This is a genomic window from Novosphingobium sp. BAM6, assembly GCF_057784955.1.
Genome location: NZ_JBYNTR010000001.1, coordinates 900,554 through 958,224 on the forward strand (window position 1 = coordinate 900,554; position 57,671 = coordinate 958,224).

Sequence of the window (57,671 nt, forward strand, 5' to 3'; positions counted from 1 at the left end):
GGGGTGATACTGGCGCAGCAACCGCGTGTAGCGCAGGCGCAGCGTCTTGCGGTCGGCATCCGCCTCCAGACCCAGCGTCTCCATCGCCTGCCATTCGCCGGGCGAGAACCGCGAGGGTCGGGCCTCGGCACGGGCCATCTCTTCCCGACGACGACGGACATGCGCGCGGGCGCGTCCGCTGATCGCTTCGAGAGGATCGGAAAAGTCCGCCCAGCGCGGTACGCCATCCACCCCCGCATCGGCGCGAAAGGCGCGCGAATGCGTGTCCCAGCCATGGATCGGCGACTGCGCGCGCAGGATCTCCTCGGCCGCCATGCCCTCGAAATAGTCGTAGCCCGAGTTGAACTGGCGCACATGCTCCAGACACATCCAGCGATAATCGCCCGGCCCGTCGAAGCCGGGCGCCCGTCCGCCCGGCGCCCGGAACTCCCCCGCCTCCTCGCAGCCCGGCCAGGAACATCCGCGTCCGGCGGTGCGATGGCGCCCATGAAATCTGTCGTGTCTCATCACCGGCTTCAAGATGGAGGCACTTGGCGCTAAATGAAACCCCATGACCGGACCTCTCGCACAGGAAATGCACGCGCGCCTGACCGCCGTGCTCGCCCCGACATCGCTCGTCGTCTCCAACGATTCCGCCCAGCACAGCGGCCATATGGGCGATGACGGCAGCGGCGAATCGCACTTCACCATCGAGATCGAAAGCGCGGCCTTCGCCGGGATTTCGCGCCTCCAGCGCCAGCGCATGGTCAATGCCGCGCTCGGAGACATTCCCGGAAATCGCGTCCACGCCGTCGCCATCAAGGCCCGCGCACCCGGCGAGTAGGCGCGAAGAGCAAGCGGAACGTGCAATATAGAGGCAATCGGGGGCGTTAACCCGGTTGCCCTTTGCCGGGGGCTTGCGTACATGCGCGGGCTATGCCCGAACCGCTGACTTTCGCCGTGCCCAAGGGGCGCATTCTCGACGAGGCGCTGCCGTTGATGGCGCGCGCCGGCGTGGTGCCCGAGGCCGAGTTCCACGACAAGAAGTCCCGCGCGCTTTCTTTCGCGTGCGAGAACAGCGACATGCGCCTGATCCGCGTGCGCGCGTTCGACGTCGCGACGTTCGTGGCGCATGGCGCTGCGCAGGTCGGCATCGTTGGTTCGGACGTGGTGGAAGAGTTCAACTACTCCGACCTTTACGCCCCGGTCGATCTCAACATCGGTCACTGCCGCCTGTCGGTAGCCGAGCCGGTTGGGCAGGAATCTGCCGTGCTGCCCTCGCACCTGCGCATTGCGAGCAAGTATCCCAACCTCACCCGCCGCCACTTCGAGAAGCTGGGCGTGCAGGCCGAGGTGGTGAAGCTGAACGGTGCGATGGAACTGGCGCCCTCGCTCGGCCTGTCGAGCCGGATCGTCGATCTGGTGTCGTCGGGGCGCACGCTCAAGGAAAACGGGCTGGTCGAAACCGCCCATATCCTCGAAATTTCCGCGCGCCTGATCGTCAACCGTGCCGCACTCAAGACCGACGAACGCGTCGCCGCGCTGGTCGATGCGTTCCGCGAACTGGTCGCTGCCGAGCCGGAAGTGGCGCTGTAAATGCTGCGCCTCTCCACCCGCGATCCCAATTTCACTCAGGCGTTCGAGCGTCTGGTCCGCGATCGCCGCGAGAGCGGTGACGATATCGCCCGCGACGTTGCGCTGATCCTCGCCGATGTGCGCAATCGCGGCGACGAGGCGCTGGCGGATTACACCCGCCGCTTCGATGGTCATGATCTCGATCAGACCGGCTGGCGGATCGAGGCTGCCGAGTGCCGCGAGGCCTTCGATGCGCTCCAGCCGGATCTGCGCGCCGCGCTCGAACTCGCCGCCCAGCGCATCCGCGCCTATCACGAGGCGCAGCTGCCGGAAAACCGCGACTATGTCGACGAGACCGGTGTGCGCCTCGGCGCGATCTGGCGGGGCGTGGATGCGGCCGGGCTCTATGTGCCGGGTGGCCGCGCGGCCTATCCTTCCTCGCTGCTGATGAACGCGATTCCGGCCAAGGTCGCAGGCGTCGAACGGCTGGTCGTCGTCACGCCGACCCCCAAGGGCCAGGTCAATCCGCTCGTGCTCGCCGCCGCGCATCTGGCAGGCGTGGACGAGCTGTGGCGCGTGGGCGGTGCCCATGCCGTGGGCGCGCTGGCCTATGGCACCAAGAAGATCGCGCCCGTCGATGTCGTCACCGGCCCCGGCAATGCCTGGGTGGCCGAGGCGAAGCGCCAGCTTTACGGCGTCGTCGGCATCGACATGGTGGCAGGCCCCAGCGAAATTCTCGTCATCGCCGATGGGAAGAACGACCCCGAGTGGACCGCCGTCGATCTGCTCAGCCAGGCCGAGCATGATCCTGCCGCGCAGTCGATCCTCATCACCGACGATGCGCTGTTTGCCGATACCGTGGCCGACCGCGTCGGGGTCGAGATCGCCATGCTGCCGACCGCGCGCACCGCGAAGGCCAGTTGGGACGCGCATGGCGTCATCATCGAGGTGGAAAGCCTCGACGAAGCGCCCGCGCTCGCCAACCGTCTTGCCGCCGAACATGTCGAGATCGCCACCGACGATCCCGAAGCACTGATGCGCGGCATCCGCCATGCAGGCTCGGTGTTCCTCGGCCGCATGACCCCCGAAGCCGTGGGCGATTATGTCGCCGGACCGAACCACGTGCTGCCCACCGGGCGCCGGGCGCGGTTCTCCTCGGGACTTTCGGTGCTCGATTTCATGAAGCGCACCAGCTTCATCCAGCTTGACGAGGCCGCGCTGCAAGCCGTCGGCCCCGCCGCCATTGCCCTTGCCGATGCGGAAGGGCTTCCCGCGCATGCGCGCTCGATCGAATTGAGACTTGGCCTATGACCGCCGCAACTCCCTCCAGCAAGCGCGACCGCGCCGCTGCCCGCCTCGCCGCCGTTCAGGCGCTTTACCAGTTCCAGATGGAAGCGACCCCGCTCGCCATCCTGCTCGACGAGTTCCACCGCCATCGCGGCGGCGCGGTGCTCGCCGAGGACGAGAGCGTCAAGGGCGAGACCGCCTTCTTCGACGACGTGGTGAAGGGCACCATCGCCCGCCGTGACGAGATCGACGAAATCCTGTCGTCCAAGCTCGCCGAGGGCTGGTCGTTGCACCGGCTCGACAAGACCATGCTGCAGATCCTGCGTGCGGGTTCCTACGAGCTGATGGCGCGCGCCGACGTGCCGATGGCCGCAGCGATCAGCGAATATGTCGACGTCGCCCATGCCTTCTTCGACGAGCGCGAGGCGAAGTTCGTCAACGGCGTGCTCGACGCGGTCGGCAAGTCGGTTCGCTGAATTTGCGGATCGCTGCTCGGGAATTGATGCCATGAGCGGCGAGTTCGCCTTTATCGACGCCCTGCGCGCCATCGCCACCGACCCTGCCGCGCGCGGACTGTCGGACGATGCCGCCGTGCTGCCGCTCGGCCATGGCCAGTTGGTGCTGACGATGGACACCATCGTCGAGGGCGTCCACTTCCTGCCCGATGATCCGCCCGAAACGGTGGCGTGGAAGCTGGTGGCGGTGAACGCCTCGGACTTGTCCGCCAAGGGCGCCGGACCGCTCGGCTGCCTGACATCGCACGCGCTGGGTGCGCCCGAATGGGATGCGCGCTTCGTCGAGGGGTTGGGCCTTGCCTGCCGCCATTTCGGCCTGCCGGTTCTGGGCGGCGATACCGTGCGTATGCCGCAGGGCTCGGCGCGAAGCTTCTCGCTGACCGCGCTGGGTCTGGTCGAGGGCGGCGTTCCGGTGCCCTCGCGCTCGGGTGCGCAGGCCGGGGACGGGCTGTGGGTCGCGGGATCGCTGGGTGATGCAGGGCTGTGGCTGGCGCATCGCCTTGGTCTCGATGGTTTCGACGCCGCCGAGACCGCGCATCTGCCCAAAGCTCTGTGCGAGGCCTATCGACGACCGACCCCTGACGGTCGCCTCGGCCCTGCCCTTGCCCCGCATGTCAGCGCAATGATGGACGTGTCCGACGGCCTGCTGGTCGATGCGGCGCGCATGGCCGAGGCCAGTGGCGTAGGTGTGACCGTGGACCTCGCGCGCCTGCCGCTTTCGGTGCCGTTTCGCGCCATAGCCGGAGACAGCCGCGAACGCCGCCTCTTCGCCGCGACGGCGGGTGACGACTATGTACTGCTGTTCACCGCGCCAGCCGCCAATGAACCTGCGCTATTGGCCGAAGCGGACCGCCTCGGCCAGACGCTCGTCCGCATTGGTGAGGTTGTGGAAGGCAGCGGCATAAGCCTGCGCGATGGTGGGGAGGCTGTCCCCCTGCCCGCAAAATTGGGCTATCAGCACTAAGCTATAGCCTCGTCAGCCCGCGCCCAGCTTTCGGGCGATACGCCAGCCCAGTGCCTTGGCGCGGTTGCGCTCGGGCCAGCGGCCGGGCGCGCGGGGGCTGATCCCGCACTTGCGCAGTAATCCGTTGAAAGCGCGGGCATCCGCCTCGGCAAAGCTCCATTCCGAACGCCAGGTGATCGACAGCGACACCGAAGGCGCGGTGCCGTTTCTTACGAAATGCGGGGCCATCACCGGCACGAACACCGCCTCGCCTGCAACAAGCGGGAACTCGCTGCCGCCCTCGTGGAGATCGTCTGACCATTTCAGCTCGCGCCCGCCGCCGGTGTGATAGCCTTCGTGTACGGTATCGGGCGCAAAGCGGGCATTGCCTGCCGGGAACTGCGTCATCGTCTTGGCGCCGCGCACCTGCAGTAGGATGTTGTGTTCCGGGTCGAAGTGATAGGGCGTGACGCCGCCTGCCGAGGTGACGAAGATGAAGCCCTGCGTCTTGAGCATCTTGCCGGTCTTCGCCTCGATCGCAGGGCGGATTTCGGCGAGGAGATCGCCCAGCAGCGCGGCATAGGCCGGGTCCTGCTCGATATTCTTGAGCACCGCCCACGAATTGGTCGTCTCGATCTCGCGGATGGTCTTGCCGATGGGAATCCCGGTCGGCGCGGGCTTGCCGTCGACGCCGAGGGGCTGGTTGCCGAAGTTGTATTCGACGCTGGCGGAGGGCAGACTTTCGGCCAGCGCGGCGAGCGGCTCCAGTTCCAGCAACGGGTGCAGGCCAAGATCGTGGCGCAGGATATGCGGCACTTCGGGGTAGTTCGCCGCGAACAGATCGCGGGTCTCGGTCGGGAACACGCTCATGCAGGGACATCTTCCGAAGGAGGCAGGACAGGCGCCGCGCGGGCCGTCTCAGCACGCAACAGGCGAGTGAAGAGGGCACGGCGCAAGGCCCCGCCGATGGCGATGGAATAGCGCCCGACGATACGCCGCTCACGCCACAGGTGGTCGATCATCGGGTGATCGGCAGAAGCGCAGCTGTCGGTCCAGTCGATACCGGGACGCTCCAGCATCGCAAGGTTCTCGCGCTGGAGCAGCACACCGGGCGAATAGCGCGCGAAGCTTTCGTCGAACGCGGTCTTGTACGAGAAGGCGCCGGGCGACGTCAGGAAGCTGGCGAGCATGGCGATGGGCTTGCCGTCGAGCCGCAGGGTCAGTCGTTCAAGCCGCCCCTGCCCCGCCGCGCCTGCAAGGCTCTCGACGAAAAGCGCCCGCGTACCGGGGGTGGAGGCCAGCGCGGAACCGGCCTCGCCTTTCCAGCCCTTGGCTTCGAGTGCGAGAAATTCCTCGCACCATGCCGCGATGCCCTCACCGTCCTCCTGCCGTTCGACGGCAACGTGGCCCAGTTCCGACAGGCGCGTGCTCTGGCGGCGCAGCTCCTTGCGTTTCTTGCCGGTCAGCGAGGCTTCGAGATAGGCCTCGGGCGAGAGGTTGGAAGCGAGTAGCGCCCGCGCCTCGCGGTGGACCACGGCGCCGGGACGCCTCTGTTCCGCCAGCACTGTTTCCAGCGCCTCGTGAAGCGGGCCACCCAGCGGCAGGCTGCGCAAATGCAGGAACAGCGATGTGCCCGCGCGGCGATCCGCCCAGCGTAGAATCGCGCGCCAGAACGCCGCCTCGCAACCCTGCTCGACCAGCGGCGCGCCGAGGAAGCAGTTGTCGTGAACCCAGCCTGCCAGTTGCGGTAACGGATAGCGGTAATAGCGAGGCGCGCGGATGACCGGCAGTAGTCCGGCCAGACGCCCCTCGACCTCGAAGCGCAGGATCGAGACGCCTTTACTCCCTGCGACATGCCGCAGCGAGGGAAGCAGATACCAGCTCTCGAAGAAGGGGTTGGGCTCCGAGGCGCGGCCGGCGAGCGCATCCCACGATGCGATGTCCGCTTCCATGGACGGCCATGGCACGCACGTCAGCATTCCCTTTGCGGGCGCATCAGAAACAGTCCGGGTTTGCGCTTGAGGCATCGTCGGGAGAGGTACTCGCTTGGGGACTGGCCAGAGAACTGGACAGGCCGGATATAGCACAGTCCGCTCAAGGAAGTCCTAACGTTGCCGCTCGATGTCGAAAGCGAGTGGAAGCACGCGACCCGGCGGGATGGTGCCCGACCACCCTGCGCAGATCGCGTGCTCCCCCCGTTCGGGACGCTCAGGTGCCGCCGGCGAGAGCCGCCAACAGCAGGAGCGCCACGATATTCGTGATCTTGATCATCGGGTTGACGGCAGGCCCGGCGGTGTCCTTGTAGGGATCACCAACGGTATCACCGGTGACGGCGGCCTTGTGGGCTTCGGAACCCTTGCCGCCGTGGTGGCCGTCCTCGATGTATTTCTTGGCATTGTCCCAGGCGCCACCGCCGGACGTCATAGACAAGGCGACGAACAATCCGCTGACGATCACTCCCAGCAGCAGCGCGCCGAGAGCCGCGAAGCCGTTGGCCCGCCCGGCCACTGCTCCGATCGCGAAGAATACGACGATCGGCACCAGCACCGGCAGCAGCGAGGGCGCGATCATCTCGCGGATCGCGGCGCGGGTGACGAGATCGACGGTGCGGGCATAGTCGGGCCGCACCTCACGCGTCATGATACCGGGCGCCTCGCGAAACTGCTCGCGCACGTCCATCACCACTTCACCTGCCGCGCGGCCCACCGCGGTCATGCCGAGCGCGCCGAACAGGTACGGCAGCAATGCTCCCAGCAGCAGGCCGACGATGACATAGGGGTTTTCAAGGCTGAAATCGACCGAGACGCCCGGAAAGAACGCTTTCAGGTCGGTCGTATAGGCGGCGAAGAGGACCAGTGCGGCGAGCCCGGCCGAGCCTATGGCATAGCCCTTGGTCACGGCCTTGGTGGTGTTGCCCACGGCATCGAGCGCGTCGGTCCGGCGGCGCACATCGTCGTCCAGTCCCGCCATCTCGGCGATGCCGCCCGCGTTGTCCGTCACCGGCCCATAGGCGTCGAGCGCGACGACCATGCCCGCCAGCGCCAGCATGGCCGTCGCCGCATAGGCAATGCCGAGCAGCCCGGCGAGCTGGTAGGCGATGACGATGCCCGCCACGATCACCAGCGTGGGCAGTGCGGTCGCCTCCATACTGATCGCAAGGCCTTGAATGACGTTGGTGCCGTGCCCCGTTTCGGAAGCTTTGGCGATCGAGCGGACCGGGCGATAGTTCGTGCCGGTGTAGTATTCGGTGATCCACACGATCAGCCCGGTGATCGCAAGGCCCAGCATCGCGCACCAGAACAGGTTCGAGACAGCCACGCTGTGCCCGCCTGCCAGCAGCACGACATCGAGCCCGCCCAGCGCCATGTGAAACGCCCAGAGGATCGCCGGGATCGACAGGACTGCCGTCAGCAGGAAACCCTTGTACATCGCGCCCATGATGTTGTCGGAACCGCCAAGGCGCACCGCGAACGTGCCGATGATCGAGGTGACGATGCACACGCCGCCGATCAGCAGCGGCAGCGCCATCAGCGAAGCGATCTGCGGGACAGAACCGAGCAGCAGCGCCGTCAGCACCATCGTCGCGCCTACGGTGACGACATAAGTTTCGAACAGATCGGCGGCCATCCCTGCGCAGTCTCCCACGTTATCGCCCACGTTGTCGGCGATGACGGCGGGATTGCGTGGATCGTCCTCGGGGATTCCCGCCTCGACCTTGCCGACGAGATCGGCGCCGACGTCCGCCGCCTTGGTGAAGATACCGCCGCCCAGCCGCGCAAAGATCGAGATCAGCGAAGCGCCGAAGGCCAGTGCGGTGAGGCCCTCGATCACCGTGCGGTCGCTGCCGCCCACCGTATGCCCTCCGGGGCCGATGAGCAGCGCGTAGAATCCGGCGACCGCCAGCAGCGCCAGCCCCGCCACCAGCAGTCCGGTGATCGCGCCGGAGCGGAACGCGAGCGTCAGGCCCTGCTGCAACCCGCTCTGTGCGGCGGCGGCTGTACGCACGTTGGCGCGAACAGAGATCGTCATGCCGATGAATCCCGCCGCGCCCGAAAGCAGCGCGCCCAGGATGAACCCGGCAGCGGACACCGGCCCCAGCGAAGCCGAAAGCACGGCCGCAACGATGATGCCGACGATCGAGATGGTCAGATATTGCCGGCGCAGATAGGCCTGCGCGCCCTCCTGGATAGCCCCGGCGATGGCCTGCATGGCGGCAGAACCCGCTGGCGCAGCAAGCACTTGCCGCGCCGTAACGAGCCCGTAGCCGATGGCCACAAGTCCCAGGACAAGTGCGATCGTGATAAGGTTCACGCCACTCTCCTCTTCCCAAAGATGTTATTTTTATTGTCTTGTGTATCGCCGCCCGGCTTTACCGGTGCGGTACTTCACAGTGCTATAGACAAGCATGAGACTTGGCAATGCGGGGACTGTGCGGAAACGGTGGGCAATCGTCGTGTGTCGCAGTCTGGACGGGCTGCGATACACGACGGCAGTGCAAGTATCTGAAAGATCGGGCAAGGCTCTGCTTTGCCCGACTTATCGGGTCACTCGGCAGGCGTCTCTTCGAGCGTCAGTGCCTGCGCGATCCAGTCGGACACGGCGTGAAGATCGGGCAGTACGGCACAGGCCAGCGCGCGGGTCTCGTCGTTGGCCGGCACCATGTCCGGCACCAGCAATGCCATGGTGCCCGCACCTGCCGCTGCGCGCAGGCCGTTGGGCGAGTCCTCTACAGTCACGCAGTCCGCCGGATCGATGCCGAGCTTCTTCGCCGTCAGCAGATAGGGATCGGGATGCGGCTTGGGGTTGGTAACGTGGGTGATCGTCACGATGTGCTGGAAATAGTCGAACAGCCCGGCGATCTTCAGACGCTCCTCGGCATCGGGACTGGCGGACGAGGTGCACAGGCCCAGCGGCAGGCCAGCCTCGCGCAGGGTATCGAGCAATTCCACCGCACCGGGTCGCAGCGGCACGCCTTCGCGCCATGCAGCCTCGAACAGCACGTCGACCTGCCGATAGAACGTTTCGAGCTGGAAATCCTCACCCCACAGACGGCGCAGGAGCTTCTCGTTTTCCTCACGGTGAATGCCGACCATCTGGTGGATGTGGTCCTGCGTCAGCACCTGTCCAACGGCATTGGCGGCCTGCCCAAGCGCGGTATGGAACATCGCCTCGGTATCGAGCAGGGTGCCATCCATATCGAAGATCACGGCAAGCGGGCGGCGAATTGCAGAGGAAGACAGCGGACAGGCTCCTGTCTGGATAAAGGGGGCGCTCAGAACTGCGTATGGGGCCTCTAACAGAAACCCCGCGCCGGCGCGAGGGCCGGAGCGGGGTCTTGCATGGCTCGAAAACCGGGAAGGTTTACTTCGCGGTCTTCAGCCAGGCGCCGATCTCGACACGCGTGCGCGGCGTGTTCTTCAGGCGTTCCTGCAGGCGCGAGAGAGCCTGATTGATCGGCTTGGCCTGATCGACCGGCAGCGTCCTGGCATAGGCGGCCAGCTTCCCGACCATCGCCGGATCGTCGTTGTTGCGCACCAGATTGGCCTGGAAGCGCGGACGACCGGCGCTGGAGATCAGCTTGTCGGTCTCGGCCTGATGTGCGCGCACGAACTCCCAGGCGAGGTTAGAGTGATCGCCTGCAACCGCGACAATCATCTGTGAGCCGCTGGTGGCGTCGGGCGTGCCGGAAATCGCCAGATCGAGCGTCTTCTGTGCCAGTGCATCGTCATGGGCCGCGCCCATCGCCGCATAGTAGATCTGGCGCTCGACGATCGAACCCGACTTGGCCGCGAGTGCCTTCATCAGTTCCCAGTCCTGCGCCGTGGCGTTTTTGGCCGCGACCGAGATCCACGTCGGCTTGAGCGGGCCGTCCAGCGCATGCGGATCGCTGGCGAGTGCGCTCAGGCGCTTGCGGGCCTCGGCGACTACAGTGGGATCGCCCATCGCCCCCAGGCGCCCGATCAGATCGGCGCGCAGCGAGGTTTCGACCAGCTTCTCGTTCGGCTTGGCATCGAAGCCGAGCGCCTTCAGGCGCGGGCCGAACTTCGCGATGGCGAGCTTGCGGATCTTGGCCTTGTCCGCCGCATTGTCCACGCTCTCGTACAGCCCTGCCCAAAGCGAGACGACATTGCCCGCCATCACCGGGTCCATGGTGGCCGGAACCGCGTTCAGCAGGTCGAGACCGACCGACATGTCCTGATACCCGGCATTGCCGAGCGAGAGGTTGTCGCGGATCAGGCCGTACTGGTCGATCGAGGAGAGCTTGGCGAAGCCCTTGACCAGCCCTGCAATCGCCGCCTTGGGATAGAGCGTGCGGTAGTAGCCAAGCTGGCCCGAGTTCACCACCAGCGGACCGCAGCCGGCAATCGTCACCGTGTCGGTCTTGCCGGTCATCAGGTGCTGGACCGGCTCGCCCTCGCCTGCACTGAGCAGCAGCGGGATCGGCCAGAGGCTGGCCGTCTCGCCCGTGGTGTTGCGGGTCGAGAATTCGCCCTGCTCGAGCTGCAGCGTGGTCTGCCCGCCCTTGCAAGAGACCGAGGTCACGCGCACCAGCGGCACGCCCGGCTGCGTGGTGAAGGCCTGCGCAATGCGGTTCACGTCCTTGCCACCCGCCTGCTCGATAGCCGACCACAGATCGTGGCTCTGCGTGTTCGAGAACGCGTGTGCCTTCATGTAGCGGCGGATGCCGTCGCGCCAGGTATCCTCGCCCACATAGTGTTCGAGCATGGTGATGACGGCCTGCCCCTTCTGGTAGGTGATGCCGTCGAAGGCCTGCTCCATCTCCGAAGTCGTGCGCACATGCTGGACCACCGGGTGCGTGGTGGGCAGCGCGTCCTGCGCCATCGCGCCTTCGCGGCCGTCGATCTGGCCGAGCAGCCAGTTCCAGTCCGGGTTGAAGTGCGCGGTCGCCTTGGCGGCCATCCAGCTGGCGAAGCCCTCGTTCAGCCAGATGTCGTCCCACCAGGCCATCGTCACCAGATCGCCGAACCACTGGTGCGCCATCTCGTGCGCCTGCACCGAATAGATGCCCTGCTTGGCAGCGGGGCTGGTCAGCTTGGGATCGAGCAGCAGCAGGCGCTGGAAGGTCATGATCCCGCCCCAGTTCTCCATCGCGCTGAAGAACTGCGAGGCGCCCGGCGCGGCTACGTTGTCGAGCTTGGGCAGCGGGAAGCGCGCGCCGAAGTACTCGTCGTAGAATGGCAGCACCTGCGCCATCGAATCGCGGGCATAGGCCATCTGCGCCTCGGTGCCCTTCGGCCCGACGATACCGGCCTCAACGCCGTCCGCTGCCTTCATTGCGCTGCGCGAGAACTGGCCGGAGGCGAGGAACAGCAGATAGCTGCTCATCTTCGGCGTGGTCTGGAAGGTCACGCGTTTCAGACCGTTGCCGAGGTCGTCGGTCTTGGCGATGGGCATGTTGCCGATCGTCATCTGGTCGGCGGGAACCACCGCGGAGAGGTCGAAGGTCGCCTTGTAGCTCGGCTCGTCGAAGCTGGGGATCATGCGGCGCGCATCGGGCGCCTCGAACTGGGTGAACAGGCCGCGCACGTCCTTGCCGGTGGCCGGATCGGGATAGTCCAGCACGAACAGACCGGCCGCCTGCGTGCCGATCTTGCCGGTATAGGCGATATCGAGGCGATAGCGGCCCGCAGCGATGACGGCAGGCGCGGTGAAGGTGAGCGTCTGCGCGTCGGCATCGATGGCGACGGTCAGCGCGATGGTCTTGCCCTTCCCGTCGGTCGGCACGAGGCTGGCCTTCGAAACGGTCAGTTCGTTGCCGTTCAGCGTGATGCTGGGGCTGGCCGTGAAGACCTGAAGATCGATCGAGGCGGTGCCGGCAAAGGTCAGCGCCTTGGTGTCGGGCACGATGTCGATCCTGTAGTGGATCGGACGCGCGGTGCGCGGCAGGCTGGTCGGGATCGCATCGGTCAGCGGCACGACCGCCGTTGTGCCGGGCCCCGGCTGCGGCATCGGCACTTCGTCAGCCATGGCACTTTGAGCGAGAACGAAGGCCAGCGTGGCGGCGGCGACGCCTGCCAGACCGCGACGGGCGGACGAACGACGAAGGATTGAACGGCGCATGGATGAGTGCTCCCTGGGACTCTTGGGTTTGTGACCGGTCGGGAGGGGTAGTCCCTCTATCCATTTCGATCCAGCCCGAATATCTTTCGCAGCGTCCCGTGAAATTTCGTTATCACCCAGCACAAGATCGCGCCGAGACCGGGGATAGTGTCACAGTCCCGTCATGCATGCCTGCTTTGGGCAGGAAAGACCTCGTTAATCAACACTCCACACCGGGAGCTTTCGGCATGTTCTGGTTCGTCACGGCGGGATCGACCGCAGCCATCGTGTTGCTGGTGATCTGCCTCCTGCTTGTCCTCGCCTTCGAGTTCTCGAACGGCTTTCACGACACCGCCAATGCCGTCGCCACGGTGATCTACACCAACTCGCTCAAGCCCGTGCCGGCCGTGGTGCTGTCAGGCATGATGAACTTCTTGGGCGTGCTGACCGGCGGTATCGCCGTGGCCTATGCCGTGGTGCATATCCTGCCGCCCGAAGTGCTCAGCCCGCCAGACACGAACCCGGCCATCGGCATGCTCGCGGCGCTGCTGGTCTCGGCTTTCGGCTGGAACATCGCCACCTGGGCGCTGGGCATTCCCAATTCGAGCAGCCATGCCCTGATCGGCTCGCTGATCGGCATCTCGATCGCCTCCTCGCTCCACACCCACGTTCCGCTGAACAACGGCGTGGACTGGAACCAGATCGTCAAGGTGCTGGAAGCGCTGCTGTTCTCGCCGCTGATCGGCTTCGTCTGCGCGCTGATCCTGTTCAATGTGGTCAAACTGCTGTTCAAGGACCGCGCGCTCTACCAGCAACCCGAAGGCGAGACGCCGCCGGTCTGGTGGGTGCGCGCGCTGCTGATCCTGACCTGTACTGGCGTGTCCTATTCGCACGGCAGCAACGACGGGCAGAAGAGCATCGGCCTTATCATGCTGGTGGTGATCGGCCTTGCGCCCTTCTCGTTCGCCATCGATCTCGACCGCAAGCCTGCCGACGTCGCCGCACTGGCCCCTGCCGCACACGAAGCCGCCGCGCTGATCCAGAGCTACGGCGGCTATGACAAGGCGCGCGGCCTGAAGGCGGCCACCGACCTCGAGGCGCGCCTTGCCGGTGTCACCTCGATGCACGACATCGCCCGGCCCGACCGTCCGCATGTGCGCGGTGACGTGACCCGCGTCCAGGCCGCGCTCCAGACCATCACCGAAGATCGCGGCACCACGGCACCCGATGCCGTCAAGAAGCAGGCCAAGGCGCTTGGTGGTACGCTGGGCAAGACCATCGAATATGCCCCGTGGTGGGTGCGCATTCTCTCGGCGCTGTGCCTCGGCATCGGCACGATGGTCGGCTATCGCCGGATCGTCGTGACTCTGGGCGAGAAGCTGGGCAAATCGCACCTCGTTCCCGCACAGGGCGCTTCGGCGGAGCTGGTCTCAGCGGTGGTGATCGGCGTTGCCGGCTTCACCGGAGGCCCGGTCTCGACCACCCACGTCGTGACCTCTGGCATTGCGGGCACGATGGTCGGTTCGGGCGCGGGCCTGCGCTGGACCACGATCCGCAAGATCATGCTGGCGTGGATACTGACGCTGCCCGGCACGATCATCATTGCGGGCGGGCTCTACTACCTGTTCACGCTGTGAAGGTAGGCGCGCTCTCGAACCACGTCATCCCAGCGAAAGCTGGGATCGCTGGCGGGGGAGCGCCTTCACCACAACGATCCCAGCTTTCGCTGGGATGACGGGATAAGGGCGCTGGGATGACGTGATGGGCGCGTGTCTCCCCCGCTCACGCCGCCGCGCGCAGCTTCCCCGCTTCATCCTTCCGCAAGGTCAGCACCTCGACCCCGTCCTTCGTCACCGCGACGGTGTGCTCGAACTGCGCCGAAAGCTTGCCGTCATCGGTGGTGACGGTCCAGCCGTCATCTTCGGTCGAGCAGTGGCGGGTGCCCTGATTGACCATCGGCTCGATGGTGAAGACCATGCCTTCGCGCAGTTTGAGTCCAGATCCGCGCCGCCCGAAGTTGAGCACCTGCGGCTCCTCGTGCATCTCGCGACCGATGCCGTGCCCGCAGTATTCGCGCACGACCGTATAGCCGTTCTTCGCGGCATGACGCTCGATCGCGAAGCCGATGTCGCCCAGATGCGCGCCGGGACGGACCTGCCGGATGCCCTCCCACATCGCCTCCTGCGCCACGCGGACAAGCCGCTGCGCCACTGCCGAAACGGAGCCGACCATATAGGTCTTGCTCGAATCGGCGATGAAGCCGTTCTTCTCCAGCGTGATGTCGAGGTTGATGATGTCGCCCTCGCGGATCACTTCGCGCTCGCTCGGCACGCCGTGGCAGACCACCTGGTTGATCGAGCAGTTGAGCACGTACCTGAAGCCATACTGCCCCTTGCTGGCGGGGCGCGAGGCAAGGTCGTGGGTGATGAACCGCTCGACCATGTCGTTCACCGCCATCGTCGTCATCCCGGCCAGATCCTGCCCGTCGAGCATCTCGAACACCGAGGCGAGCAGCTTGCCGGAAATGCGCATGAGCGCGAGTTCATCAGGCGTCTTCACCATGTCAGGCAGCTTCTCGTTCCGACGGAGAGACACCGGCGACCTGCACTTGCGCCGCCGCCAGTTCCCGGCGGACGATCTCGTTGAACGAGAGCGTGGGATGCGCCTCGGCGAGCATGCCCAGCTTCATCCAGAATTCGGCCTGTGCGTTGATCGAACGGCACATCACCGCGCTGGCGCGGCGGGCCTCTTCATGCATGTCGTCGGCGATTTTCACGATGCCCATGGGCGGAAATGTCCTCGATGAATATATGAACCATATACGTTTCGTATATTCATCGGTCAATCAGCCATTCGGGTGATAGAAATCGTAGATCGTGCGCGCCACTGTCACGCTGACGCCCGGCGCGCGCTGGAGATCTTCCAGGCTCGCCGCGCGCACTTTGCTCGCCGTGCCGAAATGCAGCAGCAGCGCGCGCTTGCGGGCCGGGCCGATACCCGGAATCTCGTCGAGCGGACTGGCGGTGATCGCGCGGCTGCGCTTGGCCCGGTGGGCGCCGATAACGAAGCGATGAACCTCGTCGCGCAAGCGCTGGAGGTGGAACAGCAGCGGCGAATTGACCGGCAGCATCTTCTCGCGCCCGTCGGGGAAGTGGAACACCTCGCGTCCCTCGCGCCCGTGGTGCGGGCCCTTGGCGATGGCGATCAGCGGCACGTCCTCGATCCCGAGTTCCTCCAGCGCATCCCGCACCGTGCTCATCTGGCCCTTGCCGCCGTCGATCAGCACGAGGTCGGGCCACATCCCGCTCTCGCGCTCGGGGTCTTCCTCCTGCACGCGCGAGAAGCGCCGGGTCATGACCTCGCGCATCATCGCATAGTCGTCGTCGGTCTGCGCCTCGCGGATGTTGAACTTGCGGTACTGCCCGGTGAGGAAGCCTTCCGGCCCGGCGACGATCATCGCGCCCAGCGCGTTCGAACCCTGGATATGCGCGTTGTCGTAGACTTCGACGCGCTGCGGCAGGTCCGGCAGTTCGAGGAAATCGGCCATCTCGCGCCAGATCTTGGCCTGCGATCCGCGCTCGGCCATGCGCCGGTCCAGCGCCTCGACGGCATTGCGCACGGCTTGTTCGATCAGCCGCTTGCGATTGCCGCGCTGGGGCACCGAAATCTCGACCTTGCCCCCTGCCCCTTCGCGAAAGGCCTCGGCGAGCAGCTCCGCCTCGGGCAATTCGCGGTCGAGCAGGATCGTGCGTGCCGGAGGGACTTCCTCATAGAATTGCCCGAGGAAGCTCTGGAACACTTCCTCTTCCGAAAGCCCCTCGGTGTGCGTGGGAAAGAAGGCACGGTGCCCCCAGTTCTGGCCGCCGCGAATGAAGAAGGCCTGCACGCCGATCTGGCCGTTCTTGGCGGCCATCGCGAAGATGTCGGCATTGTCCATGCCCTCGGCATTGATCGCCTGGCTGCCCTGGATGAAGGTCGCCGCGCGCAGCCGGTCGCGCAGCATCGCCGCACGCTCGAAATCGAGCGCTTCGGCGGCTTCGGCCATCTGACCCTCGATCTTGCGCTGCACCGCGCTGGACTTGCCGCCGAGGAAGTCCTTCGCCTCCTTCACCAGCTCGGCATAGCCCGCCTCGTCGATGCGCCCCACGCACGGCGCCGAACAGCGCTTGATCTGGTAGAGCAGACAGGGTCGGTCGCGCCGCGCAAAGAAGCTGTCGGTGCAGCTGCGCAACAGGAACAGCTTCTGCAGCGCATTGATCGTGGTGTTCACCGAACCGGCGCTGGCGAAGGGGCCGTAGTAGTTGCCCTTGAAGCGCCGCGCGCCGCGATGCTTCATGATGCGCGGAAAGTCATGCTCGGCGCGCAGCAGGATGAAGGGAAACGACTTGTCGTCGCGCAGCAGCACATTGTAGGCCGGGCGAAAGCGCTTGATCAGCTGCGCTTCGAGCAGCAGCGCCTCGGCTTCCGAATTGGTCGTGACGATGGTCATGCTGCGCGTCTGGCTGACCATGCGTTGCAGGCGCGAGGGCAGACGCTCCCACTGCGTGTAGTTCGCCACGCGATTGCGCAGCACCCGCGCCTTGCCGACATAGAGCACATCGCCGCGCGAATCCTGCATCCGATAGACGCCAGGCTTGGCGGGCAGCGTGCGCACGGTATCGCGGATTACCTCGACCCCGGCCTGAAGATCGGGCTGGTCCGATCCGCGCACCGTATAGGTCGCGCGATCCTCGTTGAATCGCTCGTGCCCTTGCGGAGTGTCCGGAGTGCCGGCGGGTGTCCTTGCCATCCGGTCCAGATAGGGAACATCGCCGGACTTGAGTAGCCCCGGCGATGTTCCATCCGCAGGTTTGATAATCCGGCAAGGCCGGATTTGTGCGGCACCCGCCCTCTCCCCCACTCTGCCATCCGGCAATAGTACCCTATGGGGTGGCAGGGTGGGGGAGAGGGCCGGTGCCGGACCGAAAATGCCTGATCAGGCATTTTCCAAAAGAACGTTCAGAACATCTTTCTGAGGTCGAGCCCGACCACCCGGCCCTGCGGCTCCATATAGGCGCGCTGATAGGCCAGCGGCGTCTCACCGGCCGAGTTCGTGACCTTCTGACGGGAGTCAAACAGGTTCTCGACCACGAAGGAGAGGCGTGCGTCCTTGAAGAACGGCAGCTTCTTCACGAGCTTCTCCTGCTGGCCAAGATCCATGAACAGGCGAAGCTGGGTGATGAAAGTGCTGCCGAAGCGCAAGTCGGTGCTGTCCGGCGCACCGCTGCCGTCGACGGTAGTGGGCGCGGTCCAGGTGCCCTTCAGCCGGAAGCCTACGCCGTTCATGAACACGCCGCCCTCACCCGTGATCTCGTGTCGGGCGACACCGCCGGAGGTGATTGCTCCGCCGTTCAATTGGTCCAGAACCGGCACGCCGTCGGCGATCTTGATCGTGTCGTTGAACCGCCAGGTGTGATAGATCGAGAGGTTCCAGCGACCGCTGCCCTTCGGGGGCGGGCCGAAGCCGCCGCCACCGGGGCCACGTCGACCTCCGTTGCCGTTCCCGTCCTTCTGGTCTTCCTGCTTCTTGCCGACATTGCCCGAGAGGTTGAAACCCCAGCGCAGGTTCGAGCTTTTTACCTCGTCGAACGTCACGGGACGCTCGTCGATGGTCAGCAGATTGCCCTCGGCATCGCGCGTCACACGATCGGGGAACGCGCCTTCGACGGCGGTGGTCAGCGTCGGGAACGTCTCGCTGACGTTGGTCGAGCGGTTGCGGAAATATTCCACCAGCAGGTTCGAGCGGTCGAGGAACGGCAGCTTCCAGTTGGCCGAGAACTTCCAGTCGCGCTGGCGCTCTTTCTGGAGATCAGGGTTGCCACCGCTGATCACCGTCACCAGCGCGGTGCGCGAATTGGTGTAGTCATAGGCGGTGACGTTGTAGGTGATCGTTTCGGGCGCGCCGAGCTGGGTCAGCGTCGGCGCTGCATCGGCAACGATGTAGCTGGCGCCCAGCGTCAGCGTATCGGTCGGCGACCAGGTGACGCCCGCGTTCCAGTTGGTGAGCGTGCCGAAGTCGGAAAGTTGATCGATCCCGCCCGACAGGTTCAGCGAGATGTCGCCTATTGCGCCCAGCACGTCTGCGCTGCGGCTGGTCAGTGGCAGTGCAAGATTGACGCTGCCGGACACATCTCCGCGGTTGAGCGTGGTGTTGCCCACAAGGCTGTTCGATGCCTCGCTCTGGCTGTTGTTGAAAGCGTATCCCGCCTTGGCCGTCAGCGAGGCTTCGCCTGCCGGCATTTCGAACGGCGAGCCGTTGATCGTCGCGACGTTGGTGGAGGTGAACGTGCGGTTGAGCGCGTGGTTGACCCCGCTGCCGGGGACATCCGGGAGCGCCCCGTCGATCGAAAGCGTGCCCGCTGCCGCCGCATCGACCAGCGAAGAGGTGTCACGCTTGTTGTCGGTCCAGGTGTCGGCGGTGGTATAGCCATTGTCGGACGTGACGCTCAGTTGCCATGGACCGAGCGACTTGTTGAAGCCCAGGCCGACCTGAACCTCGTCGGTGATGACGCGGGTTTCCAGCGGATCGGGGAGCGTGCGGATCGCGGTATCGCCATCCGGATCTTCCAGCGTCACGGTATCGAGACCGGAGAGCGAAATCTTGGATTCGTGCGAATAGGTGACGTTGCCGGTCAACGATCCGCCATAGCCTTTCTCACCCAAGCCCTGCGTGATCGTACCTTCCAGCGTGAAGACGTGATCCTGCGCGATCAGGCTGCGATACTTCGCCGGATCGGGATCGCCTGCCACGGTCGGCATGATCGAGGCGTCCTCGGTGATGCCGCGCTCGGCGTCGGTCAGCATCGAGGTATTGTTGATCTCGGCCGAAACGTTGTAGCGCCGCAACCCCTCGATCTTGACGATCCCGCCCTCGAACGCGTGGTTCTCGTAACCGCCGCGCGTGGGCACGTTGAGTTCACCCGAAACCGTCGTCGCTGCGTAATGATCCTTGAGGATGATGTTCACTACGCGCTGGTCGGGCGGATAGCCGAAGCGCAGGGCAACTTCCTCGGGCAGTACTTCCATTCGGCGAATGGCCTCGGGCGGAATGCGACGAAGCTCGCGGAAGCTGCTGATACGCTGGCCGTTGAGGAGAATCACCGGCGTTCCGTCGCCGCGACCGCGACCGCTGCCGGTCTGCGGCGCGATGGAATCGATCAGCTCGTCGATGGAAGACGCGCCATAAGCAGCGATATCCTGCTCGTCGAAGGTCTGGATCGGCGCTTGCGGCGCCACGACCTGCCCGGGGATCCGCTTGCTGACGACGACGATCTCGTTGCCTGTCACCGGCACGTCGATCGGCTTGTCCTCATCATTCAGTGCTGCCGCCGGGGTCGCGGCCTGTCCGGTGCCCGTGTCCGTGCCTACCCCCGTCCCTGCCGCAAATGCGGGATGGCACAAGGCAAGAGCCGACACGGATATCGCGCCGACGGTCAAATTCCTGTATTTGGGACGCAAACGCTTTCTCCGCCAAGAGCTTGCCCGGTATCCCGCCGGGCCTGCCATGTCCTTCCCGAGCGCGGCTTGCCGCGTCTGCGAAGGGAGTGCAAGCCGCTGCGAACAACATTTTGTCGCATTCTTATTGCCTGCGGCGAAGATGGCACTCTTTCAATTTTGCGGAGTCGCGTCTATGTGGCGCGCCAACATGCACAAAATCTACGGAAACTGATCGCCCATGGCGAAAGAAGAACTTCTCGAAATGCGCGGCCGTGTGGTCGAGCTTCTGCCCAACGCGATGTTCCGCGTCGAGCTGGAAAACGGTCACGAAATTCTCGGCCACACCGCCGGCAAGATGCGCAAGAACCGCATCCGTGTTCTGGTGGGTGACGAGGTGCTGGTGGAACTCACCCCTTACGATCTGACCAAGGGTCGCATCACCTATCGCTTCATGCCCGGTCGCGGTGGCCCCGGCCCCTACTGATCCGGTGACGGCTGCGAATACCGGGACGGAGTGCGCTCCGTCCCCTGATTCCGCGCGTCTGCTGCTGGCATCCGCCAGCCCGCGACGCCGCGAGCTGATCGAACGGCTCGGCATAACGCCCGATGCTGTCGAAGCCGCCGATATCGACGAGACGTCGCTTCCTGCCGAAGCCCCGCGCGCCTATGCCCGTCGCATGGCGCGGGAGAAGGCACTTGCGCTGACGGCGCCCGGCATGCACGTTCTGGCGGGCGACACTGTGGTCGCCTGCGGCCATCGCATCCTGCCCAAGGCCGAGGACGAGGCAACCGCGCGCAAGTGCCTTGCCCTGTTGTCCGGCCGACGCCACCGCGTTCTCTCCTCGGTCGCACTCAAGGCCCCCGATGGCTCACTGCGCGAACGCCTTTCCGAAACCGTGGTGCGCTTCAAGACGCTGAGCACGCAGGAAATCGATGCCTATATCGCGGGCGGCGAATGGGACGGCAAGGCAGGCGGCTACGCCATTCAGGGCAGTGCCGAGGGCCTGATCGCCTCGATCAGCGGCAGCCATTCGGGCGTCGTCGGCCTGCCCCTGTTCGAGACGCGGGCGCTGCTGCGCGCGGCGGGCTTCCCGATTGCCTGAGTGGCTGGTCGAGGACGGCATCGGGGAGACCCGTGCCATTCTCATGCATGGCGACCGGATGCTGGAAGCGCGCTCGCTCTGGCATTCAGGCTCCGATGACCTCACCGTTGGGCAGATCGCCCCCGCTCGCCTGATCGAGCGCCAGCGCGGCACCGCGCGCGGCCTGATCCGCTTTGAAAGCGGTACAGAGGCGCTGATCGACACGCTCCCGCGCGAGATCACCACCGGCGCTGCGCTCAATGCCCTTGTCACCCGTGAAGCCATCGCCGAGCAGGGGCGCCACAAACGCCCGCAGGCCCGCTTCACCACGCAAGCCCCGCGCCCTGCACCCGGCCTCGCCGAACGATTGCGGGAGACCTCTCATCCGGTCCGCATGGTCCGCCGCTTCCCCGATGATCCCTGGCACGACCTGATCGCCGAAGCCCGTTCCGGCGAAATCCTGTTTCCGGGCGGTGCCGTGCTTGTCATGCCGACACCGGCGATGACGCTGATCGACATCGACGGCCACCTGCCGCCGGGCGCCCTCGCGCTGGCGGCGGTTCCGGCGATTGCCGACGCGATCGGACATTTCGAACTGGGTGGCTCCATCGGCATCGACTTTCCGACCATCGAGCGCAAGGAGGAGCGCCGGGCCGTCGACGAAGCGCTTGCCGTCGCGCTCGATCACTGGCCGCACCAGCACACCGCGATCAACGGCTTCGGCTTCGTTCAGCTCATCGCCCGTCTGGAGCGCCCCTCGTTGCTCCACCGCCTGCGTCACGCACCTGCGGCCAGTGCCGCGCGCGAACTGCTGCGCCGGGCCGAGCACGTTTCCGAACCGGGCGTGCTGGCTCTGACGGCCCACCCGCAAGTCCACGCCGCCAGCCAGCCGGAATGGGACGAGGAACTGGCGCGGCGCACCGGGCGCCGCATCCGCCGCCAGAACGATCCCGCACTTGCACTCCATGCCGGTTTCGCGCAGGCGCTGTCGGCATGAGTCCGACCGAACGCAAATGCCCGATCTGCGGCAAGCCCCGCTCGCAGGAGCATACGCCCTTCTGCTCCAAGCGCTGCCGCGACCGCGACCTCCTGCAATGGCTGGAAGACGGCTATGCCCTGCCCGGCCCGGCGAACGTCGAAGATTATCCACAGGATGATTGAACAAGTTTGAAGCCCTGCAAATTTTAGGGTTGCCAATGGGCTGACCCTTCGCCATAGGCCCCTCCACCAGCCGCTCAGCGCTTCCTTTTATGGACTGCTGATGACGAAATGCCCGGGTAGCTCAGTTGGTAGAGCATGCGACTGAAAATCGCAGTGTCGGCGGTTCGAATCCGTCCCCGGGCACCATCGTCTCTTCTAAGGCATGGTATTTCCATAGCATTTTGAAATTCTGACGCCATTGGTCAGTGTTTGTCGCGTGCTGTGCTCGCGAGCGCTTTCCAGCGCCCATGCAAAAACGGGCGCGACATCGAAATGCCGTGCCCGTTTGATCTGTAGCGCGTTGGTGCCGCTCGCGTTTGCTCAGAGCAGCGACTTGTCGATGTAGAGCGGCATGGAATCCTCCCACTTGCTGTCGGTCAGCAGGCGCTTGTTGGCGCCATCGGCATCCATCACGTAGATCTGGCCATATTGCTGGAAGGTGTTGTCGTAGAGCGCAGCCTCGTCGCGAAAGCCGTGCGCGGAGCCCGACCACATGATCCGCCCATCGGGCGACCACACCGCGTGTGCATCGCTGGCATTGCCGGTGGTGAGCTGCTGAAGGTCCGAACCATCGGGGCGGATCGTGCAGATCTGGAAGTAAAGCCCGTCGACCTTGCGGGTGAAGACGATGCGCTGGCCATCGGGGGACCAGCCCGGAAGGTTATCGAGATCCTTCGTTAGCACGCGCTGCCGCTTGGTATCGAGGTTCAGCACCCGCAGACCACGCTCCTCGCTTTCGCCCCAGACGCGGAACACCAGTTCCTTGCCGTCGCCGGAAAAGCTGGGGAAGCCGGAATGGACCGTGCCATCGGTCAGGATTTCGAGATCGCTGCCGTCCTTGCGCACACGCGCGACGACCGCCTTGGCATAGGAACGTTCCGCAAACCACATCCCGATCCCGAAGGCCAGCCATTCGCCATCCGGCGACCAGCAGGGCTGGAACGCGCCTGCCAGCCCCTTCTTGACCATATCGGGATTGAGCCCGGACTTGGTGTTATCGAACACCACGCGGCGCTGAGAACCGTCGGGCCGGCAGGTGACGATCGAGGAATTTCCGGTCTGCTTCTCGGTGAAGGCCATCATGCCCTGACGCGACAGGATCGGGAACACGTCCATGAAGCGATAGTCGTACTGCGCATCCCAGCTGTAGAGCGGCTTGTCGAGCTGGCGCACCGGACGGAACGCCTGCACTTCATACAGGATCGAGGCGCCGTCTGCGGTCCATCGCGGCGAGCGCAGCCCCTCGCGCTTGAAGCCGGGACGACCGGAGGTATAGGCGATCCCCTCCAGCGGGCCGCCTTTGACGACATAACCGATCTCGTCGTTGCTGACCCAGTGCGGTGAGACTTTCAGCCAGCCACCGCTGGTATGCTCGATCCGCGCCCCGGTCTCGACATCGACCGAAACGATCTGCGATTCGACACGGCCGATCCATTCCGGACGGCGTGCGCCCCAGGTGGATTCGGTAGTCAGTTCGTAAAACGCGATCCGCTTGCCGTCCGGCGACCATACCGGCGAGCCCTGGCACCAGTTCTTGCGCGAGGAGACCTTGGCAAAGCCGGTACCGTCGGGGCGAATTTTGTAAATCGCCAGTTCCTGCGTGTGCTCCCACCCGCGACCTTCGTCGTGGCCGCGCCAGCTGGTGTCCCGATCGCTCGAAAAGGCGATCCACTGACCATCGGGGGACCATGAGGGGCGAAAATAGCAATCGGGGCTGTCCGCTGCGCCCTTGATCTCGCCGATACCGGTCAACTGCCTCAGTTTGCCGCTTGCGAGGTTCATTACCCAGATATTCGCCTTGTAGCCGTTGCGCGTGGAGACGAAGGCCAGCCACTTGCCGTCGGGCGAGAGTGCAGCGGCATCATCGACGCTGGGGCCGCCCTGCAGCGCGGTGACGCCCGTCCCATCACCCTTGGCGGTGAACAGGCTGGAATTGCCGTCCCCCAGCCGCTCGGACGTGAACACGAGACGCGATCCATCGCGAGACAGCATGGCGTTGTAATCGTAGGCGCCTTCGGCAAGCACCTTGCGCTCACCCGTTCCATCCGCCGCACAGACGCGCAGTTCGGAAACCGATGGCGCGATGCGGTTCATCATCATCACGCCCTTGCGCGTGGGAGCCGGCTTGGCGATCCCGACCTGGCTGAGCAGCATGGACGCGGGCACGGCCGCGAGAAAATCCCTACGCTTCATATTACGCTCTCCCCGTAATCCCGGACTGAATTTCTGCTGTGCAGAATGACTTTTTTGGTTCCAGCAGCACGTTTGACTGCCTTGTCTTCCTGTATAGTGCAGCCCTTCGGAACATTACATCGACGCCATCACTGAAATTATCGGTCCGATCCAAGTGCCGATAACGCCCTTACGAAAAACGCCGATTACAACATGCAGCAAGCCGAGGCAGCATTCGGGGCAAATAGTCCCGAACGACATGCCCGGCATCAGTATGGCGACCGTCACCAATGTCGGTCGATGCTTGGGGAGAGCAAGTCGATGAAAACCACACCCGAAATCTGTGTCCGTTCCTTGCGCGCCGTCCTGATGGCAGGCGTGGCCTTGCTGGCAGCACCGCAGATCGCCTCGGCACAAGAAGCAACGCCTCCAGCTTCTGACGACAAGGGCATTCAGGAAATCATCGTGACGGCTCAGAAGCGCGCCGAAAGCGTGCAGAACGTGCCGATCGCGATTACCGCCCTTACCAATCAGCAATTGAGCAACGCCGGCGTTTCCAGCACGCTCGATCTCAAGGCGACTGTGCCTGCACTCAATATCACCACCGGCACTGGCGGCATCGGCCTGCCCCGCATTCGCGGCATTGGCGCGACGGGGCAAGGGCCCGGCATCGAGAACCCGGTCGCGGTCTATGTCGATGGCGTGTATTATGGCGCCTCGTTCGGGATTCTGCAGTCGATGTATGACACCGATCAGGTGGCGGTGCTGAAAGGCCCGCAAGGCACGCTGTTCGGCCGCAACGCCACCGGCGGCCTGATCCAGATCACCACGATGGGCCCGAGCTTCGACTGGACCGGCAAGGCCGAGGTCGGATACGCAAACTACGATACCGTCCATTCCGCTGCCTATATTTCCGGCGGCCTGACCAAGACACTCGCGATCAGCCTTGCCGGGCAGTACGACAACCAGCAGGATGGCTGGGGCAAGAACCTGACCACCGGAAACGACATCAACACGTCGAAATCGTGGGGCGGACGGGCCAAGCTGCTATGGGAGCCGGGCACGGATACGAAGGTGACGCTGGCGGGCGATTTCAACGGACGCGATGGTGCCGCGCCTGCCTTCCGCAACTTCGGCCTCAACTCGCTCGGCCAGAACGTACCTGCGCTGATTACCTCGCTGGGCGGCGATCCGCATACCGACATCGTCTCGAACGTCGATCCGAAGATGTCGACGCGGGCCTGGGGCTCCAGCCTGACCGTCGAGCAGAACCTCGGTTTCGCGACGCTCAAGTCGATCACCGCCTATCGCGATTCCAAGTTCAGCTACTTCTTCGATCCGGACGGTTCGGCCGCGAACTACATCGTCGTCGACAACCACCAGTTCGACAAGCAGTTCACGCAGGAGTTGAACCTCGTTTCCGAAGGCAGCGGGCCGTTCAAGTGGGTGCTCGGCGGCTTCTACATGCATGACAAGGCGGGTAACGACGGGTCACGCACGACCGGTATCTATACCTTCGGCGGAAACGGCTATTCGCAGGACGACAACGCGGTCAAACTGGACTCGATCGCCGCCTTTGCCGAGGGCACCTATACTTTCGGATCATCGACCAACCTGACGGCGGGCCTGCGCTATACCAGCGACAAGCGTTCACTGAACGCACAGGTAACGGACTACAACGGCAACATCGGCACTACCACGGTAACGCCGATCGACCCGGAGCAGCACACCTTCAACAAGTTGACCTGGCGCCTGTCGCTCGATCACCGCTTCTCGCCCGAGGTTCTGGCCTATGCCAGCTACAACCGCGGCTTCCGCGGTGGCACCTACATCACCCAGAACGATCCTGTCGTGCTGCTCAAGCCGGAAACGGTCGATGCCTACGAAGTCGGCCTGAAGACGGATCTGTTCAACCGGTCGGTCCAGCTTAACGTTGCAGGCTATTACTACAACGAGAAGAACATCCAGGTCATGCAGGTGATCTCGGGCGCGCAGACGGTCTATCAGGCAGACGGCGCGCATATCTACGGGATCGACGCCGATATGACCTGGCGTGTCACCCATGCACTGCGGTTGTTCGGCGGCGTGAACTATACCCATGCACGCTATACCAAGTTCACCGACGCGATGCTCAGCCAGCCTTATCCGCTGCCGAGCGGCTTCACGGTTCCGGGCGGCGTGTGCTACGGGTCGTTCCCGCCCTACGGCGCGATTGCAGGCGGAAATTGCCTCTATATCGGCGATGCTTCGGGCAACAAGCTGCAGAACACGCCGACATTCACCGGCAGCATCGGGGGCAGCTACGATCTCGACACCGGGATCGGCAAGTTCACGCTTTCGGGCAACTACTACTACAACTCCGGCTTCGTCGGCTCACCCGACGAGCGCGTGAAGCAGAAGGCCTACAACATGGTCGATGCCGCGCTGACCTGGCACTCCAGCGACGATCACCTGTTCGTTCGCCTCTGGGGCAAGAACCTCACCAAGGCGTTCTACTTCACCCAGATCGCCGCCAGCAACAGCGGCGACAACGGCACCTACGCCGCCCCGCGCACGTATGGTGTGACGGCAGGCTTCGATTTCTGAGACGCTGCGACTACAAAAAAGCCCGGCGGAAGGTTCACTTCCGCCGGGCTTTTTTTTACATTACGTCCTTGAAGCGCCCTGTCAGACCGGCTGACCCAGCGCCACCAGTTCACGCCGCATGCGCTGGTACTTGGGCAGCACGCCTTGCGTGTAATCGACGAAGGTCGGCAGCCTGGCCGGATCAAGACCCGCCTCTTGAGCATAGAGCGCGATGATCGCATCGGACTCGTTCATGAAGGCTCCCGGTGCGTGCTGGACGGTCGGGAACGTGACCTTTTCGAACCACGGCGCCAGTTCGGCGCGCATATCCGCCTCGTTATCGTCGCCGGGCGTGAAGACCCGCATGTCGAACCGTTCCATGAGACCTGCCTCCAGCAGGAAAATTCGCAGCTTCAGGCAATGCGGGCAAGCCGCCTTGAGGTAGAGAACGGGGCGGAAAGTGTCAGTCATCTGGCTCTCGATTTTCTGTCTCAGCGATCGGTGAACGCGATCGAGGTGGGCCTTGCGATGTCGAGCCGTTGGCCGGTCGCGTCAAGCCGACCGCTCACGGGATCGATACGAAACACCGACAGGTTATTGGACATCTGGTTGGCAACCACCAGCCAGCGGCCATCATGGCTCAGCGCAAAGCCCCAGGGCACCTGGCCACCGCAATCAACGGCCTGCACGAACGTCAGGTGTCCGTCCTTGCCAACAGCATAGACCTGCACGCGGTTCGTGGCGCGATTGCCAGTGTAAAGGAAGCGTCCATCCCGCGAGAGTGCAATCTCCGAACCACTCGGCTTGCCCGTGAAGTCAGGTCCGTCGAGCGGTGTGCTCGCCACGGGCGTCAGGCTCCCGGCATCGGCGTTCCAGTTGAACGCGTAGATCGTGCCGCCCATCTCGGTCATCAGGAAAGCATGGCGGCCGTCCGGCGCGAAGACGATATGGCGCGGCCCGCTGCCCGGCGGCAGCGTTGCCCAAGGGGTTTTGGCCGGGGTAAGCGAGCCCCCCGCACCGATGCGGTAGATATAGACCCGGTCGGTGCCGAGATCGGGCGACAGCAGAAAGCGGCCCGATGGATCGATGGTTACACCGTGGGCATGGGCGCTCTTCTGGCGAGGGCTGGGGCCGGAACCCGTGTGCGCCTCCACGTCGGACGGCGCTGCTGCCACCCTGCCCTGCGCATCGACGGGGATCGCGGCAATCTGCCCGCTGCCGTAGTTGGCGACGTATACCGTCCGTCCCTTACCATCCAGCGCCAGATGGGTCGCCCCGCCGCCCCCCGAATCGGCCCGGCCAAGCGGTCGAAGCGCGCCGGTTTCCGGGTCGTAGGCGAAGGATAGCACGGCGCCATGATCCTTGCCGTCGTTCCCCACTTCGCTGACGGAAAAGAGATGGTGGTGCAGGGTATCGGCCAGCACCCAGGTCGGCCTCTCGACAGATCCGACAACGCCTTGCGAGGTAAGCGCTCCGGTTCGCGGATCGAGTTTTACGGCTATGATCCCCTGCCCTGCAGCCGCACTACCCTGTGTTCCGACATAGGCCAGCAAGTCCTGAGATTTTCCGCCTGCCGTAACTGTCGGGACAGTCTGGCATCCTGACAGGAATACGATCAAAGGCACTACGGCCAGACCGGCCGCGAGCATTCTGCGCCCTGATTTCATGGCCACTTTCATTCTCCCGATTTATGTCATCGGTACTTAGGCGAAGTCATGATCCCAGCGCCATAACCCGCCGGGACGCAGTCGGCATAATTATAAAGGCGAGCGCGAAACTTATCGAAGGTGTGGGCCCTGTGTGTGACGGATGATTTCACTCGCTCCTCGAAATTGATGCAATTGCAAAAAACGACGCTTGCAGTAGCAAAAATTTGAAACGATACAGGCCGCCAAGGCATAGTAGACCGGCGGATCACTTGACCAACCCCCTGAAGACCACTCGACGTGCGCAGGCCCTGCGCGGCGCCCTTATCGCAACAGTTGCGCTTTCTCTGGCAGCCTGTGGCAGCAGCGATAAATCCAAGAAAGGCGGCGCTCCCGAAGTCGGGTATATCGTCGCACAGCCCAGCGACGTGCCGCTTCCGGTCATTCTGGGCGGCCGTACCGTCTCGTTCGAAAGCTCGGACGTGCGTCCTCAGGTGACCGGCCTTATCAAGAAGCGCCTGTTTACCGAAGGCGATGCGGTTCGCGCCGGGCAACCGCTGTTCGTGATCGACCAGAGCCTCTACACCGCTGCCGTCAATCAGGCCAAGGCGAACCTTGCCAGCGCGCGCGCGACTGCCGCCGCCGCGCGGGCCAAGTCCGACCGGTACAAGCCGCTGGCCGCGATGCAGGCCATCGCCCAGCAGGACTATACCGATGCGCTGGCCGCCGCCCGCGTGGCCGATGCCACGGTCGCGCAGATGCAGGCCGCGCTCGATACCGCGCAGGTCAATCTGCGTTTCACCACGGTTCCGGCCCCGATCTCCGGACGTATCGGCCGTTCTCTCTACACCGTTGGCGCGCTTGTCAGCAGTGCCCAGACCGATCCGCTTGCCCAGATCGAGCGTACCGATCCGATGTATGTCGATATGAAGCAGTCCTCTACCGACCTGCTCGCGCTGCGCCAGAAGCTGAGCAGCGGCGGCGTCGATCCGGGCAGCACAGTCGTACATCTGCATATGCAGGACGGTTCGACCTATCCGGTCGCCGGTACGGTCAAGTTCTCCGAAGTCATCGTCGACGAGGCGACGGGTACGGTGACGCTGCGCGCGCAGTTCCCCAATCCCACGGGTTTCCTGATGCCGGGTATGTTCGTGAACGCCGAATTCGACCAGTCGATCGAAAAGGGCGCCTATCTTGTCCCGCAGGCCGCCGTACAGCGCGATTTCGACGGCAGTGCCTTCGTGATGGTCGTCGGCGCAGACGGCAAGGCTGCACGCCGCAAGGTGGACTCGAACCGGACCGCCGGCGTGAACGCCGTTGTCACGAGTGGCCTGAAGGCCGGTGACAAGATCATCGTGCAGGGGCTCAATGGTCTCAAGCAAGGTGCGGCGATCAAGCCGGTTCCGGCCTCGACGCCGCAGAAGGTGCAGGACAAGAAGGCCGGCGCCGACAAGAGCGGGGCTTCCGCCACCGGCAAGCAGGGCTGACGCACCGGCATGTCACGGATCTTCATCGACCGCCCCATCTTCGCATGGGTGCTTGCGATCATCGTCATGCTGGCGGGCCTGGGCGCGCTGGTCTCGCTGCCGAACGAGCAGTATCCCGATATTGCGCCCACGCAGGTCAACATCAAGGCGACCTATCCCGGCGCCTCGGCGCAGACCATCGAGAACAGCGTCACCCAGATCATCGAGCAGCAGCTGACCGGCATCGACGGCCTGCTCTATTTCAGTTCGCAGTCGAGCAACAAGGGGCAGGCGACGATCACGGCGGTCTTCGCCAAGGGCACCGATCCCGACATCGCGCAGGTGCAGGTCCAGAACAAGGTCCAGACCGCCGTCAGCCGCCTGCCCCAGTCGGTGCAGAGCCAGGGTGTCACCGTCACCAAGTCGAACCCCGATCAGCTTCTGCTGGTCGCCGTCTACGACGAAACCGACACCCGCTCGAACCAGGATGTGTCGGACTACCTGTCTTCGCACATTCAGGATCCGCTTTCGCGTATCGAGGGCGTGGGCGACGTCAACGTTTTCGGTTCGCCCCACGCCATGCGTATCTGGCTGGACCCGGCCAAACTGGCTGCCGTCTCGCTGATGCCCAGCGACGTCAGCTCTGCCATCGAGGCACAGAACACCGAAGTCGCCGCCGGTGAAGTCGGAGGCCTGCCTTCGCCGCGCGATCAGGCCCTTGATGCCATCGTGCGCGCCGGATCGCGGCTTCAAACGGTAGACCAGTTCCGCAACATCGTCGTCAAGACTCAGGCTGACGGCTCGACCGTGACCATTGCCGATCTCGGTCGCGTGGAAATGGGCTCGGAAAACTATTCCACCATCAGTCACGTCAACGGGCATCCGGGCGCAGGCATCTCGATTTCGCTGTCGCCGGGAGCGGACGCGCTCCAGACGTCCGAGCGCGTAAAGACAGCGATGGACAAGATGGCTGTGGGCATGCCCGATGGCATGAAGTTCCTCTATGCCAGCGACAGCACCACGTTCATCAAGCTGTCGATCGACGAAGTGGTGAAGGCCCTGTTCGAGGCCATCGCGCTTGTCGTCGTGGTGATGTTCGTGTTCCTCCAGAGCTGGCGTGCCACGCTGATCCCGGCGATCGCGGTGCCGGTGGTGCTGCTCGGCACTTTCGCGATCTTCTACCTTGCGGGCTTCTCGATCAACACGATGACGATGTTCGGGCTTGTGCTCGCCATCGGGCTGCTCGTCGACGATGCGATCGTCGTGGTCGAGAACGTTGAGCGCCTGATGGAAGAGAACCCGGGCATGAGTGCGCGCGAGGCGACGATCATCTCCATGAAGGAGATCCAGATCGCGCTGATCGCCATTGCGCTGGTGCTGTCCGCCGTATTTTTGCCGATGGCTTTCTTCGGCGGATCTACCGGCGTGATCTATCGCCAGTTCTCGCTGACGATCATCTCGGCGATGGGGCTGTCGGTACTCGTCGCGCTGATCCTGAGCCCGGCGCTGACCTCGACTCTGCTCAAGCCTCACCATGCCCATGGCGGCCCGAACCTCATCGAACGCAAGCTGCCCTTCCTTGCGCGTGGCTGGCATCGGTTCCAGACCTGGTTCAACACCTCGTTCGACAAGACCAGCCACAGCTATGCCAATGGCGTGGGCAAGGTGATCGACCGCAAGTGGTGGTGGCTGGCGCTGTTCGCCGTGCTTTGCGGCATCACCTACCTGCTGTTCCACGCCCTGCCCACCGGCTTCCTGCCCAACGAGGATCAGGGCACAATTCGCGTGCAATGGCGCCTTCCCGCAGGCTCGCCGATCAGCCGTACCGAAGAGGTCCAGGGCGAAGTCGAGAAATACTTCCTCGGTCGCGATGAAAAGCTCGTTAACGGTATGTTCACCGTCTCGGGCGGTGGTCTCGGCGCAGCGGGTCAGAATACGGGCTCCTCGTTCATCAACCTCGTCGACTGGAGCCAGCGTACTGACGAGAAGAATGGCGCAGACGCCATCGTCAAGCGCGCAACCGGCGCATTCAAGGCGCTGCGCAATGCGCAGGTCTTTGCGACCGTACCGGGTGCGATCCGTGGCCTCGGGCAGGATGCCGGCTTCACCATGGAGCTTCAGAACAGCGGTGGATTGTCGCGCACGGACTTTGCCGCTGCCCGCGACAAGCTGCTGGAGATGGCAACGGCGGACCATCGCCTCTCGCAGGTCCGGCTGAGCGACCTGCCCGACGTCTCGACAATGAACGTCAAGACGAACACGCAGGCGCTGAGCGCCTACGGTCTTTCGCAGTCGGACGTGAACGCGACGCTGGCGACCGCCTGGGGCGGCACGTACGTCAACGACTTCATCGATCAGGGCCGCGTCAAGAAGGTCTATGTCCAGGGCGATGCGCCGTACCGCTCGCGCCCGGAGGATATGGCCCAGTGGTATGTCCGCGGTTCCGACGGCCAGATGTCGCCGTTCTCGGCCTTCGCCACTGTGGGCTGGTCCACCTCGCCTTCGACCACCTCGCGCTTCAACGGCCTTCAGTCCTACGAGTTTTCGGGTAGCGCGGCTTCGGGCGTCAGCTCGGGCACGGCGATGACCATCATGGAGCAACTCGCTGCGCAGATCCCCGGCACCAGCGTCGCCTGGGCGGGAGCCTCCTATCAGGAGCGTCTCTCGACCGGACAGGCCCCCCTCCTCTACGGGCTTTCGCTGCTGGTCGTATTCCTGTGCCTTGCCGCGCTCTATGAAAGCTGGTCGATCCCGGTCGCGGTGATCCTGGTCATTCCGCTGGGCCTGCTGGGCGCGGTCGCGGCGGTCACGCTGCGCGGGCTCGACAACGATGTCTATCTCCAGATCGGACTGCTCACCACGATGGGGCTCGCCGCGAAGAACGCGATCCTGATGATCGAGTTCGCCGAGCAGGCGGAGCGGCAGGGGCGCCGCGTGATCGATGCCGCACTGGAAGCGGCCCGAATTCGCCTGCGCCCGATCCTGATGACCAGTTTCGCCTTTATCTTTGGCGTCGTGCCGCTGGCCATCGCCCATGGTGCCGGCGCGAACAGCCGCATTGCCATCGGCACCGCCGTTGTCGGCGGCATGCTCAGCGCAACGCTGTTGGCGATCTTCTACATTCCGCTGTTCTTCGTGCTCGTCCGCATGGGCGCGCGCGACGGCCTGCGTGCCCTGCGCCGCAAGCGCGAGGAACGCCGCGCGACCGGGGCAGACCCTGAGGCATCCACATGACGACTATCAACAGCCTGCGTCGCCCCATGCGCATCGTGACGCTCGGCCTTCCGGCCCTGGCACTCTGCGCCTGCTCGATGGCCCCCAAATACGTCCAGCCTGCCGCCCCTGTGCCGACATCATGGCCTGCGGGTGATTCCTATCTCGCGCAGAGCGAAGCGCAGCTGCCGGTAGTCTCCTACAAGGAGATCTTCCGCGATCCACGCCTGCAAACGCTGATCGAGAGTGCGCTGACCAATAACCGCGATCTGCGTGTAGCTGCCGCCAACGTCGCGGCCGCCAACGCCCAGATCCGGGTGGTTCGGGCTGATCAGTTCCCGGCGCTGGGTGTCACCGGCTCGGTATCGCATACGGAACGCAACGGAAGCAGTTCGAGCACGTCGAGCGGCTCCTCCGGCAAGGGCACCAGCTACTCGCTTCAAGGCGGTGTGTCCGCCTTCGAGCTGGACTTCTTCGGCAAGTACCTCAACGCCACCCGCGCGCAGCGTGACACCGCGCTGGCGACAGAGGCGGCAGCGCGCACCGTGCGCCTCGGCCTCGTTGCCGATCTTGCGCTGGCCTGGGCGCAATATGGTGCGGACAAGGATCTGCTGACGATCGCGCAGGACACTGCCGCGAATGCCGAGCGTTCGGTCAAGTTGACAAGCGCGCGGCTTTCCGGCGGCGTAGCACCGCGTACCGATCTGCGCGAGGCTGAGCAGGTGCTCGAAACCGCGCGTGGCGATATAGCCACGCAGACGACCGCGCTGGCGCAGGACGAGAATGCGATCCGCCTGCTGGTCGGTGCCGATTACGATGCGGCGCTGCTCCCCGCCAGCATTGCCGAGGTCAATGCCTCGCTCGCGGTGCTGCCTGCCGGTGTGAGTTCCAAGGTCCTGTTGCGCCGCCCCGATGTGGTTGAGGCGGAGTATGAACTCCGCGCGGCCAATGCCGATATAGGCGTGGCGCGGGCAGAGCTGTTCCCCTCGATCTCGATCACCGGTCTGCTCGGCCTTGCCAGCAGTTCGTTGTCCTCGCTGTTCGACAAGGGCGCCTTCTCCGCCACCGGCAGCGCTGATGCCAGCTGGTCGTTCTTCAATGCAGGCGGCAAGCTCGCCAACGTGCAGGTGGCCAAGGCCCAGCGCGATGCGGCCGTGGGAACATACGAGAAAGCCATCCAGACCGCCTTCAGCGAAGTGGCGGATGCGCTGGCCGATCAGGGCACGATTGCCGAGCGGTTACGTGCAGCAGATGCCTATACTGACGCTGCCGCCGATACCGCGAAGCTGACCAATGCGCTCTACGAGCATGGGGTGGACAGCTATCTCGAAAATCTCGTGGCCCAGCGCAGCCTCTATTCGGCGCGCCAGTCACAAGTGCAGATGGCGCTGACGGCGGCGACCAACCGCGTGACGCTCTACCGCGTGCTCGGCGGGGATCAGTCAACGGCGCCAGCAGACAGCTCGGCGTCGGCCAACTGATCGCGCCCGGCTAACCGGCCTTCAGCGTGCGGACGAGGTCGAGAACCTTGTCCGCATGTTCCTTTCGGCAGATCAGCAGGTCGGGCATGTAGGTGTCGCGCCGGTTGTAGATCAGCGGGCTACCGTCGATGCGCGAGGCGTGAAGCCCCCAGCCCAGCGCCACGGCGGCAGGGGCGCAGCTGTCCCATTCGTATTGCCCGCCGGAATGCAGGTAGATATCGGCCTGTCCCAGCAGGATCGACATCGCCTTGGCACCTGCCGATCCCATCGGCACGAGTTCGGCCCCCAGAGCTTCAGCCACGGCCAGCGCCTCGGGCGCCGGGCGCGTGCGACTGACGACCATGCGCAGCCGCTCGGGCGTGGGCGGAATCTCGCCGGGCCGATCCGAGCGCAGCACCAGCCCGGTATCGGGCAGGCCTACTGCGCCCAGCACGGGTTCGCCATTCTCCGAAAGACCGATATGCACCGCCCAATCCGCGCGCGCCTCGCCATATTCGCGGGTGCCGTCGACCGGATCAACAATCCACACGCGTTCGTGATCGAGCCGCTCGAAGCTGTCCTTCTCCTCTTCGGAAAGAAGGCCATCCTCCGCCCGTTGCACGCGAAGGGCATGGCAGAGGAACTGGTTGGCGGTCTGGTCCCCCGCCTTGCCCAGCGCCTTGCCTTCGAACACTCCGGCCTCGCGCACCTCGATCAGGATACGCCCGGCCGTGGCGGCAAGGTGTTCGGCGAGGTCGCCGTCAGCAAGGTGCGTCATACATCCCCCAACAGCGTATCGACGATCAGGTCGGCGGCTTCTTCGGGCGAGATCAGCGTGGTGTCGATCCGCACCTCGGGATTGCGCGGTGCCTCATAGGGGCTGTCGATGCCGGTGAAGTTCTTCAACTCGCCCGCACGCGCCTTCTTGTAGAGCCCCTTCACGTCGCGCGCCTCGGCAACCTTGAGTGGGGTGTCGATGAACACCTCGATGAACTCGCCCTCGGGCATCATCGCGCGCACCATCTCGCGGTCCGCCTGGAACGGCGAGATGAACGCGGTGATGACGATCAGCCCCGCATCGGTCATCAGCTTGGCCACTTCACCGACGCGGCGGATGTTCTCAATGCGGTCGGCCTCGGTGAAGCCGAGATCCTTGTTGAGGCCGTGGCGGACATTGTCGCCATCGAGCAGGAAGGTGTGCCGGTTCATCCGGTGCAGCTTCTTCTCGACCATGTTGGCGATGGTCGACTTGCCCGAGCCCGAAAGCCCGGTGAACCACAGCACGGCAGGCTTCTGGTTCTTGAGGCCCGCATGCTGGCTGCGCTCGATGTCAACGGCCTGCCAGTGGACGTTCTGCGAGCGGCGCAGCGAGAAGTGGATCATGCCCGCCGCCACGGTGGAATTCGTCATCTTGTCGATGAGGATGAACCCGCCGAGCGTGCGGTTCTGGGCGTAAGGCTCGAACACGATCTGGCGGTCGGTGGTCAGTTCGGCGACACCGATGGCATTCAGTTCCAGCGTTTTGGCCGCCAGACGGTCCATCGTGTTGACGTTGACCTCGTACTTGGGCTCGGCGACCGTGGCCGATACCGTCTGCGTGCCCAGCTTGAGCCAGTAGGCGCGCCCCGGCACCATGGCCTCGTCGGCCATCCACACGAACGTTGCCTCAAACTGGTCGGCGGTCTGCGGCGGATTGTCGGCAACCGAGATCACCGACCCGCGCGAGCAGTCGATCTCGTCGGCAAAGCATACCGTGACCGACTGGCCCGCGCTCGCCTCGTCCAGATCGCCGTCATAGGTAACGATGCGCGTGACCGAACTGGTCTTGCCCGAAGGCAGCACGCGGACCTTGTCGCCGGGCTTGACCGATCCAGTGGCGATAAGACCCGAGAAGCCCCGGAAATCGAGGTTCGGGCGGTTCACCCACTGCACCGGCAGGCGGAACGGGCGCTCCGCATCGAGCGAGGAGAGCACCTCGACTGTTTCGAGATGCTCGATCAGCGTGACGCCTGCATAGGCAGGCTTGGCATACCACGGCGTCTCGGACGAAAGCGTGGTGACGTTGTCGCCCTTGAAGCCCGAAATCGGCAGCGCGGTGAAGCTCTCGATCCCGATCGACTTTGCGAACTCGCCATATTCGGTAACGATCCGGTCGAACACGTCCTGGCTGTAGTCGACCAGATCCATCTTGTTCACCGCCAGCACGATGTTCTTCACGCCGAGGAGATGGCACAGATACGAGTGGCGGCGGGTCTGGACGAGCACACCCTTGCGCGCGTCGATCAGGATCACCGCAAGGTCCGCCGTCGAGGCGCCCGTCACCATGTTGCGGGTGTACTGCTCGTGGCCGGGGCAGTCGGCGACGATGAACTTGCGCTTCTCGGTGTTGAAGAAGCGATAGGCGACGTCGATGGTGATGCCCTGCTCGCGCTCTGCGGCAAGGCCATCGACCAGCAGCGCGAAGTCGATCTCCTGCCCCTGCGTGCCGACCTTCTTCGAATCCGAGGCCAGCGCATCGAGTTGGTCCTCGAAGATCATCTTCGAATCGTAGAGCAGTCGTCCGATCAGGGTGGACTTGCCATCGTCGACGCTGCCGCAGGTGATGAAGCGCAGCATCGTCTTGTGCTCGTGCTGCTTGAGATAACCGTCGATATCCTCGGCGATGAGCGAGTCGACGACATAGCGGGGTTCGGTGGTGTCAAAATCGGCCATCAGAAATACCCCTGCTGCTTCTTCACTTCCATACCGGCACCGCCAGCATCCTTGTCGATGGCGCGACCCTGCCGCTCGCTGGTGGTGGTCAGCAGGGTTTCCTGAATTACCTCGGGCAAGGTCTTTGCCGTGCTCTCCACCGCGCCGGTCAGCGGATAGCAGCCCAGCGTGCGGAAGCGGATCGAGCGCTCCACCGGCACTTCGCCGTCCCTGAGCGGGAAGCGCTCGTCATCGACCATCAGCAACATGCCATCGCGCTCGACGGTCGGGCGCTTCTCGGCAAAGTACAGCGGCACGATCGGAATGTCGTTCAGGTGGATGTACTGCCAGATGTCCAGCTCGGTCCAGTTGGAGATCGGGAAGACGCGGATCGATTCCCCGCGCGCCTTGCGGGCATTGTAGAGGTTCCACAACTCCGGGCGCTGGTTCTTCGGATCCCAGCCATGCGAGGAGGTGCGGAACGAGAAGATGCGCTCCTTTGCGCGGCTCTTTTCCTCGTCGCGGCGGGCACCGCCGAACGCGGCGTCGAAACCATACTTGTCGAGCGCCTGCTTCAGCCCTTCGGTCTTCCACATGTCGGTGTGCAGCGCACCGTGGTCGAACGGATTTATGCCCTTCGCCTTGGCCTCGGGGTTCTGGTAGACGAGCAGTTCCATTCCGCTCTCGCGCGCCATCTTGTCGCGCAGCTCGTACATCGCCTTGAATTTCCACGTCGTATCGACGTGCAGCAGCGGGAACGGCGGCGGCGAGGGATAGAACGCCTTGCGCGCCAGATGCAGCATGACCGCGCTGTCCTTGCCCACCGAATAGAGCATGACCGGCTTCTCCGCCTCGGCCACGACCTCGCGGATGATATGGATGCTCTCGGCTTCGAGCCGTTCGAGATGGGTCAGGCTTTTCATTCTGCACGTCCTCTTGCGCTGCCGCTTCCACCGATGACCGGGACTGCGGCGCGAGTGGCAGCGTCATTTCACAGATGACAGGATGTGAAACCTCCCATATGGGAGGTTATGGCTTTCACCAGCAACGACGAGACCGATCTGCTGCTTCCGCTGATGCAAATGCATGCGGACGAGATGCCGTTCGCGACATTTCTGGAAAGGCTCTTGCGCAGAACGCGGGCGCAGCTGGCAGGACTCGCCCTGTCAGACGTCAGAACATCGACAATTCGCCGCTACGAGCGAGGAAGTTCCGCAGCGGACACGCTGTCCGAGCAGCAACCGCTGACGCTGGAGCGCGCCAAACTTGAAGCGCTGCGCCCGAACAGGGTCTACGCCATCGAGGAACTGCTCGACATATCGCCGCTCGCGCGCACGCAGTTCTTTCGCAGGTTCGCGGCGCTTGGCCTGCACGATGCCCGGATTATCCGTCTTGGCGAGACCGCAGGCACGCAGGCGTGGCTCTACCTCGCCCGCGATACCGACAGCACTGCCAGCGACAGCGCCCTGCTGTCCAGCCTCGCCCCTTATCTTACCGCTACGACGGCACAGATGCTGGCGGGCGAGCAACTGACGCACAATACGCGCCTCACGGCAATGGCCCTCGCGAAGACCGGATGGACATGGCGCCTGTCCGGCTCAGGCGTCCGGATCGAAAGTGACGAAGGTATGGTGCTGGAAGACGCGCAGGGGTGCGAGACCTTGCTCGTGCCGCTGGAGCCCGGCGATGCAGAGGCCGCGCTGCAGCTGTCACAGGAAGGCGAGGTCGATCTGGCACGCGCCGCGCGGCGCCTTGCCGCACTCCATGGCCTCCCGCCACGCGAGGCGCAGCTTGCGGCAGCGATGGCGGCGGGACATTCCATTGCCGAGGCGGGCGCGGCGATGGGCCTCACGCTGGAGACTGCGCGCAACTATTCCAAGCGGATTTACGCAAGGCTCGGCGTATCCGGGCAGCCCGCACTCTGCGCCAAGGTCTGGCGCGGCGTGGCGATGCTGCCCTGATCGTGGCTCAGGCCAATGCGGCCTTCATCGCGGTGTTGAAGGCGATCACGGCTTCAGCCTCGTCGCCGTTCCATACTGCACCCGAGGCGCAGATGAAGTCGGCCCCGGCCTTTACGACATCGCCGCAGTTTTCGGGCGTGAGGCCGCCGATGGCCACGCACGGAATCTCGAACAGCGACTGCCACCATTCCAGCACGTCGAGCCCGGCCATATGCTTGACCTCCTTGGTGGTGGTCGGGAAGAAGGCCCCGAACGCCACGTAGTCGGCGCCGTTCTCGCCTGCTTCCATCGCCAGATGGCGACTTGCATTGCAGGTCACGCCGATCTGCGCGTCCTTGCCGAGCGCCTGGCGGGCCTCCTCGACGGTGCCGTCCTCCTGCCCGAGATGCACGCCGTCGGCACCGAGGCGCTTTGCCAGTGCAATCGAATCGTTGACGATGAAGGCGACGTCATGCGCCGCGCAGATCGCCTGAAGCGGCTCGGCAAGCCGCGCGGCCTCGTGCTGGTCCAGATCCTTCACGCGGAACTGGAATGCGGCCACGTCGCCCGCCGACAGCGCGCGTTCAAGACGCTGCGGAAAATCGCCGGTCACATCGAGAGGCGAGATCAGGTAAAGCGCGGCAGGTTCGCGCGGGACGATATCGGCAGTGTCTTCGCTCATGCGCGGTGCTCTAGCCCGACAGCGCGCCTGCGCCAAGCGGTCTTGCGCACAAGCAAAAAGGGCGAGACCTTGCAGCCCCGCCCTTTTCATCGATCAGATCCGCAAGGGATCAGGCCGCAGCGGCAGCGGCCACCTTGTGCGTCGATCCGGTGTAGATCTCGTCGATCGCGCCGCCCAGCGCGGCATCGAACTCGTCCTGGCTCATCTGCGCACGCAGATCCTGCAGCAGCGCGCGGCTGAAGCTGGCGATGATGCCCTTGTTCTTCGCCAGTTCGGCGCAGGCTTCGGGGCGCTCGTAGCCGCCCGAGAGTGCGACCACGCGCAGCACCTTGGGATGATCGACCAGCGCGTCGAAGGTGCCCGGCACCACCGGCAGCGACAGCTTGAGCATGACCACTTCACCTTCGGGAAGAAGATCGAGCTGCTTGAGGATTTCGTCACGGAGGATCGCGTCGCACTCGGCGCGGGTCTCGCTCTTGATGTTCACTTCGGGCTCGATGATCGGCATCATGCCGTGCGAGAGCACCTGCTTGCCGATCTCGAACTGCTGGGCGACGACTTCGGCAATGCCCTTGGCATTGGCCGAGTGGATCACCGAACGCTCCTTGGTCCCGAACACGCCGAGCGCCTTCGAGCGTTCCAGCAGCGCATCGAGCGTCGGCATCGGCTTCATCAGCTGAACGCCATCGGCCTCGTCCTCAAGCCCCTTGTCGATCTTGATGAAGGGCACCACGCCCTTGGCGATCAGCGCGGCAGGCGTCGGAACGCCATCGACTTCGCCGTCCATCGTGCGCTCGAACAGGATCGCGCCGATGACCTTTTCCCCCGAAAAGGCATCCGACGAAATGATGCGGGCGCGCATCTGGTGGATCAGACCGAACATTTCCTCTTCGGTGGACCAGGCGTCGTCTTCGACCCCGTATCCCTTCAGCGCCTTGGGCGTAGAACCGCCGCTCTGGTCGAGTGCAGCAATAAAGCCGTCCCCTGCGCCGATAATTCCCTTCATCCGGGCGAAATCCATGACCTTCTCCTCCTGGTCGTTGGTAATACAACCTGCACGAGGGCTTATCCGCCGATGCTGCATTTCGCAACTGCGGCAGAGGGTCAGGATGGACGATGCGAGCCTGATGCAAGGCCTTCCGAGGCCAGTTTCGATCGCTTGCGGTGCGAAAGCCATGCCCGAGCCGGTCGATCGACCCAGCGAGAGGCGCACCAGGCCAGCAGGATACCTGCGCCAAGGTAGACGACTGCCATGAGGACGGGGTCGTAACCCAGATCGTCCTTGAAATGGCGGAACAGCCCCATCAGCCCCCAGTGAACGGCATAAAGGCCGTAGGACACGTCCCCCAGAAAGCGCGCGGCGGACTGCAACACGCGCGGAGGCTCCACTTGTGCGCCGCACCACACCAGCAGCGGCGAGAGTGCGAGCGTGAAAAGCAGATCGTAGTACGGTCCGGTCACGTCACTCGGCTGTGCCAGCAGGCAGACGGTAATGGCGATCAGACACAGCAGGCCTCCCAGTCCCGCCTTGCGCAGCGACACGCCGGGAAGGCGCGCGATCAGCATTCCGGCGCCGAACGACAGCGCGGTGCGGGTCAATGAGACCAGCCACTGCGCCCAGACCGCGCCGAGATTGCCCGAGCCGTTGGCGATCACCGCAGGCGCGAGATACCAGGCGCACGCCAGACACATCGCCAGCAGCGCGAGGCGCGGCAGACGCAGGAGGAACACGATCATCGCCAGATTCGCGACCAGTTCGAAGAACAGTGACCATGCGGGGACGTTGAACGGAAACAGCGTGATCGTCAGCGGCGACGGTATCATCAGCGCGTTGAGCGCCGTGCTGATCGCAAAGACCCGCATGGAATGCGGATCGTTACCCTGCGCGATCGTCGCAATCGAGGTCACGACGATGCCGATCAGGAACAGCGGGTAGAGCCGAACGATCCGCTGGCGCATGAACTCGATCACGCCCAGCCCCGCCTTCCAGCGCGGCTCATAGGTCCGGCACAGTACGAAGCCCGAGAGCGCAAAGAAGAAATCCACCGCAACATAGCCGTGCGGCGCCTGCGAGATATTGAAGTGGAACAGCGCAACGGCCAGCGCGGCAATCCCGCGCATACCGTCCAGCGTGACGTATCGCCCCTGCCCGCCTGCCTTTACAGTAGCAGTGGAGGCGGCGACGGGTGGCGTCGCAATCCGGCCCGGATCATCCGGCTGCATATGCGACGCCCCCGCCCCTCAGTGTACGATCAGGCCGAGAGCGCGGCCACGCCCGGCAGCTCCTTGCCTTCCATCCATTCGAGGAAGGCACCGCCAGCGGTCGAGATGTACGAGAAGTCCTGCGAGACACCCGCATGGTTCAGCGCGGCAACGGTATCGCCACCGCCCGCGACCGAGATCAGCGAGCCTTCATGGCTCAGCGCTGCGGCGGTCTTCGCCAGTGCCACGGTTGCGGCATCGAAGGGCACCGTTTCGAACGCGCCGAGCGGTCCGTTCCACACCAGCGTGCGGCAGGTCTTGAGCACATCGCCCAGCGCCTCGACCGCGAGCGGGCCAACGTCGAGGATCATCTCGTCCTCGGCGACCTCGTGCACGTTGCAGGTGCGCAAGGAAGGCGGATTGGCGGCGAATTCCTTCGAGACGACGACCTCGTACGGCAGATGCACAGTGCAGCCCGAGGCATCGGCATTGGCCATGATGTCGTCTGCGGTGCCGGTCAGGTCATGCTCGCACAGCGACTTGCCGACGTTCACGCCCTTGGCGGCGAGGAAGGTGTTGGCCATGCCGCCGCCGATGATGAGGTGGTCGACCTGCGTGACGAGGTGCTTGAGCACGTCGAGCTTCGACGAGACCTTGGCACCACCGACGACCGCCGCGACCGGCTTCTCGGGCTTGCCCAGCGCCTTTTCCAGAGCTTCAAGCTCGGCCTGCATCGAGCGGCCCGCGTAAGCAGGAAGAACCTTGGCGAGACCTTCGGTGCTGACATGCGCGCGGTGTGCGGCAGAGAACGCGTCGTTGACATAGAGATCGCCGTTGGCGGCGACCGCTGCGGCGAGTTCGGGATCGTTCTTTTCCTCGCCCTTCCAGAAGCGGGTATTCTCCAGCAGAGCGATGTCGCCTGCGCGCAGGATACCGACGGCCTGCTTGACCACGTCGCCTGCGATCTCGGGCACGAACATCACTTCCTTGCCGAGCACCTTGGCGACTTCGTTCACCACCAGCGAGAGCGACATGGTGGGCACGCGCTCGCCCTTGGGGCGGCCGAAGTGCGCGAGGATCAGAACCTTGGCGCCCTTTTCGGCGAGTTCCAGGATCGTGGGCATCGCGGCGCGGATGCGGGTGTCGTCGGTGACGAGCCCGTCCTTCATCGGCACGTTGAAGTCGACGCGCACCAGCGCGACCTTGCCGTTCACGTCACCGATATCGTCAAGGGTCTTGAAGGCGCTCATCATGCGATCCTTTGATCTGAAAGGGCAGAAAATCAGAGAGATGCGACCGAAAGGTCGAAAGATGCCGAAGGCGGGCGCCCCGATTGGGGAACCCGCCTTGCAGCTTGATCGAAAGGCGTCAGCCGATCAGAGGAACTTCGCCATCACGCCGGCGGTGTCCACCATGCGGTTCGAGAAGCCCCACTCGTTGTCGTACCACGACAGGACGCGGACCAGCTTGCCTTCGAGTACGGCGGTTTCGAGGCTGTCGATGGTCGACGAATGCGAATCGTGGTTGAAGTCGATCGAGACCAGCGGCTCCTCGGTGTAGCCGAGCACGCCCTTGAGTTCGCCTTCCGCGGCGGCCTTGAGCAGCGCGTTGACTTCCTCGGCGGTGGTGTCGCGCGAGGGCACGAAGGTCAGATCGACGACCGAGACGTTCGGGGTCGGCACGCGGATCGAGGAACCGTCGAGCTTGCCCTTGAGGTCGGGGAGCACGAGGCCGACGGCAACGGCGGCGCCGGTGCTGGTGGGGATCATGTTCATCGCGGCAGCGCGGGCGCGACGCGGATCCTTGTGGATCTGGTCAAGGATCTTCTGGTCGTTGGTGTACGAGTGGATCGTGGTCATCAGGCCACGCTCGATACCGATCGCCTCATGCAGAACCTTGGCGAACGGCGCCAGGCAGTTCGTGGTGCACGATGCGTTCGACACGACGAGGTGATCGGCGGTCAGCACCTCATGGTTCACACCATAGACGACGGTCAGGTCGACGCCCTTGGCGGGCGCCGAGATGAGCACGCGCTTGGCGCCTGCGCTGATGTGCTTCGAAGCGCTGTCCTTGTCGACGAAGAAGCCGGTGCACTCAAGCGCGATGTCGATGCCGTTCTCGGCGTGCGGCAGGTTCGCCGGATCACGCTCGGCGGTCACCTTGATGCGCTTGCCGTTCACGATCAGGTCGCTGCCGTCCACTTCCACCGAACCGGAGAAAGTGCCGTGAACGCTGTCACGCTTGAACAGGAGAGCGTTCGCCTCGGCATCGGCCAGATCGTTGATCGAAACCAGTTCGAGGTCGTGGTCGGTACGCTCCAGAATGGCGCGGGCGACATTGCGCCCGATACGTCCGAAACCATTGATCGCAACCTTGGTCGCCATGTCCTTCTCCTTGTTTTAGCTAAACTTAGCCGAGCTTGTTGAGAATCTGCGGAATGATCGCCTCGACGCTGAAGCCGAAGCGCTTGAACAGTTCGCCCGCCGGTGCCGAAGCGCCGAAGCGGTCGAGGCCGATATTGAGGCCGCCGCCCAGGCTCGCGCCGGTGAAGCGCTGCCATCCCATCGTCGTGCCCGCCTCGATCGAGACCTTGAGGATCGCCGGATCGTTGGGGAGGATTTCGGCCTGGTAGGCTTCGTCCTGTGCCGCGAAACGCTCCATCGAGGGCATCGAGACGACATCGGCACCGATGCCCTGCGCTTCGAGCGCCTCACGCACATTGATCGCCAGTTCGACTTCCGAACCGGTGGCAATCAGGATCACCTTGCGTGCGGCTTCTGCCGCCTTGAGCGTGTAGGCACCCTTGGCCGAGAGCATCTCGCCCGACTTGCGAAGCTGCGGCAGGTTCTGGCGGGTCAGCGCGAGCACCGAAGGGGTGCTTTCGCTCTGCAGCGCCAGCATCCAGCACTCGGCGGTTTCGATCACGTCTGCCGGGCGGAACACCTGCAGGTTCGGGATCAGGCGCATCGACATGACATGCTCGACCGGCTGATGGGTCGGACCGTCTTCGCCGAGACCGATCGAATCATGGGTCAGCACGTAGATCGAACGGATCTGCTGGAGCGCGGCCATGCGGATGGCATTGCGGCAGTAGTCCGAGAAGATGAGGAAGGTACCGCCATAGGGGATCACGCCGCCGTGCAGCGCCATGCCGTTCAGAGCCGCGGACATGCCGAATTCGCGAATGCCGTAATAGACATAGCGACCGGCGTAGTCGTCGGGCGTGAACGGCGCCTGGCACTTGGCCTTGGTGTTGTTCGAGCCGGTCAGGTCAGCCGAGCCGCCGACCATTTCGGGCATCAGCGGCGCCAGCACGTTGAGCGCGTTTTCCGAAGCCTTGCGGGTGGCAACCTTGCTGTCGCCTTCCAGCCAGCCAGCAAACGTCTTCGAGGCTTCCTCGACGTTGGTCAGTTCGCCCGCCATGCGGCGCTCGAACTCGACCTTGTCGGCGCTGGCATCGAGGCGTGCGGTCCACTCCGCGTGAAGCTTGGCGCCCTTTTCGCCCAGCGAGCGCCAGTCGGCGAGGATTTCGGCGGGAACCTCGAACGGCGCCGAGGTCCAGCCCAGATATTCGCGCGCAGCGGCGACTTCGGCATCGCCGAGCGCGGCGCCGTGAACGTCATGGCCGCCCTGCTTGTTGGGGGCACCCTTGCCGATCACCGTGCGGCAGGCGACGAGCGAGGGCTTGTCGCTGGCAGCCGCTTCGGCGAGCGCACGCTCGATATCGGCGAAGTCATGCCCATCGCACGAGAACACGTCCCAGCCCGAAGCGCGATAACGCGCGGCGATGTCCTCGCTGGTCGACAGCGAGGTGTCGCCGTCGATGGTGATGCGGTTGTCGTCCCACAGAACCTTGAGGTTCGCGAGCTTGAGCGTACCAGCAAGGCCCACAGCCTCGTGGTTGATGCCTTCCATCAGGCAGCCGTCGCCGGCAATCACCCAGGTGCGGTGATCGACCAGATCGCTGCCAAACGTCGCGTTCAGCTGGCGCTCTGCCATCGCCATGCCGACCGCCATCGCGAAGCCCTGACCCAGCGGGCCGGTGGTGCACTCGACACCCGGGATCAGGAAGTTTTCGGGATGGCCGGCGCAGACCGAGCCGGTCTGGCGGAAGTTGCGGATGTCATCCATCGTCGGGCTGGCATAGCCGGTCAGGTGGAGCAGCGAGTAGATCAGCATCGAGCCATGGCCCGCCGACAGCACGAAGCGATCGCGGTCGGCCCACTTGGGCGCGGTCGGATCGAACTTCAGGAACTTCGAGAACAGCACGGTAGCAACATCGGCCATGCCCATGGGCATGCCGGGATGGCCGCTGTTGGCTGCCTGCACGGCATCCATCGACAGGGCCCGGATGGCGTTCGCCATCGGCGCGAGACGGTCGGTGGTAAGGGTCATGGGAAGCTCCGGAAAAATACGGGACCGACCAGGCTTGACCGGTGGGCCGATCGGATACCTGTCCGGGCGATTCGATACGTTGCGGCCTCCCTTTAGGGAGCGGCGGGCGTGCGTCAAGTTCGCCTCCCGCGAGCCCTGCCCTGACGTAGGGCATGATGCGCTTACCGCAAGACGAAATTCGCCCGATTGTGCACACGGTTCGACACTTGAATGCGCGATGCCCGGTTGCCACTTGGGGGCGCGGAGGGATACCGACTTATGACAATGACAACCGATCCCCAGAACAATCTGCCTGTGAACAGTCTGCTCGACCGCATCGAGAGCGCGCTGGCCCGCGTCGAAGCCGCCTGCGAAACAGCCGCGCGCGATGCCGACCATATTCGGGGGCGCCACAAGCGCTTGCGCGAAACCGTGAAAGGCTCGCTGCGCGATCTCGAAACGCTGATGACCGCGCCCAAGGACTGAGGGACAGACCATGACCAACATCACCGTCACCATCGCCGCGCGCAAATATTCGTTGGCCTGCGATCCCGAGGACCAGCCCCATGTCGAGATGCTGGCGGGCATGATCGACGAGCGCCTCGCGATGCTGGGAGTCAAGGGTCAGACCGAGGCACGCTCGATGCTCTATGCCGCGTTGTTTCTCGCGGACGAGCTATGCAAGGCAAATGCAGGAAATGCACAGGGAGCGCCGGAACCGGTTTCCGAACCGACCAAACAGAATGTGCCCGCGTTTCCGTCCGAAATCGGGGCGGAAATCGAGAAGCGCCTCGGCGGAATTGCGACACGCATCGAAAATCTTGCAGACCTTCTTGAGCACGACACACAGAACGCCTAGATAGGGCCTCGACGGGATCTGCCCGGTACGATCCGCGAACATCCCTGAGGCTATAAGCAATCCAAAGGGGGCTGTCCCTGCCCGGGCCACTATTTCGCATAGAGGCCCGATGTACATGGTCCCCACCTGACGTTGAGGCGTCAGAGGATTTCAATCGGAAAACGACCCCATGGTGGACCCGTCACCCCCCATTTCCCTTGCGGACGAAAAGACCGCGCTGCGGCGCGAATTTCGCGCTGTGCGCAAAGCGCATGTCGAGGCGCTGCCACAGAACCTGCGGGCGCTGATCCTGAATCGCCCGCCTGCGCCTGTCGCAGCGATGATCCCGCATGGGGCCGTAGTCGGTCTCTATTATCCCGTCGGTGCAGAAGCACCCGCGCTCGGTTGGGCACGCTGGCTCTCCGAAAACGGCCGCACGGTCGCCCTGCCCGCCTTCGCCGATCGTGACTGCGCGATGACCTTCCGCATCTGGGACGATGCGTTCGATGAAGAATTGCTGGAACCCTCCCCCTGGGGCGGCGCGTTGCAGCCCGGTGTTGAGGCAGAGGAGGTTGTACCGTCAGCGGTAGTCATGCCCCTCGTTGCTTTCACTCCGTCAGGTGCACGCCTCGGACAAGGCGGCGGTCATTACGACCGCTGGCTGAGCGAGCACCCCGATGCGCTTGCGATCGGGCTTGCCTGGGATGTGCAGCAGGCAGAGGCCCTGCCCATCGAACCGCATGACCGCCCGCTGGCCGCGATCGTGACGCCGACCCGCATTCATGAGCCCGCCCCGTCTTCTTTGACAGACCAGAGCGCCTGACATGCGAGAGATGCCCACCTGGCGTATTCCGGTGGGCGTTCTGGCGCTGTGCGGCGGGCTGGCGATCTATGCCCTGCTGATCGCGCGCTATCTCGCACCGGCAATCGCTGGCTGGCCCTCACTGGCACAGGCGCCGGTCTATCTGGTGCTGGGTGTGGTGTGGCTGGTGCCCTTGCGCCGCTTCCTGATCTGGATGGAAACCGGGCGCATGCAGTAGGATTGGGAGCATCTGCCAGCGTAAGTTGGGCAAAGAAAAAGGCCGGGTTTCCCCGGCCTTCTTTTCGCTTCTCATGGCGCTACTTTCCGAAGAAAGTGGCGCGAGTGACGGGGCTCGAACCCGCGACCTCCGGCGTGACAGGCCGGCACTCTAACCAACTGAGCTACACCCGCGCAGCCCTGAAGACAAAACGGCGAACCGTTAAGGTCTACAGTGAGCTTCGCAGTGGAAGCGCTTTTCCCAAGTGGCGCGAGTGACGGGGCTCGAACCCGCGACCTCCGGCGTGACAGGCCGGCACTCTAACCAACTGAGCTACACCCGCTTTAGAAGCGTTGCGTCCGCTTGGGAGACGCGCCTCTAGGCCAGCACCGATGGGCTGTCAACGACCCTTGCGCACAGGATGAAAGATTTTTGCCATCTTATCCATCAAGCTTCAGAGAAATAACGGAAAATCACCGTTTTTCATATTTCCAGTTGCGCCTTTTTCCCTCTGCGATCCATACCGTAGCCTCAGCCATGCGCCGCTCTCGGGTGGCTTGCGTCCTGGCCTCGGTGATCCATTCGAGATAATCCCTGCGTGCCGAGGTCGAGAACCCTGCAAAAACCTGCGCGGCAGCAGGAACGGCGTTCAACGCGGCGGCGAAATCGTCCGGCATGGGGATTTCCGCCCTGGGCGCGCGAGTGGCAGGGCGCTTCGCCGCAGTGCCGGTTTCCACGATACGCGAAGCAGCGTCCTGGAGGCGCCGGTTGAGGATCGAATCGTCGGGCAGGTCTTCCAGCTTCGTGATTTTGCCGAATTGCCCCATCGCATCCCCCTGCCGCCCCTCGCCATGAATGACGAACGTGCAGTGCGCTTTGAACGCGGCCATTCCGGCAAGGTTCTTTCCGGCTAGCGTGAAGTGCGGCATGCCCCACTTGATCGCCTCCTCGCAGCCGGGAAGCGCCTTATGGCACAGCTCGCGCAGATGGGTCAGGATCGGACGGGCAAAGTCGGACGCCCCGGCGATATAGTCATCAATCCGCGCGTCTTGCCCCATCTGTCCTGCCTCTATCCTGCGAGTATCACTGCCGGCGCCTCGATCAGCTTTTTCAGATCCTGCGCGAAGCTGGCGGCATCCCAGCCGTCTACCACACGGTGATCGCAGCTCATCGAGATATTCATCAGCTTGCGTCGCTCGATTCGCTCCACACCGCTCGCATCGCGAACGAACATCGGCCGCTCGACAATGCGGTTCGGCCCGATGATCGCAACTTCGGGCCGGTTGATGACTGGGGTGGTCGCCACCCCACCCATCGGCCCAAGCGAGGTCAGGGTAAGCGTAGAGCCCGAAAGCTCGGACGGTTTCGCGGAGCCATCGCGAGCAGCCTGCGCCAGTCGCCCAATTTCGGCGGAGAGTTGCCATAGGTTGCGCGCCTGAGCATCACGCAGCACCGGCACCATCAGGCCTCCCGGTGTCTGCGTGGCGATACCGATATGCACGGAACCAAAGCGCGTCACCACGCCTGCCTCGTCATCGTAATGGGCATTGAGCATCGGATAGCGCGGCACCAGCCGACAGATCGCCGCGATCAGGAACGGCAGCATGGTCAGCTTCGGGCGATCTCCGCGCCCGGCATTCAACTGCGCGCGCGTCTCCTCCAGCGCGGTGACGTCGTACTCCTCGACATAGGAAAAGTGCGGGATCGCGCGTTTGGAGGCCGCCATGTTTTCGGCGATGCGGCGGCGCAGGCCGATCACGCGGACCTGCTCGTCCACGCCCTTTGTGCCCACCGACTGAAAGCCGCCTGCGGCATTGTAGGAGAGGAACGCATCGAGATCGCCATGGCGCACGCGGCCATCCTCGGCAGGGCGCACTTCGGCAAGATCGATGCCGAGATCCTTCGCGCGCTGGCGCACGGCAGGGCTGGCGAGAACCTTGTCCCTCGTTCGGGCCGGAGCAGGCGTTGCGGCGCGGGCTTCGACAGGCTCGGTCTGAGCGGGGGCCGGGGTATCGGGTGTCTCGGGAACTGGTGCCGCAATCGTCGGTTTCGCCGTGCTCGCAGATGCCTCCCCGGTCGCAGCGGGAGGTGCCGCTTGTACAGCGCCACCCTCGCCTTCCATTTCGATCACTACCAGCGTCGAGCCGATGGCAATCGTATCGCCCGCTTCGCCTGCAACTTCGACGACCACGCCTGACACCGGGCTCTCCATCTCGATGGTGGCCTTGTCGGTCATCATGTCGGCGATGCGCGCATCTTCCTCGATCCGGTCGCCCACCGCAACGTGCCAGGCAACGATCTCGGCCTGGGCGATGCCTTCGCCAATATCGGGCAGGCGGAATGTGTAGCGTGCCATGCGATCAGTCCTGCAAGAGCCGGTCGAGCGCTTCGCCGATGCGCACGGGGCCGGGGAAATAGGCCCATTCCAGACTGTGGGGGTACGGCGTGTCGAAACCGGTAACGCGCTCGACCGGCGCTTCGAGGTGATAGAAACAGCGCTCCTGCACCAGGGCGCTCAGTTCCGCGCCGAAGCCGGAGGTTCGGGTGGCCTCGTGTATCACCAGACATTTCCCCGTCTTCTTCACAGAGTTTTCCACAGCCTCGATATCGAGCGGGACCAGCGTGCGAAGGTCAAGGATATCCGCATCGATACCGCGTTCGGCCAACACCGCCTCGGCGACATGGACCATCGTGCCATAGGTCAGCACCGTCAGGTCTGCGCCTTCCCGCACCTTGCGCGCCTTGCCGAGCGGAATGGAATAGTACCCTTCCGGCACCAGCCCGTCGGGATGCCCTTTCCAGCTTTTCGAGGGGTGGTCGTAATAGCCGTCGAACGGGCCGTTATAGATGCGCTTGGGCTCGAAGAAGATCACCGGATCGTTATCCTCGATCGCGGCGATCAGCAGACCCTTGGCATCGTGCGGCGTCGCCGGGATCACCGTCTTGAGCCCGGCGACATGCGTAAACAGCGCCTCAGGGCTCTGGCTATGTGTCTGCCCGCCGAAAATGCCGCCGCCGAAGGGCGAGCGCACGGTCAGCGGCGCCACGAATTCCCCCGCCGAACGATAGCGCAGGCGCGCCGCCTCGGAGATCAGCTGGTCGAGCCCCGGATAGATATAGTCCGCGAACTGGATCTCGGGCACCGGGCGCAGGCCATAGGCGGCCATGCCGACCGCCGCGCCGATGATGCCGCACTCGTTGATCGGCGTATCGAATACCCGCGAGGTTCCGAAAGCTTTCTGCAAGCCTGCCGTCGCACGGAACACGCCGCCGAAATAGCCGACATCCTCTCCCATCACGATTACGTCAGGATCGCGCGACATCATGATGTGCAGGGCATCGTTGATCGCCTCGATCATGCTCATCGCGCGCACCGGCGCTTTGTAAAGGTTGACAGCGTCTTCCTCGATCATGGCGCCTCTCCCGGATGCGTGGTGTCCCAGTCGGGCCACTTGCGGCGACGTTCGCGGATCGCCTGCTCGGCCTGCTCCTCCAGATGCCAGGGCAATTCTTCGAACACGTCCTCGAACATCGTGTGGAACGGGTGGTGAAGTCCGTGGCCCAGAATACCGTTCCTCTCCGCCTCGCGTGTGGCGGCGCGGACCTCCTCGGCCAGCGCGTGGTCCATGGCCGACTGCTGCTCCAGCGACCATTCTCCCAACCCGATCAGGTGATCGCGCAGTCGGGTGACAGGATCGCCGAGCGGCCACTCCTCCCGCTCCTGCGCGGAGCGATAGGCCGTGGGATCGTCCGAGGTGGAGTGCCCTTCGGCGCGATAGGTGAAATGCTCGATGAGGGTCGGGCCATGGCCCGAGCGAGCACGGTTGGCCGCCCACTCCATCGCTGCATAGACAGCAAGAGCATCGTTCCCGTCGACGCGAAGCCCTGCGATGCCATAGCCGACCGCCCTGGCCGCAAAGGTCGCCCGCTCGCCGCCCGCAAAGCCGGAGAAACTGGAAATCGCCCACTGGTTGTTGACCACATTGAGCACGACCGGCGCATTATACACGGCTGCGAAGGTCATCGCCGCGTGGAAGTCACCCTCCGCACTCGATCCTTCGCCGAGATAGGCCGTGGCGATGCGCGTATCGCCCTTGATCGCACTGGCCATTGCCCAGCCCACTGCCTGCGGGAACTGCGTGGCAAGATTGCCGGAGATGGTGAAGAAGCCATAGTCGCGTGCCGAATACATGATCGGCAACTGGCGGCCCTTCAGCGGGTCGGCGCGATTCGAGTAGATCTGGTTGATCATCTCGACCAGCGGATAGCGACGCGCGATCAGGATGCCCTGCTGGCGATAGCTGGGGAACACCATATCGTCGTCGGCCAGTGCGAAAGCCGAGGCCACCGACACCGCCTCCTCCCCCGTGGATTTCATATAGAAGCTGGTCTTGCCCTGCCGTTGCCCACGATACATCCGATCGTCGAAGGCACGCACCAGCGCCATGGTGCGCAACATCTGGCGCAGCGTTTCGGAATCGAGCCCCGGATACCAGGGGCCGTGCGCACGGTCGTCACTACCCAGCACGCGAACCAGGCCAGAGGTCAGTGCCAGCGTGTCTGCCGCCGCGCAGCCCTCATCGGGACGAGGCAGCGCGCCGGATTCGGGAATATCGAGATAGGAATAGTCGACCGCATCGCCAGGCCGATATCGCGGCTCTGGCACATGCAGTTCCAGCGGCGGCAAATTGCCGCGCGCCTTGCGGGGCGTTCCCACCCCATGGACCGGTGTCGCATTCGGGGCCGTCGAATCGGCCATATCTGCTCTCCCATTCGGGTTCCGGGCCGAAGCATCCGGGATCGCAGAACAGGCTCCTTCTCGGGATGCGAAAATTCTACGACAAGGTCATATTATTTCACGCATGAGCAATGTCAATCGCGCACTTTCAGACGGCGACCGGCGCGGAAATGTGCCCTTGCGGCGTATAATCGCGCACTTCGAAGTCTTCGATCCGGTAATCGAAGATCGATTCGGGGCGCCGTGCAAAAGACAGGACCGGCCGCCCGGCGGGGCGTCGCGAAAGCTGCTCTTCCACCAGTGCGGCATGGTTCAGATAGAGGTGTACGTCGCCGCCCATCCACACGGCCTCTCCCGGCTCCAGATCGCATTGCTGGGCGATCATCCGGGTCAATGCCGCCAGCGACCACATGTTGAAGGCAAAGCCGAGGCCGAGATCGCAGCTGCGCTGATAGAGAATGCAGGAGAGCCGCCCGTCCGCGACATGGAACTGGTAGGTCTTGTGGCACGGGGGCAATGCCATCGTATCGAGTTCGGCGACATTCCAGCCCTCGACGATGTGACGGCGACTGCCCGGATTGGTCCGCAGCGATTCGACTACTTGCGCGATCTGGTTGATCCCCTGAGGCCGCTGCCGGAACAGCGCCTCGCCAGCGGTGGTTTCGCCAACCGCCTCATAGACCGGCCAGTCGACCCACTGCTTGCCGTAGACCGGACCAAGATCACCCCACTGCGCGGCAAAGGCTGCATCCTCGACGATCCGTTTCGAGAAATCGGCGCGCTCGATCGCCTCACCCGTTTCCCGGCGATAGCGATCGAGCGGCCAGTCGGTCCAGATCTCGACCCCCTGCGCGCAGAGCGAGCGAATATTCGTATCGCCGGTCAGAAACCAGAGCAGTTCGCGTGTGGCGGTTTTCCAGTAGACTCTTTTGGTGGTGAGCAGTGGCATGGTGCCGCCCGACAGATCGAAGCGAATCGTCGCACCGCACAACGAGCGCGTTCCCACTCCCGTACGGTCTCGCCGTTCATCACCCGATTCCCATATGCGACGCATCAGATCGAGGTACTGCTCCTCCCAATGAGGGGATTCGGCAGCGGGCTGTGGCGGGATCATGGCAGAGATGGTCATGTCTTTGGCTTACGCATTCTTGGCCGGACACGGAAGGCCTCGGCCCCCGGTTGCGTGTGACGCGCCTGCCACAGCGAGCGCATCGGCCTTTTTTCAAAGGAAATTTCGAAAGTTTATAATCGCCTCTTGCCAGCCCCGGATTCGCTATTTATAGGCGCGCTCCTGCCTCGGGCGGTTCTTACCGCTCGATCGGTCGGGGAGTAGCTCAGCCTGGTAGAGCACTGTCTTCGGGAGGCAGGGGCCGGAGGTTCGAATCCTCTCTCCCCGACCAACAAAACCCTCGGGAAACCGAGGGTTTTTTGTTGTCTGGGCTACACAGAAGCAATTCGGAATTGCGGCTTTCTCGATCCTTTGACGTGGTCGCAACGAGGCCGTGCAGATGGCGCCAAGACCCCCTATCCGTAGGCAGAATTTCCATTCCGAAAGGCCCGTTCGAGGGGGTGGTCACTCCTGCAAGCAGCACCCCAAAAAACTTTCGTCCGATGCAGAGGTATGCGCGCCCATAAGATGCGTAAGACGCAATATATCGCGAAATGACACACCACTGACAAAAAATTACATCGATTGCGTAACCGCGTGTTGACATTCGATTGCTGACCGATAGCATCGATATCAATCAAGAACACAAGGGCCCAGGGTGAGGCCTGAAGCGGCATTTTGATCGGAATGGGATGATCAATGGCCGTTATCGTTGTCGCAATTTAGAATAGACATGAGTCAGCTTATGCCCTTTTCGCAAAAGGCGATTATGGATTCGTTGATCGTTGCGTAAATCATATTTTTCTTATCAAATTTTTCGAAAATAGGGATGGCGGAAATCACATTCCGCTTCGTTCTGATAAACGAAAAACAAAAAATACATTCCATCGATGTTCCTAAAGCGAAGCCTCAGACTTTGCAGAATTTTGATATAGTATTTTTAATGCACCAACTTTGTACCAATTTCAGGAAAATACCTTCAGGAAAAATATCCTGAAATGCTCCAATATTAAGGGGTTGGAGCAAATAGGCGTCCGCGATTCAGCCAATAGGGGGGCTTTTGCGTGACGAAGTGATGGCAAAACTGAGCAATTCATCATGCGAAGAGCGGATTTTGACGCTTTCGTAGCCCCGAAAATGCGTTCTGCATTTACGGGTAAGGATGATGCGCGCTGCGATTACATAAAAATGATCGTCTCGGGGGAGGCCGACCATCATTGCAGCCATCATGGGGGCTTTAACCGAAATGCAGTACAGGGAAGCAGTTTCGCGCGCCGCGCTTGCGGTCGCGCTCGGGTTCGCAGCACAGCCTGCCTTCGCCGCAGACGCAGCATCTGGTAACGGCGCAGCCGACGAAGGTCAGGCCACCGCCGCCACGACCGCAGCCGCACCGGCAGACGCCGCAAGCGAAGGCCAGGCGATTATCGTCACCGGCACGCGCACGACGGGCATGAAAGCGGCGGATAGCCCGGCCCCGATCCAGTTGCTTAGCAACAAGGAATTGCAGCGTGTCGGCCAGCCCGACCTCGTCCAGAGCCTTGCCCAGACGCTGCCGACCATCCAGGCGCAGGCGTTCGGTTCGGACCTTCAGGCGATGAACCTGCAGATGAAACTGCGCGGCCTCTCGCCCAACCACACGCTCATCCTGATCAACGGCAAGCGACGCCACGGCACGGCCAATCTCGCGGTTTCGGGCGGTCCCTACGGTGGCGGCGCGGCGCCGGACATGAGCTTCATCCCGCCCGAAGCGATCGACCATATCGAAGTGCTGCAGGACGGTGCCGCCGCCCAGTACGGCACCGATGCCATCGCCGGTGTTATCAACATCATCCTCAAGGACGCCGATCACGGCGGTTCGATCGACGCGACCGCAGGCCAGTACATGGATGGTGGCGGCGACACCTACAGCATTGGCGCGAACTTCGGCTTCGCCCCGATCGAGAACTCGTTCGTCAACATCACGCTGCAAAAGAAGAAGAAGGGCTTCAGCTTCCGCGGCGATTATGACCCACGCGTCTACAACACCACCTCGGCGACCTCGCTGCTGACCAAGTATCCCGATACGGTCAATCAGTCGGACTACCCTTACGTCAACCGTATCGAGGGTGATCCGCAGATCGAACAGACCGTCGGCATGGTCAATGCCGGGTACAATTTCGGCGATTACCAACTCTACGCCACCGGTTCGTACGGCCACAAATATGCGCGTGCCTACGAAAACTACCGCACGCCGAGCATCGTGACCTACTCGGCCGATACGTCCGACTACGCGACAGGCACACCCTATTACCCGACCGGCTTCTCGCCGCTGGAAGCGATCAAGGAGACCGATTATTCGGTAGGCGCCGGCTTCAAGGGCCCGATGGGCGCGGGCACCTTCGATCTGGCCACGACCTACGGCAACGATTTCGTCGGTGTCTATGTCCAGAACTCGGCCAATGCCCAGTTGCTCACCGACACCGGATTCACACCGACAGAGTTCCACAACGGCGATTTCAAGTCCTCGCAGTGGGCCAATACTCTCGATCTGACCTATCCGATCGATATCGGCCTTTCCGAACCGATGACGATCGCCGGCGGTCTTGAATGGCGTCGCGATACATATGGCATCGTCGCAGGCGATCCGGCATCGTATTATGGCGCGGGCGCGCAATCCTTCTTCGGTTACGCCCCCTCCAATGCCGGCAACTATGACCGAACCAACTTCTCGCAATACCTTGATGTCAGCCTGAAACCGACCGAGAACTGGCTGGTCGATGGCGCAGTGCGCCACGAGCACTACAGCGACTTTGGCGATACCACCGTCTTCAAGCTGACCAGCCGCTACGACTTCTCGCCCATGTTCGCGATCCGCGGCACCGCCTCGACCGGTTTCCGCGCACCGACGCTGGCCGAGGAATACTATTCCGGTATCAACGTCAGCCCGACATCGGTTTCGGGCGTGTTCGCTGCGAACTCGGCCTCCACTGCGGCGCTGGGCTTCGGCAACCTCAAGCCCGAGAAGTCGACCAACCTCAGTGCGGGCATCGTCTTCACGCCCAGTTCCAGGCTGACGTTCACGCTTGATGGCTACTACATCAAGATCCGCAACCGCATCATGATTTCGAGCACGTATTACGGTTTCAGTGGTGGTTACTGCCCTGCGGGCTATTCGGGTGCGAACGCGGCAAGCTGCACGCCTTACAGCGCCGACAACTACAACATCTATAACCAGGCGGCTGTATATAACGCCGTTTCTGCGGCACTTGGCGGTAGCATCCCATCCTATGTCCTCACCAACGATGACGGCACCCGCAACCTGAGCGGTGCGGTCAGCCTGCAGACCTTCGTCAACGGCGCCGACATGACCACGACAGGTGTCGATTTTGCCGCCCACTACGACATGCCGACCAGCTTCGGCACGATCAACTGGGGTCTGTCGGCCAACTACAACGACAAC

General features: G+C 63.8%; 46 protein-coding genes, 4 tRNA genes and 1 pseudogene (2 of these 51 running past the window's edge). 22 read left to right on the top strand and 29 right to left on the bottom strand.

Translation table 11 applies throughout. The features are described 5' to 3' along the window. Window positions 1-507 carry the 5' portion of a DnaJ domain-containing protein gene (locus AC3EC3_RS04300; RefSeq protein ID WP_488488418.1) on the bottom strand. Its footprint begins 102 nt before the window's first position, so 507 of the gene's 609 nt are visible here — the first part of the coding sequence; the start codon lies at window positions 505-507; the stop codon falls past the left edge of the window. A gap of 43 nt (window positions 508-550) precedes the next feature. On the opposite strand from AC3EC3_RS04300, the gene AC3EC3_RS04305 reads away from it, so the two are divergent. The 5 genes from AC3EC3_RS04305 to thiL all read left to right on the top strand — a co-directional run bounded on the left by AC3EC3_RS04305 (window position 551) and on the right by thiL (window position 4,320). Next, on the top strand, window positions 551-823 hold the full coding sequence (locus tag AC3EC3_RS04305) for a BolA family protein (protein ID WP_260922686.1): 273 nt from the start codon (window positions 551-553) through the stop codon (window positions 821-823). A gap of 92 nt (window positions 824-915) precedes the next feature. Further along, entirely contained in the window at window positions 916-1,575 is a 660-nt protein-coding gene (hisG, locus tag AC3EC3_RS04310; RefSeq protein WP_488488419.1) for an ATP phosphoribosyltransferase, read from the top strand. Further along, window positions 1,576-2,865 carry a histidinol dehydrogenase gene (gene hisD, locus AC3EC3_RS04315; RefSeq protein ID WP_488488420.1) on the top strand — a complete coding sequence of 430 codons (1,290 nt, stop codon included), beginning with the start codon at window positions 1,576-1,578 and terminating at the stop codon, window positions 2,863-2,865. It begins immediately after the preceding gene. Further along, window positions 2,862-3,317: a transcription antitermination factor NusB gene (gene nusB, locus AC3EC3_RS04320; RefSeq protein ID WP_488488421.1), complete on the top strand. Its 456-nt coding sequence runs from the start codon at window positions 2,862-2,864 to the stop codon at window positions 3,315-3,317. Before hisD ends, nusB begins: the two co-directional genes overlap by 4 nt. A 31-nt stretch (window positions 3,318-3,348) precedes the next feature. Beyond that, a complete protein-coding gene (gene thiL / locus AC3EC3_RS04325; protein ID WP_488488422.1) occupies window positions 3,349-4,320 on the top strand; it encodes a thiamine-phosphate kinase in 972 nt (323 codons plus the stop codon). Between the two features lie 12 nt (window positions 4,321-4,332). On the opposite strand, the gene AC3EC3_RS04330 is transcribed toward thiL, so the two are convergent. The 5 genes from AC3EC3_RS04330 to AC3EC3_RS04350 form a co-directional block, all read right to left on the bottom strand. Beyond that, window positions 4,333-5,169 carry a transcriptional regulator gene (locus AC3EC3_RS04330; protein WP_488488423.1) on the bottom strand — a complete coding sequence of 279 codons (837 nt, stop codon included), beginning with the start codon at window positions 5,167-5,169 and terminating at the stop codon, window positions 4,333-4,335. Next, on the bottom strand, window positions 5,166-6,251 hold the full coding sequence (locus AC3EC3_RS04335) for a GNAT family N-acetyltransferase (protein ID WP_488488424.1): 1,086 nt from the start codon (window positions 6,249-6,251) through the stop codon (window positions 5,166-5,168). The genes AC3EC3_RS04330 and AC3EC3_RS04335 overlap by 4 nt, the downstream gene beginning before the upstream one ends. 256 nt (window positions 6,252-6,507) lie before the next feature. Further along, on the bottom strand, window positions 6,508-8,610 hold the full coding sequence (locus AC3EC3_RS04340) for a sodium-translocating pyrophosphatase (RefSeq protein ID WP_488488425.1): 2,103 nt from the start codon (window positions 8,608-8,610) through the stop codon (window positions 6,508-6,510). A 233-nt stretch (window positions 8,611-8,843) separates the two neighbouring features. After that, window positions 8,844-9,506, bottom strand: a complete 663-nt coding sequence (locus AC3EC3_RS04345) for an HAD family hydrolase (RefSeq protein ID WP_488488426.1) — start codon at window positions 9,504-9,506, stop codon at window positions 8,844-8,846. Between the two features lie 154 nt (window positions 9,507-9,660). Beyond that, window positions 9,661-12,381 carry a M1 family metallopeptidase gene (locus AC3EC3_RS04350; protein WP_488488427.1) on the bottom strand — a complete coding sequence of 907 codons (2,721 nt, stop codon included), beginning with the start codon at window positions 12,379-12,381 and terminating at the stop codon, window positions 9,661-9,663. Window positions 12,382-12,608: 227 nt separating this feature from the next. Between AC3EC3_RS04350 and AC3EC3_RS04355 the strand changes: the two genes are divergently transcribed. Then, entirely contained in the window at window positions 12,609-13,997 is a 1,389-nt protein-coding gene (locus tag AC3EC3_RS04355) for an inorganic phosphate transporter (RefSeq protein WP_488488428.1), read from the top strand. A gap of 145 nt (window positions 13,998-14,142) precedes the next feature. On the opposite strand, the gene map is transcribed toward AC3EC3_RS04355, so the two are convergent. From map to AC3EC3_RS04375, 4 genes are all read right to left on the bottom strand, one after another. Further along, window positions 14,143-14,922, bottom strand: a complete 780-nt coding sequence (gene map, locus AC3EC3_RS04360) for a type I methionyl aminopeptidase (RefSeq protein ID WP_488488429.1) — start codon at window positions 14,920-14,922, stop codon at window positions 14,143-14,145. A 1-nt stretch (window position 14,923) separates the two neighbouring features. Continuing rightward, the gene (locus tag AC3EC3_RS04365; protein ID WP_488488430.1) at window positions 14,924-15,145 is read right to left on the bottom strand and encodes a ParD-like family protein; all 222 of its coding nucleotides are present in this window, start codon (window positions 15,143-15,145) and stop codon (window positions 14,924-14,926) included. 60 nt (window positions 15,146-15,205) lie between these two features. Continuing rightward, window positions 15,206-17,149: an excinuclease ABC subunit UvrC gene (uvrC, locus tag AC3EC3_RS04370; protein WP_488488431.1), complete on the bottom strand. Its 1,944-nt coding sequence runs from the start codon at window positions 17,147-17,149 to the stop codon at window positions 15,206-15,208. A 209-nt stretch (window positions 17,150-17,358) separates the two neighbouring features. Then, window positions 17,359-19,815 (bottom strand): TonB-dependent receptor plug domain-containing protein, encoded by a 2,457-nt coding sequence (locus AC3EC3_RS04375; protein WP_488488432.1) that lies wholly within the window; start codon window positions 19,813-19,815, stop codon window positions 17,359-17,361. 259 nt (window positions 19,816-20,074) lie between these two features. On the opposite strand from AC3EC3_RS04375, the gene infA reads away from it, so the two are divergent. The 5 genes from infA to AC3EC3_RS04400 all read left to right on the top strand — a co-directional run bounded on the left by infA (window position 20,075) and on the right by AC3EC3_RS04400 (window position 22,265). Further along, complete coding sequence (infA, locus tag AC3EC3_RS04380) at window positions 20,075-20,320, top strand: translation initiation factor IF-1 (RefSeq protein ID WP_260922750.1); 246 nt, start codon at window positions 20,075-20,077, stop codon at window positions 20,318-20,320. Window positions 20,321-20,324: 4 nt separating this feature from the next. Further along, entirely contained in the window at window positions 20,325-20,939 is a 615-nt protein-coding gene (locus AC3EC3_RS04385; RefSeq protein ID WP_488488433.1) for a Maf family protein, read from the top strand. After that, window positions 20,932-21,915, top strand: coding sequence for a ribonuclease (locus AC3EC3_RS04390; protein WP_488488434.1), 984 nt, complete (start codon window positions 20,932-20,934; stop codon window positions 21,913-21,915). Before AC3EC3_RS04385 ends, AC3EC3_RS04390 begins: the two co-directional genes overlap by 8 nt. Then, window positions 21,912-22,079, top strand: coding sequence for a DNA gyrase inhibitor YacG (gene yacG / locus AC3EC3_RS04395; RefSeq protein ID WP_260922764.1), 168 nt, complete (start codon window positions 21,912-21,914; stop codon window positions 22,077-22,079). Before AC3EC3_RS04390 ends, yacG begins: the two co-directional genes overlap by 4 nt. Before the next feature lie 110 nt (window positions 22,080-22,189). Further along, window positions 22,190-22,265 (top strand) — tRNA-Phe (locus AC3EC3_RS04400). A gap of 174 nt (window positions 22,266-22,439) precedes the next feature. On the opposite strand, the gene AC3EC3_RS04405 is transcribed toward AC3EC3_RS04400, so the two are convergent. Beyond that, complete coding sequence (locus AC3EC3_RS04405) at window positions 22,440-24,311, bottom strand: hypothetical protein (protein ID WP_488488435.1); 1,872 nt, start codon at window positions 24,309-24,311, stop codon at window positions 22,440-22,442. A 300-nt stretch (window positions 24,312-24,611) separates the two neighbouring features. On the opposite strand from AC3EC3_RS04405, the gene AC3EC3_RS04410 reads away from it, so the two are divergent. After that, window positions 24,612-26,876 carry a TonB-dependent receptor gene (locus AC3EC3_RS04410; RefSeq protein WP_488488436.1) on the top strand — a complete coding sequence of 755 codons (2,265 nt, stop codon included), beginning with the start codon at window positions 24,612-24,614 and terminating at the stop codon, window positions 26,874-26,876. An 81-nt stretch (window positions 26,877-26,957) separates the two neighbouring features. Here the strand turns inward: AC3EC3_RS04410 and AC3EC3_RS04415 are convergent, their stop codons facing one another. Both AC3EC3_RS04415 and AC3EC3_RS04420 read right to left on the bottom strand, forming a co-directional pair. Then, entirely contained in the window at window positions 26,958-27,326 is a 369-nt protein-coding gene (locus AC3EC3_RS04415) for a glutathione S-transferase N-terminal domain-containing protein (RefSeq protein ID WP_488488437.1), read from the bottom strand. 20 nt (window positions 27,327-27,346) lie between these two features. Continuing rightward, window positions 27,347-28,504 (bottom strand): lactonase family protein, encoded by a 1,158-nt coding sequence (locus AC3EC3_RS04420; protein WP_488488438.1) that lies wholly within the window; start codon window positions 28,502-28,504, stop codon window positions 27,347-27,349. A gap of 269 nt (window positions 28,505-28,773) precedes the next feature. On the opposite strand from AC3EC3_RS04420, the gene AC3EC3_RS04425 reads away from it, so the two are divergent. Genes AC3EC3_RS04425 through AC3EC3_RS04435 form a run of 3 tightly spaced genes read left to right on the top strand, consistent with a single transcriptional unit; the run spans window position 28,774 to window position 34,661 of the window. After that, window positions 28,774-29,988 carry an efflux RND transporter periplasmic adaptor subunit gene (locus tag AC3EC3_RS04425; RefSeq protein WP_488488439.1) on the top strand — a complete coding sequence of 405 codons (1,215 nt, stop codon included), beginning with the start codon at window positions 28,774-28,776 and terminating at the stop codon, window positions 29,986-29,988. Window positions 29,989-29,997: 9 nt separating this feature from the next. Then, window positions 29,998-33,201 (top strand): multidrug efflux RND transporter permease subunit, encoded by a 3,204-nt coding sequence (locus AC3EC3_RS04430; protein ID WP_488488440.1) that lies wholly within the window; start codon window positions 29,998-30,000, stop codon window positions 33,199-33,201. Continuing rightward, window positions 33,198-34,661, top strand: coding sequence for an efflux transporter outer membrane subunit (locus tag AC3EC3_RS04435; RefSeq protein WP_488488441.1), 1,464 nt, complete (start codon window positions 33,198-33,200; stop codon window positions 34,659-34,661). The genes AC3EC3_RS04430 and AC3EC3_RS04435 overlap by 4 nt, the downstream gene beginning before the upstream one ends. 10 nt (window positions 34,662-34,671) lie before the next feature. On the opposite strand, the gene AC3EC3_RS04440 is transcribed toward AC3EC3_RS04435, so the two are convergent. The 3 genes and pseudogenes from AC3EC3_RS04440 to cysD form a co-directional block, all read right to left on the bottom strand. Next, entirely contained in the window at window positions 34,672-35,418 is a 747-nt protein-coding gene (locus tag AC3EC3_RS04440) for a 3'(2'),5'-bisphosphate nucleotidase CysQ (protein ID WP_488488442.1), read from the bottom strand. Continuing rightward, window positions 35,415-37,352, bottom strand: a complete 1,938-nt coding sequence (gene cysN, locus AC3EC3_RS04445; RefSeq protein WP_488488443.1) for a sulfate adenylyltransferase subunit CysN — start codon at window positions 37,350-37,352, stop codon at window positions 35,415-35,417. Before cysN ends, AC3EC3_RS04440 begins: the two co-directional genes overlap by 4 nt. Beyond that, window positions 37,352-38,260 (bottom strand): annotated as a pseudogene (cysD, locus tag AC3EC3_RS04450) (sulfate adenylyltransferase subunit CysD); the annotation flags it as partial. The pseudogene cysD and the gene cysN, both read right to left, overlap by 1 nt. A 102-nt stretch (window positions 38,261-38,362) precedes the next feature. Between cysD and AC3EC3_RS04455 the strand changes: the two are divergent. Beyond that, window positions 38,363-39,292, top strand: coding sequence for a helix-turn-helix transcriptional regulator (locus tag AC3EC3_RS04455; protein ID WP_488488444.1), 930 nt, complete (start codon window positions 38,363-38,365; stop codon window positions 39,290-39,292). Between the two features lie 7 nt (window positions 39,293-39,299). Here the strand turns inward: AC3EC3_RS04455 and thiE are convergent, their stop codons facing one another. The 6 genes from thiE to tkt all read right to left on the bottom strand — a co-directional run bounded on the left by thiE (window position 39,300) and on the right by tkt (window position 46,550). Next, window positions 39,300-39,953: a thiamine phosphate synthase gene (thiE, locus tag AC3EC3_RS04460; protein WP_488488445.1), complete on the bottom strand. Its 654-nt coding sequence runs from the start codon at window positions 39,951-39,953 to the stop codon at window positions 39,300-39,302. A 109-nt stretch (window positions 39,954-40,062) separates the two neighbouring features. Further along, window positions 40,063-40,974, bottom strand: a complete 912-nt coding sequence (locus tag AC3EC3_RS04465) for a fructose bisphosphate aldolase (protein WP_488488446.1) — start codon at window positions 40,972-40,974, stop codon at window positions 40,063-40,065. Between the two features lie 83 nt (window positions 40,975-41,057). Next, complete coding sequence (locus tag AC3EC3_RS04470; protein WP_488488447.1) at window positions 41,058-42,176, bottom strand: acyltransferase family protein; 1,119 nt, start codon at window positions 42,174-42,176, stop codon at window positions 41,058-41,060. Between the two features lie 29 nt (window positions 42,177-42,205). Then, window positions 42,206-43,405: a phosphoglycerate kinase gene (locus tag AC3EC3_RS04475; RefSeq protein WP_488489197.1), complete on the bottom strand. Its 1,200-nt coding sequence runs from the start codon at window positions 43,403-43,405 to the stop codon at window positions 42,206-42,208. A gap of 126 nt (window positions 43,406-43,531) precedes the next feature. Next, complete coding sequence (gene gap / locus AC3EC3_RS04480; RefSeq protein WP_488488448.1) at window positions 43,532-44,539, bottom strand: type I glyceraldehyde-3-phosphate dehydrogenase; 1,008 nt, start codon at window positions 44,537-44,539, stop codon at window positions 43,532-43,534. 25 nt (window positions 44,540-44,564) lie between these two features. Continuing rightward, entirely contained in the window at window positions 44,565-46,550 is a 1,986-nt protein-coding gene (gene tkt / locus AC3EC3_RS04485) for a transketolase (protein ID WP_488488449.1), read from the bottom strand. 264 nt (window positions 46,551-46,814) lie between these two features. On the opposite strand from tkt, the gene AC3EC3_RS04490 reads away from it, so the two are divergent. The 4 genes from AC3EC3_RS04490 to AC3EC3_RS04505 all read left to right on the top strand — a co-directional run bounded on the left by AC3EC3_RS04490 (window position 46,815) and on the right by AC3EC3_RS04505 (window position 48,407). After that, window positions 46,815-47,015: a hypothetical protein gene (locus AC3EC3_RS04490; RefSeq protein ID WP_488488450.1), complete on the top strand. Its 201-nt coding sequence runs from the start codon at window positions 46,815-46,817 to the stop codon at window positions 47,013-47,015. Window positions 47,016-47,025: 10 nt separating this feature from the next. Beyond that, the gene (locus AC3EC3_RS04495) at window positions 47,026-47,388 is read left to right on the top strand and encodes a cell division protein ZapA (RefSeq protein ID WP_488488451.1); all 363 of its coding nucleotides are present in this window, start codon (window positions 47,026-47,028) and stop codon (window positions 47,386-47,388) included. Between the two features lie 169 nt (window positions 47,389-47,557). Next, window positions 47,558-48,190, top strand: a complete 633-nt coding sequence (locus tag AC3EC3_RS04500) for a 5-formyltetrahydrofolate cyclo-ligase (protein WP_488488452.1) — start codon at window positions 47,558-47,560, stop codon at window positions 48,188-48,190. A 1-nt stretch (window position 48,191) separates the two neighbouring features. Next, window positions 48,192-48,407 (top strand): DUF2842 domain-containing protein, encoded by a 216-nt coding sequence (locus tag AC3EC3_RS04505; RefSeq protein WP_488488453.1) that lies wholly within the window; start codon window positions 48,192-48,194, stop codon window positions 48,405-48,407. A gap of 96 nt (window positions 48,408-48,503) precedes the next feature. Here AC3EC3_RS04505 and AC3EC3_RS04510 read toward each other — a convergent pair. The 7 genes from AC3EC3_RS04510 to thyA form a co-directional block, all read right to left on the bottom strand. Continuing rightward, a tRNA-Asp gene (locus AC3EC3_RS04510) sits at window positions 48,504-48,580 on the bottom strand. A 72-nt stretch (window positions 48,581-48,652) separates the two neighbouring features. After that, window positions 48,653-48,729 (bottom strand) — tRNA-Asp (locus tag AC3EC3_RS04515). A 130-nt stretch (window positions 48,730-48,859) separates the two neighbouring features. Then, window positions 48,860-49,444: a YdeI/OmpD-associated family protein gene (locus AC3EC3_RS04520; RefSeq protein ID WP_488488454.1), complete on the bottom strand. Its 585-nt coding sequence runs from the start codon at window positions 49,442-49,444 to the stop codon at window positions 48,860-48,862. 11 nt (window positions 49,445-49,455) lie between these two features. Then, window positions 49,456-50,742 carry a dihydrolipoamide acetyltransferase family protein gene (locus tag AC3EC3_RS04525; protein WP_488488455.1) on the bottom strand — a complete coding sequence of 429 codons (1,287 nt, stop codon included), beginning with the start codon at window positions 50,740-50,742 and terminating at the stop codon, window positions 49,456-49,458. Between the two features lie 4 nt (window positions 50,743-50,746). Beyond that, on the bottom strand, window positions 50,747-51,799 hold the full coding sequence (locus tag AC3EC3_RS04530; protein ID WP_488488456.1) for an alpha-ketoacid dehydrogenase subunit beta: 1,053 nt from the start codon (window positions 51,797-51,799) through the stop codon (window positions 50,747-50,749). Next, window positions 51,796-53,145: a thiamine pyrophosphate-dependent enzyme gene (locus AC3EC3_RS04535; protein WP_488488457.1), complete on the bottom strand. Its 1,350-nt coding sequence runs from the start codon at window positions 53,143-53,145 to the stop codon at window positions 51,796-51,798. The genes AC3EC3_RS04530 and AC3EC3_RS04535 overlap by 4 nt, the downstream gene beginning before the upstream one ends. A gap of 127 nt (window positions 53,146-53,272) precedes the next feature. After that, the gene (gene thyA / locus AC3EC3_RS04540) at window positions 53,273-54,253 is read right to left on the bottom strand and encodes a thymidylate synthase (RefSeq protein ID WP_488488458.1); all 981 of its coding nucleotides are present in this window, start codon (window positions 54,251-54,253) and stop codon (window positions 53,273-53,275) included. Window positions 54,254-54,447: 194 nt separating this feature from the next. On the opposite strand from thyA, the gene AC3EC3_RS04545 reads away from it, so the two are divergent. Beyond that, window positions 54,448-54,524: transfer RNA gene (locus AC3EC3_RS04545), tRNA-Pro, on the top strand. 954 nt (window positions 54,525-55,478) lie between these two features. Beyond that, window positions 55,479-57,671: the 5' portion of a TonB-dependent receptor plug domain-containing protein gene (locus AC3EC3_RS04550; RefSeq protein WP_488488459.1), read on the top strand. It continues 489 nt past the right edge of the window; 2,193 of the gene's 2,682 nt are visible here — the first part of the coding sequence; the start codon lies at window positions 55,479-55,481; its stop codon lies beyond the right edge, outside the window.

What these genes read in the sequence shown, in the direction of transcription:
- AC3EC3_RS04305 (WP_260922686.1), top strand. Translation starts at nt 551, where the DNA reads ATGACCGGACCTCTCGCACAGGAAATGCACGCGCGCCTGACCGCCGTG.
- hisG (WP_488488419.1), top strand. Translation starts at nt 916, where the DNA reads ATGCCCGAACCGCTGACTTTCGCCGTGCCCAAGGGGCGCATTCTCGAC.
- hisD (WP_488488420.1), top strand. Translation starts at nt 1,576, where the DNA reads ATGCTGCGCCTCTCCACCCGCGATCCCAATTTCACTCAGGCGTTCGAG.
- nusB (WP_488488421.1), top strand. Translation starts at nt 2,862, where the DNA reads ATGACCGCCGCAACTCCCTCCAGCAAGCGCGACCGCGCCGCTGCCCGC.
- thiL (WP_488488422.1), top strand. Translation starts at nt 3,349, where the DNA reads ATGAGCGGCGAGTTCGCCTTTATCGACGCCCTGCGCGCCATCGCCACC.
- AC3EC3_RS04330 (WP_488488423.1), bottom strand. Translation starts at nt 5,169, where the DNA reads ATGAGCGTGTTCCCGACCGAGACCCGCGATCTGTTCGCGGCGAACTAC.
- AC3EC3_RS04335 (WP_488488424.1), bottom strand. Translation starts at nt 6,251, where the DNA reads ATGGAAGCGGACATCGCATCGTGGGATGCGCTCGCCGGCCGCGCCTCG.
- AC3EC3_RS04350 (WP_488488427.1), bottom strand. Translation starts at nt 12,381, where the DNA reads ATGCGCCGTTCAATCCTTCGTCGTTCGTCCGCCCGTCGCGGTCTGGCA.
- AC3EC3_RS04355 (WP_488488428.1), top strand. Translation starts at nt 12,609, where the DNA reads ATGTTCTGGTTCGTCACGGCGGGATCGACCGCAGCCATCGTGTTGCTG.
- map (WP_488488429.1), bottom strand. Translation starts at nt 14,922, where the DNA reads ATGGTGAAGACGCCTGATGAACTCGCGCTCATGCGCATTTCCGGCAAG.
- AC3EC3_RS04365 (WP_488488430.1), bottom strand. Translation starts at nt 15,145, where the DNA reads ATGGGCATCGTGAAAATCGCCGACGACATGCATGAAGAGGCCCGCCGC.
- uvrC (WP_488488431.1), bottom strand. Translation starts at nt 17,149, where the DNA reads ATGGCAAGGACACCCGCCGGCACTCCGGACACTCCGCAAGGGCACGAG.
- infA (WP_260922750.1), top strand. Translation starts at nt 20,075, where the DNA reads ATGGCGAAAGAAGAACTTCTCGAAATGCGCGGCCGTGTGGTCGAGCTT.
- yacG (WP_260922764.1), top strand. Translation starts at nt 21,912, where the DNA reads ATGAGTCCGACCGAACGCAAATGCCCGATCTGCGGCAAGCCCCGCTCG.
- AC3EC3_RS04405 (WP_488488435.1), bottom strand. Translation starts at nt 24,311, where the DNA reads ATGAAGCGTAGGGATTTTCTCGCGGCCGTGCCCGCGTCCATGCTGCTC.
- AC3EC3_RS04410 (WP_488488436.1), top strand. Translation starts at nt 24,612, where the DNA reads ATGAAAACCACACCCGAAATCTGTGTCCGTTCCTTGCGCGCCGTCCTG.
- AC3EC3_RS04415 (WP_488488437.1), bottom strand. Translation starts at nt 27,326, where the DNA reads ATGACTGACACTTTCCGCCCCGTTCTCTACCTCAAGGCGGCTTGCCCG.
- AC3EC3_RS04420 (WP_488488438.1), bottom strand. Translation starts at nt 28,504, where the DNA reads ATGCTCGCGGCCGGTCTGGCCGTAGTGCCTTTGATCGTATTCCTGTCA.
- AC3EC3_RS04430 (WP_488488440.1), top strand. Translation starts at nt 29,998, where the DNA reads ATGTCACGGATCTTCATCGACCGCCCCATCTTCGCATGGGTGCTTGCG.
- AC3EC3_RS04435 (WP_488488441.1), top strand. Translation starts at nt 33,198, where the DNA reads ATGACGACTATCAACAGCCTGCGTCGCCCCATGCGCATCGTGACGCTC.
- AC3EC3_RS04440 (WP_488488442.1), bottom strand. Translation starts at nt 35,418, where the DNA reads ATGACGCACCTTGCTGACGGCGACCTCGCCGAACACCTTGCCGCCACG.
- cysN (WP_488488443.1), bottom strand. Translation starts at nt 37,352, where the DNA reads ATGGCCGATTTTGACACCACCGAACCCCGCTATGTCGTCGACTCGCTC.
- AC3EC3_RS04455 (WP_488488444.1), top strand. Translation starts at nt 38,363, where the DNA reads ATGGCTTTCACCAGCAACGACGAGACCGATCTGCTGCTTCCGCTGATG.
- thiE (WP_488488445.1), bottom strand. Translation starts at nt 39,953, where the DNA reads ATGAGCGAAGACACTGCCGATATCGTCCCGCGCGAACCTGCCGCGCTT.
- AC3EC3_RS04465 (WP_488488446.1), bottom strand. Translation starts at nt 40,974, where the DNA reads ATGGATTTCGCCCGGATGAAGGGAATTATCGGCGCAGGGGACGGCTTT.
- AC3EC3_RS04470 (WP_488488447.1), bottom strand. Translation starts at nt 42,176, where the DNA reads ATGCAGCCGGATGATCCGGGCCGGATTGCGACGCCACCCGTCGCCGCC.
- AC3EC3_RS04475 (WP_488489197.1), bottom strand. Translation starts at nt 43,405, where the DNA reads ATGAGCGCCTTCAAGACCCTTGACGATATCGGTGACGTGAACGGCAAG.
- gap (WP_488488448.1), bottom strand. Translation starts at nt 44,539, where the DNA reads ATGGCGACCAAGGTTGCGATCAATGGTTTCGGACGTATCGGGCGCAAT.
- tkt (WP_488488449.1), bottom strand. Translation starts at nt 46,550, where the DNA reads ATGACCCTTACCACCGACCGTCTCGCGCCGATGGCGAACGCCATCCGG.
- AC3EC3_RS04490 (WP_488488450.1), top strand. Translation starts at nt 46,815, where the DNA reads ATGACAACCGATCCCCAGAACAATCTGCCTGTGAACAGTCTGCTCGAC.
- AC3EC3_RS04495 (WP_488488451.1), top strand. Translation starts at nt 47,026, where the DNA reads ATGACCAACATCACCGTCACCATCGCCGCGCGCAAATATTCGTTGGCC.
- AC3EC3_RS04500 (WP_488488452.1), top strand. Translation starts at nt 47,558, where the DNA reads ATGGTGGACCCGTCACCCCCCATTTCCCTTGCGGACGAAAAGACCGCG.
- AC3EC3_RS04505 (WP_488488453.1), top strand. Translation starts at nt 48,192, where the DNA reads ATGCGAGAGATGCCCACCTGGCGTATTCCGGTGGGCGTTCTGGCGCTG.
- AC3EC3_RS04520 (WP_488488454.1), bottom strand. Translation starts at nt 49,444, where the DNA reads ATGGGGCAAGACGCGCGGATTGATGACTATATCGCCGGGGCGTCCGAC.
- AC3EC3_RS04525 (WP_488488455.1), bottom strand. Translation starts at nt 50,742, where the DNA reads ATGGCACGCTACACATTCCGCCTGCCCGATATTGGCGAAGGCATCGCC.
- AC3EC3_RS04530 (WP_488488456.1), bottom strand. Translation starts at nt 51,799, where the DNA reads ATGATCGAGGAAGACGCTGTCAACCTTTACAAAGCGCCGGTGCGCGCG.
- AC3EC3_RS04535 (WP_488488457.1), bottom strand. Translation starts at nt 53,145, where the DNA reads ATGGCCGATTCGACGGCCCCGAATGCGACACCGGTCCATGGGGTGGGA.
- thyA (WP_488488458.1), bottom strand. Translation starts at nt 54,253, where the DNA reads ATGACCATCTCTGCCATGATCCCGCCACAGCCCGCTGCCGAATCCCCT.